Source organism: Parapedobacter lycopersici, from assembly GCF_024643285.1.
In the GTDB taxonomy this organism is placed as follows: domain Bacteria; phylum Bacteroidota; class Bacteroidia; order Sphingobacteriales; family Sphingobacteriaceae; genus Parapedobacter; species Parapedobacter lycopersici.
In genome coordinates, this window is the sequence record NZ_JAMSLW010000003.1 from 434,097 (window position 1) to 491,767 (window position 57,671).

Annotated in this window: 47 protein-coding genes and 1 other RNA gene (1 of these 48 only partly in view); 29 read left to right on the forward strand and 19 right to left on the reverse strand. The window is 52.3% G+C overall.

Annotated features, from left to right (window positions below; genetic code table 11):
- Positions 1–31: 31 nt before the first annotated feature.
- The 3 genes from NEV57_RS08755 to NEV57_RS08765 form a co-directional block, all read right to left on the reverse strand.
- The gene (locus NEV57_RS08755) at positions 32–1,348 is read right to left on the reverse strand and encodes an OmpA family protein (protein ID WP_257657936.1); all 1,317 of its coding nucleotides are present in this window, start codon (positions 1,346–1,348) and stop codon (positions 32–34) included.
- Between the two features lie 86 nt (positions 1,349–1,434).
- Positions 1,435–2,157 carry a DUF3307 domain-containing protein gene (locus NEV57_RS08760; protein WP_257657937.1) on the reverse strand — a complete coding sequence of 241 codons (723 nt, stop codon included), beginning with the start codon at positions 2,155–2,157 and terminating at the stop codon, positions 1,435–1,437.
- Entirely contained in the window at positions 2,154–2,765 is a 612-nt protein-coding gene (locus tag NEV57_RS08765) for a SatD family protein (RefSeq protein WP_257657938.1), read from the reverse strand. Before NEV57_RS08765 ends, NEV57_RS08760 begins: the two co-directional genes overlap by 4 nt.
- 207 nt (positions 2,766–2,972) lie before the next feature.
- Between NEV57_RS08765 and alaS the strand changes: the two genes are divergently transcribed.
- The 6 genes from alaS (at position 2,973) to fbp (ending at position 9,922) form a co-directional block, all read left to right on the forward strand.
- Entirely contained in the window at positions 2,973–5,603 is a 2,631-nt protein-coding gene (gene alaS, locus NEV57_RS08770) for an alanine--tRNA ligase (protein WP_257657939.1), read from the forward strand.
- A gap of 9 nt (positions 5,604–5,612) precedes the next feature.
- Positions 5,613–6,710 (forward strand): TlpA disulfide reductase family protein, encoded by a 1,098-nt coding sequence (locus NEV57_RS08775; protein WP_257657940.1) that lies wholly within the window; start codon positions 5,613–5,615, stop codon positions 6,708–6,710.
- A 102-nt stretch (positions 6,711–6,812) separates the two neighbouring features.
- A complete protein-coding gene (locus tag NEV57_RS08780) occupies positions 6,813–7,499 on the forward strand; it encodes a response regulator transcription factor (RefSeq protein WP_257657941.1) in 687 nt (228 codons plus the stop codon).
- A gap of 47 nt (positions 7,500–7,546) precedes the next feature.
- Positions 7,547–8,257: a tRNA1(Val) (adenine(37)-N6)-methyltransferase gene (locus NEV57_RS08785; protein WP_257657942.1), complete on the forward strand. Its 711-nt coding sequence runs from the start codon at positions 7,547–7,549 to the stop codon at positions 8,255–8,257.
- A gap of 35 nt (positions 8,258–8,292) precedes the next feature.
- On the forward strand, positions 8,293–8,787 hold the full coding sequence (locus NEV57_RS08790; protein ID WP_257657943.1) for a metallophosphoesterase family protein: 495 nt from the start codon (positions 8,293–8,295) through the stop codon (positions 8,785–8,787).
- Positions 8,788–8,884: 97 nt separating this feature from the next.
- Positions 8,885–9,922 carry a class 1 fructose-bisphosphatase gene (fbp, locus tag NEV57_RS08795; RefSeq protein ID WP_257657944.1) on the forward strand — a complete coding sequence of 346 codons (1,038 nt, stop codon included), beginning with the start codon at positions 8,885–8,887 and terminating at the stop codon, positions 9,920–9,922.
- On the opposite strand, the gene NEV57_RS08800 is transcribed toward fbp, so the two are convergent.
- From NEV57_RS08800 to dprA, 5 genes are all read right to left on the reverse strand, one after another.
- Entirely contained in the window at positions 9,919–10,254 is a 336-nt protein-coding gene (locus tag NEV57_RS08800; RefSeq protein ID WP_257657945.1) for a MerR family transcriptional regulator, read from the reverse strand. The two genes, fbp and NEV57_RS08800, sit on opposite strands and share 4 nt — an antisense overlap.
- A 64-nt stretch (positions 10,255–10,318) precedes the next feature.
- On the reverse strand, positions 10,319–11,287 hold the full coding sequence (locus NEV57_RS08805; RefSeq protein ID WP_257657946.1) for a peptidoglycan DD-metalloendopeptidase family protein: 969 nt from the start codon (positions 11,285–11,287) through the stop codon (positions 10,319–10,321).
- Positions 11,288–11,389: 102 nt separating this feature from the next.
- Positions 11,390–12,235 (reverse strand): acetyl-CoA carboxylase, carboxyltransferase subunit beta, encoded by an 846-nt coding sequence (accD, locus tag NEV57_RS08810; RefSeq protein ID WP_257657947.1) that lies wholly within the window; start codon positions 12,233–12,235, stop codon positions 11,390–11,392.
- A gap of 188 nt (positions 12,236–12,423) precedes the next feature.
- Positions 12,424–12,522: signal recognition particle sRNA small type (gene ffs, locus NEV57_RS08815), an RNA gene on the reverse strand.
- Between the two features lie 69 nt (positions 12,523–12,591).
- Positions 12,592–13,698, reverse strand: coding sequence for a DNA-processing protein DprA (gene dprA, locus NEV57_RS08820; RefSeq protein WP_257657948.1), 1,107 nt, complete (start codon positions 13,696–13,698; stop codon positions 12,592–12,594).
- 172 nt (positions 13,699–13,870) lie between these two features.
- On the opposite strand from dprA, the gene NEV57_RS08825 reads away from it, so the two are divergent.
- The gene (locus NEV57_RS08825; RefSeq protein WP_257657949.1) at positions 13,871–15,850 is read left to right on the forward strand and encodes a tetratricopeptide repeat protein; all 1,980 of its coding nucleotides are present in this window, start codon (positions 13,871–13,873) and stop codon (positions 15,848–15,850) included.
- Between the two features lie 75 nt (positions 15,851–15,925).
- Here NEV57_RS08825 and NEV57_RS08830 read toward each other — a convergent pair whose 3' ends face one another.
- The 4 genes from NEV57_RS08830 to NEV57_RS08845 are packed head-to-tail and all read right to left on the reverse strand — an operon-like array spanning position 15,926 to position 18,749.
- The gene (locus tag NEV57_RS08830) at positions 15,926–16,684 is read right to left on the reverse strand and encodes a DUF6620 family protein (RefSeq protein ID WP_257657950.1); all 759 of its coding nucleotides are present in this window, start codon (positions 16,682–16,684) and stop codon (positions 15,926–15,928) included.
- A 24-nt stretch (positions 16,685–16,708) separates the two neighbouring features.
- Positions 16,709–17,500, reverse strand: coding sequence for a hypothetical protein (locus NEV57_RS08835; protein ID WP_257657951.1), 792 nt, complete (start codon positions 17,498–17,500; stop codon positions 16,709–16,711).
- Positions 17,481–17,741 (reverse strand): hypothetical protein, encoded by a 261-nt coding sequence (locus tag NEV57_RS08840; protein WP_257657952.1) that lies wholly within the window; start codon positions 17,739–17,741, stop codon positions 17,481–17,483. The genes NEV57_RS08835 and NEV57_RS08840 overlap by 20 nt, the downstream gene beginning before the upstream one ends.
- Positions 17,742–17,750: 9 nt before the next feature.
- Entirely contained in the window at positions 17,751–18,749 is a 999-nt protein-coding gene (locus tag NEV57_RS08845) for an SPFH domain-containing protein (RefSeq protein ID WP_257657953.1), read from the reverse strand.
- A 244-nt stretch (positions 18,750–18,993) separates the two neighbouring features.
- Between NEV57_RS08845 and NEV57_RS08850 the strand changes: the two genes are divergently transcribed.
- Positions 18,994–19,512 carry a DinB family protein gene (locus NEV57_RS08850; protein ID WP_257657954.1) on the forward strand — a complete coding sequence of 173 codons (519 nt, stop codon included), beginning with the start codon at positions 18,994–18,996 and terminating at the stop codon, positions 19,510–19,512.
- Between the two features lie 7 nt (positions 19,513–19,519).
- Here NEV57_RS08850 and rsmG read toward each other — a convergent pair whose 3' ends face one another.
- Together rsmG and NEV57_RS08860 are read right to left on the reverse strand one after the other, a co-directional pair.
- Entirely contained in the window at positions 19,520–20,134 is a 615-nt protein-coding gene (rsmG, locus tag NEV57_RS08855; protein WP_257658023.1) for a 16S rRNA (guanine(527)-N(7))-methyltransferase RsmG, read from the reverse strand.
- Positions 20,135–20,172: 38 nt separating this feature from the next.
- A complete protein-coding gene (locus NEV57_RS08860) occupies positions 20,173–21,315 on the reverse strand; it encodes a glycosyltransferase (protein WP_257657955.1) in 1,143 nt (380 codons plus the stop codon).
- Positions 21,316–21,436: 121 nt separating this feature from the next.
- Here NEV57_RS08860 and tgt point away from each other — a divergent pair, with 121 nt between their 5' ends.
- Entirely contained in the window at positions 21,437–22,567 is a 1,131-nt protein-coding gene (tgt, locus tag NEV57_RS08865; RefSeq protein ID WP_257657956.1) for a tRNA guanosine(34) transglycosylase Tgt, read from the forward strand.
- A gap of 37 nt (positions 22,568–22,604) precedes the next feature.
- Positions 22,605–23,681 (forward strand): LptF/LptG family permease, encoded by a 1,077-nt coding sequence (locus tag NEV57_RS08870; protein WP_257657957.1) that lies wholly within the window; start codon positions 22,605–22,607, stop codon positions 23,679–23,681.
- Between the two features lie 90 nt (positions 23,682–23,771).
- On the opposite strand, the gene NEV57_RS08875 is transcribed toward NEV57_RS08870, so the two are convergent.
- Together NEV57_RS08875 and gltB are read right to left on the reverse strand one after the other, a co-directional pair.
- Positions 23,772–25,238 (reverse strand): glutamate synthase subunit beta, encoded by a 1,467-nt coding sequence (locus NEV57_RS08875; protein ID WP_257657958.1) that lies wholly within the window; start codon positions 25,236–25,238, stop codon positions 23,772–23,774.
- Between the two features lie 20 nt (positions 25,239–25,258).
- Positions 25,259–29,773: a glutamate synthase large subunit gene (gltB, locus tag NEV57_RS08880; protein WP_257657959.1), complete on the reverse strand. Its 4,515-nt coding sequence runs from the start codon at positions 29,771–29,773 to the stop codon at positions 25,259–25,261.
- Positions 29,774–30,008: 235 nt separating this feature from the next.
- Here gltB and NEV57_RS08885 point away from each other — a divergent pair, with 235 nt between their 5' ends.
- The 6 genes from NEV57_RS08885 (at position 30,009) to NEV57_RS08910 (ending at position 34,138) form a co-directional block, all read left to right on the forward strand.
- On the forward strand, positions 30,009–31,106 hold the full coding sequence (locus NEV57_RS08885; RefSeq protein ID WP_257657960.1) for a mandelate racemase/muconate lactonizing enzyme family protein: 1,098 nt from the start codon (positions 30,009–30,011) through the stop codon (positions 31,104–31,106).
- A gap of 95 nt (positions 31,107–31,201) precedes the next feature.
- Positions 31,202–32,185, forward strand: coding sequence for a deoxyhypusine synthase family protein (locus NEV57_RS08890; protein ID WP_257657961.1), 984 nt, complete (start codon positions 31,202–31,204; stop codon positions 32,183–32,185).
- Positions 32,186–32,205: 20 nt separating this feature from the next.
- Positions 32,206–32,715, forward strand: a complete 510-nt coding sequence (locus tag NEV57_RS08895; protein ID WP_257657962.1) for a uracil-DNA glycosylase family protein — start codon at positions 32,206–32,208, stop codon at positions 32,713–32,715.
- Positions 32,712–33,290, forward strand: a complete 579-nt coding sequence (gene rdgB / locus NEV57_RS08900) for an RdgB/HAM1 family non-canonical purine NTP pyrophosphatase (protein ID WP_257657963.1) — start codon at positions 32,712–32,714, stop codon at positions 33,288–33,290. Before NEV57_RS08895 ends, rdgB begins: the two co-directional genes overlap by 4 nt.
- A gap of 109 nt (positions 33,291–33,399) precedes the next feature.
- Positions 33,400–33,621 carry a hypothetical protein gene (locus tag NEV57_RS08905; RefSeq protein ID WP_257657964.1) on the forward strand — a complete coding sequence of 74 codons (222 nt, stop codon included), beginning with the start codon at positions 33,400–33,402 and terminating at the stop codon, positions 33,619–33,621.
- A gap of 37 nt (positions 33,622–33,658) precedes the next feature.
- Positions 33,659–34,138: a hypothetical protein gene (locus NEV57_RS08910; RefSeq protein WP_257657965.1), complete on the forward strand. Its 480-nt coding sequence runs from the start codon at positions 33,659–33,661 to the stop codon at positions 34,136–34,138.
- Here the strand turns inward: NEV57_RS08910 and NEV57_RS08915 are convergent.
- On the reverse strand, positions 34,135–34,536 hold the full coding sequence (locus NEV57_RS08915) for a YidH family protein (protein WP_257657966.1): 402 nt from the start codon (positions 34,534–34,536) through the stop codon (positions 34,135–34,137). The genes NEV57_RS08910 and NEV57_RS08915 overlap by 4 nt on opposite strands.
- A gap of 51 nt (positions 34,537–34,587) precedes the next feature.
- Entirely contained in the window at positions 34,588–36,192 is a 1,605-nt protein-coding gene (locus tag NEV57_RS08920; RefSeq protein ID WP_257657967.1) for a M20/M25/M40 family metallo-hydrolase, read from the reverse strand.
- A gap of 635 nt (positions 36,193–36,827) precedes the next feature.
- Here NEV57_RS08920 and NEV57_RS08925 point away from each other — a divergent pair.
- Complete coding sequence (locus NEV57_RS08925) at positions 36,828–37,871, forward strand: LacI family DNA-binding transcriptional regulator (RefSeq protein ID WP_257657968.1); 1,044 nt, start codon at positions 36,828–36,830, stop codon at positions 37,869–37,871.
- Positions 37,872–38,115: 244 nt separating this feature from the next.
- Here NEV57_RS08925 and NEV57_RS08930 read toward each other — a convergent pair whose 3' ends face one another.
- Complete coding sequence (locus NEV57_RS08930) at positions 38,116–38,241, reverse strand: hypothetical protein (protein WP_257657969.1); 126 nt, start codon at positions 38,239–38,241, stop codon at positions 38,116–38,118.
- A gap of 119 nt (positions 38,242–38,360) precedes the next feature.
- Here NEV57_RS08930 and NEV57_RS08935 point away from each other — a divergent pair, with 119 nt between their 5' ends.
- From NEV57_RS08935 to NEV57_RS08990, 12 genes are all read left to right on the forward strand, one after another.
- A complete protein-coding gene (locus NEV57_RS08935) occupies positions 38,361–39,626 on the forward strand; it encodes a mandelate racemase/muconate lactonizing enzyme family protein (protein WP_257657970.1) in 1,266 nt (421 codons plus the stop codon).
- Between the two features lie 36 nt (positions 39,627–39,662).
- Positions 39,663–42,719, forward strand: coding sequence for a SusC/RagA family TonB-linked outer membrane protein (locus NEV57_RS08940; protein ID WP_257657971.1), 3,057 nt, complete (start codon positions 39,663–39,665; stop codon positions 42,717–42,719).
- Between the two features lie 23 nt (positions 42,720–42,742).
- Positions 42,743–44,206: a RagB/SusD family nutrient uptake outer membrane protein gene (locus NEV57_RS08945; protein WP_257657972.1), complete on the forward strand. Its 1,464-nt coding sequence runs from the start codon at positions 42,743–42,745 to the stop codon at positions 44,204–44,206.
- A 67-nt stretch (positions 44,207–44,273) separates the two neighbouring features.
- On the forward strand, positions 44,274–46,463 hold the full coding sequence (locus tag NEV57_RS08950) for an outer membrane protein assembly factor BamB family protein (RefSeq protein ID WP_257657973.1): 2,190 nt from the start codon (positions 44,274–44,276) through the stop codon (positions 46,461–46,463).
- Between the two features lie 35 nt (positions 46,464–46,498).
- Positions 46,499–47,803, forward strand: coding sequence for an MFS transporter (locus NEV57_RS08955; protein WP_257657974.1), 1,305 nt, complete (start codon positions 46,499–46,501; stop codon positions 47,801–47,803).
- A 77-nt stretch (positions 47,804–47,880) separates the two neighbouring features.
- Positions 47,881–49,122, forward strand: coding sequence for a galactonate dehydratase (dgoD, locus tag NEV57_RS08960; protein WP_257657975.1), 1,242 nt, complete (start codon positions 47,881–47,883; stop codon positions 49,120–49,122).
- Positions 49,123–49,216: 94 nt separating this feature from the next.
- Positions 49,217–52,402 (forward strand): SusC/RagA family TonB-linked outer membrane protein, encoded by a 3,186-nt coding sequence (locus NEV57_RS08965; protein WP_257657976.1) that lies wholly within the window; start codon positions 49,217–49,219, stop codon positions 52,400–52,402.
- A gap of 31 nt (positions 52,403–52,433) precedes the next feature.
- Positions 52,434–53,975, forward strand: a complete 1,542-nt coding sequence (locus tag NEV57_RS08970; protein WP_257657977.1) for a SusD/RagB family nutrient-binding outer membrane lipoprotein — start codon at positions 52,434–52,436, stop codon at positions 53,973–53,975.
- 32 nt (positions 53,976–54,007) lie between these two features.
- Positions 54,008–55,372, forward strand: a complete 1,365-nt coding sequence (locus tag NEV57_RS08975; protein ID WP_257657978.1) for an enolase C-terminal domain-like protein — start codon at positions 54,008–54,010, stop codon at positions 55,370–55,372.
- Positions 55,373–55,536: 164 nt separating this feature from the next.
- Positions 55,537–56,553 carry a 2-dehydro-3-deoxygalactonokinase gene (locus NEV57_RS08980; protein ID WP_257657979.1) on the forward strand — a complete coding sequence of 339 codons (1,017 nt, stop codon included), beginning with the start codon at positions 55,537–55,539 and terminating at the stop codon, positions 56,551–56,553.
- Positions 56,553–57,188: a bifunctional 4-hydroxy-2-oxoglutarate aldolase/2-dehydro-3-deoxy-phosphogluconate aldolase gene (locus NEV57_RS08985; RefSeq protein ID WP_257657980.1), complete on the forward strand. Its 636-nt coding sequence runs from the start codon at positions 56,553–56,555 to the stop codon at positions 57,186–57,188. The genes NEV57_RS08980 and NEV57_RS08985 overlap by 1 nt, the downstream gene beginning before the upstream one ends.
- An 88-nt stretch (positions 57,189–57,276) precedes the next feature.
- Positions 57,277–57,671: the beginning of an aminotransferase class V-fold PLP-dependent enzyme gene (locus NEV57_RS08990; RefSeq protein ID WP_307876412.1), read on the forward strand. The gene runs 850 nt beyond the window's last position; the window shows 395 of its 1,245 coding nt (coding positions 1–395); its start codon is at positions 57,277–57,279; the stop codon falls past the right edge of the window.

The window sequence follows — 57,671 nt, forward strand, 5'->3', positions numbered from 1 at the left end:
ACCGGCGCTTTCGGTTAAAGGTTATAACCAATTAATACAGTGTAAATTCCACCCGGCGGTTCTGTTGCCGTCCTTCGGCGGTTGCATTCGTGGCAATGGGTTGGTTCGGTCCGTATCCGGTCGCCTCAATGCGCGACGGGTTGGCCCCCTTGCTTACGAGGTAGGCTTTCACTGCTTCGGCACGACTCTTAGACAGCCGCAGATTCGTTTGCAATGATCCGGTGTTGTCGGTGTGTCCGGCCAGTTTGAGACTAAAGTTCTTTTCGATCAGCAGTGCAGCAACTTTATTAAGGCTGGCGTGTGAAGTGGCGCGTATGGTAGACTTGCCGGTATCGAATTCCAGGTTCTGGATGGCTTCGTCGACCACACGGCGATCCGCTTCCGTTACAACCACCTGTTGTACCACGGGGGCTTTCGCTTCCGGCAGTGGACAGCCGGCGCCGTCAACCTTGGTTTTTTCCGGTGTATCCGGACATTTGTCAAATTTATTGGCTACGCCGTCGCCATCATCATCGGCAAGGTCGCTGGACAGTTGCGCAAACTCCGCACTGAGTTTCTTGTTCTCCGCCTGCTGGGCTTCCAGGGCAGATTTTACCGCGGCCAGCTCATCATACTGGGCCTGGTATTCCCGACGCATGCCGGCCACCGGGTTGCTGTTGGCCAATGACGGCTTGGTTTTGTCGCCGATGGCAAACTCTACGCCGATATGGGTGTAGGAAAACAGGTCTTTCTGTCCACGTCTGCTAAGGCCGTCGACAACCGGTGAATTCACGGCGTTGAGCCGGTATCCGAGGTCGATGTTAATGTCAGGGGACACGGCAAATTTCAAGCCTGCGCCGACCGGAATAAACGCCTCTGTACGGGTTTCCTGTGTGGTGTTAGTGCCGCCGATGGTGGCGGTTGGCTCGAACGCCATGGCACCGATACCGGCATTCAGGTAGGGTTTGATAATGCCCTGATGATGCCGCCAGTTGATGTTGGCCAGGGTAACATGGGCAGAAAGTGCCGCCGACCAGGGAATGGAAGTTTCGAACGTGTTGCTGTTGTTACTGTTGCTGCCTGCTACTTTGCCTCCGAAATATTCGGCCTGGATACCCAGTCCCGGCAGCACTTGGCGCTTCACGTATATTGCGTAGCCCAGGTTGTGCTCCAGCTTGTTGAAATTTCGGCGGAAGCCGATCAGGTTTGACTGATTAACCAGTCCCAGATTTACACCGATGGACCATGTGCGGTATTCCGACTCGGGTGCAAAGGGGCTGACTTCGTTTACGGTTTGCGCACTCAGGTGCGTGGTGGCCAGTGTGCTCGCGACGGCAAGCAATCCGGCTGTTTTCAGGTTAATACGCATGTTGATAGGATAGAAGTTTAATATTTCATTTGTTGTTTTTACGCGGGGCTGCGCAATTAGCGAGCCAATTAATTTTAATAATCAGTTTAATTTATAGCTAAGGGCAGTAAGTATAAGTAAGCCAATGCGATTAGGATTGCACTTCCAAAACTGAGCAATGTGCCGATGAGTACATATTCCGTGAGTTTCCGGTCTTTACCCTGCCGGAGATCGCCAAACCGGAAAATGGATTTGGCTGCCAGCAGAAAGCCAACGGCCTCCCAATGGTGGGTAATAATGAAGACAAAAACAAAGAGCCGTTCCAGTATGCCGATGAACCGGCCCGCTTTGACTAATGATGCTTCCGGCATTTCACGTGTTTCGGGACTCCATTGGGCAATAAGCATCCGGATCACGACGGCAGGGACGAAGACAGCCAGGGCCAGGGCGGTAACGAACAGCAGAACGGGACCGGTAATCAAGCCGGAAAAAGAAAGTAAAAACGGCTCGTATGCGTATGCAACTACGGCCAACAGCGTTACATGCAGGAATTGATCAATGGAAAAATACCAGATGGCATGCCGGTCTTTTTCCATGTATAGCTTGGCGAGGTCAAATAGGTAATGGGAGGCAATGATGATGAGGAACCCCCATAAATAACGCCGGTCGAAACCAAGTACAATAGCCAATGCAATGGCGTGGATAAGCAGGTGGGCATATAGTTTTGTTGACCGGTATTTGTGCCGCCGTTTGTCGGCCACCCATTGGTCGGGCTGAAAACAGAAGTCGCCGATAATGTGGGCCAGCAATAGCTTGAGAAAAAGGATCATTTTTTTGCCTTTTGTTGGATTAGCTCCCTGAAATACCTGTCCAGATTCATAATTTCTTCATGTCCCGCACGCTGCTGCCGCTCGCTTACCCGCCCCTGGCTGATCCCGATGAGCCGGGCCAGCTCCTGTTGCGTTTTCTGGGGATGCCGGATGGAGAGAGCCATGATTTCAGCCGAGTTGACAGTCCACCGGTCCATGGTCAACAGGGCCAGTTCCAGGCAGAGGTTCATCACGCGGTCTACCTCTTTCCAGGGTGATTTAATGGCCAGCGTGGTTTTTTTCAAGTGGTCAAACAACCGTCCTGAATTTGTGAATGCCTCCCCTCCGGCTTCGCTGATGGTTGGCGCACTGTACGCTTTGGCACCGATACCGATCGCCATCCGTACGTCGAGACCGGCAAGGCTTTTCATTGTGGCTTTAATGCACAGTGCCTCGCTGAGTACATTTTCGGCTGGAGTTATTTCCAGCTGGAAACTGTCGCCCCGGATAATTTCCCAGGTCTGCGGCGAAGGACCGATCCGGCGGAGCGTTTCCTTCAATACAGGTAGCCATACACCTGGGTCGGCCTGCTGGGAATTGATCATGTCTCCTACAATAACTCCAATCATAGTAACCGAATAGTTACCCAAAAATAAGTCATGTCTGGAAATAAAGCAAATTTATCTGCCTTAAAGCAGATATTTATTTTTATCTGTTTATAAGCAGATATTTAAAGTTATCTGCTTTAAGGCAGATAATTAACCGCAGTGTTTGTTGCACAAACAGGCTATTTTCGTTAATTTTGTCAAAAAAAATTCAATAGCATTAGTGTTTCAATGACCAGTAAAGAAATCCGCGAAGCCTTTTTGGCTTTTTTCCAGGATAAGGGCCATCAGATTGTGCCTTCCGCGCCTGTAGTAATCAAAAATGACCCTACCCTGATGTTCACCAATGCGGGGATGAATCAGTTCAAGGATTTCTTTTTGGGCGAGGCGCAGCCCCGGTATCACCGGGTGGCCGATACCCAGCGCTGCCTGCGTGTGTCGGGCAAGCATAACGACCTGGATGAGGTCGGGATCGATACCTATCACCACACCTTGTTTGAAATGCTGGGCAACTGGAGTTTCGGCGACTATTTCAAGAAAGAGGCGATTGCATGGAGCTGGGAGCTGATTACATCCGTATATGGCATCCCGAAAGACCGCCTATATGTCACCATTTTTGAAGGTGATGCCCAGGATGGACTACCCAAAGACACGGAGGCCCAGGATTTCTGGAAAGAAGTTATGGCCGAAGATCGTATCCTGCTGGGCAATAAAAAGGATAATTTTTGGGAAATGGGCGATACCGGACCGTGCGGGCCGTGTTCGGAGATCCACGTAGACTGCCGCCCCGACACCGAAAGGCAGGCTGTAGACGGTAAAACACTGGTAAATGCAGACCATCCCCAGGTCATCGAGATCTGGAACCTGGTATTCATGCAGTTTAACCGCCAGAAAGACGGAACATTGAAACCGCTGCCGGCCAAACATGTGGATACTGGTATGGGCTTTGAACGTTTGGTACGGGTCATCCAGGGCAAGCGTTCCAACTACGATACCGACGTATTCCAGCCGCTGATCGGCTATATTGCCGAACGGGCGGGAATAACATATGGGAGTAACGAACAGACCGATATTGCTATGCGGGTCCTGGCCGATCACATCCGTGCCATCAGCTTCGCTATCGCCGACGGCCAGTTGCCGGCAAATAACAAGGCCGGTTATGTGATCCGCCGTATTTTGCGGCGTGCAGTGCGGTACGCCTATACGTTTCTGGGCTTTAAGGAACCTTTTTTGCATGAATTGGTGCCTTTGCTGGCCCAGCAGTTTGAAGGTGTTTTCGACGAACTGGCTGCCCAGCAGAATTTCGTGCAAAAGGTGGTGCTGGAAGAGGAACAGGCATTCCTGCGTACGCTGGTAACGGGCATGCAGCGATTTGAGGCATATGCAGCCGGAAATACATCCGTTGCCGGTGATTTCGCGTTTGAACTATACGATACATTTGGCTTCCCTATTGACCTGACCGACCTATTGGCGCGCGAAAAGGGCATAAAGGTGGACATGATTGGCTTTCAGCAAGCGCTTGATGCACAGAAAAACCGTTCACGGGCGGCTACGGCCATTGATACGGGCGACTGGTTAACGATACATGAAGGCGATACCGTGGATTTTGTCGGATACGACGAACTGGAATGCCGGACAGAAATCCTCAAATACCGGCAGGTAACTGCCAAGGGGAAAACGCAATACCAAGTGGTATTGGCCACCACACCATTTTATGCTGAGGGCGGCGGACAGGTTGGGGATACGGGCATATTGGTCGCCGACGATAGTGGGGAAACGATAACCATTACGGATACAAAAAAGGAAAACGGACTGACCGTTCATTATACCGATGAATTACCGGCCCAGCCGGGTGGGATATTCACAGCCAAGGTGGACGCTGCCAGACGCCTGGATACCGAACGCAATCACTCGGCAACACACCTGCTGCATGCTGCGCTGCGCGATGTGCTGGGCGATCATGTGAGCCAGAAGGGGTCGTTGGTCAACGCCGAGTACCTGCGGTTTGATTTTGCACATTTTGCAAAGGTAACGGCCGATGAATTGTTGCGGATCGAACAGATCGTCAACGCCAGCATCCGCCGGAATATTTCACTGCAGGAAAAGCGGAATGTGCCGTTCCAGCAGGCGATTGACAGCGGTGTTACGGCCTTGTTTGGTGAAAAATACGGTGAGTATGTGCGAGTAATTACGTTTGACGACCATTTTTCTAAAGAACTTTGCGGTGGCACACACGTGCAGGCTACGGGGCAGATCGGCTTTTTCAAAGTGACTGCGGAAAGTGCGGTGGCTGCGGGCGTACGCCGTATCGAGGCCATTACCGGCCGTGGTGCCGAACGATTTATTTATGAACAGCTGGACACGATCGGCCAGCTGCGGGAATCGCTGAACAATCCTAAGGATGTTGTCCAGGCACTCAGTAAACTGCGGGAGGAGAATGTGGCACTGCGGAAAGAGGCGGAGCGTGCCGCTACGGACCGGGCACTGCAGCTCACGGCCGAATTGGCCGGCAAAGCTGAAAATATCGACGGGGTTCATTTTATTGCCCAGCAAGTGGAACTTCCGAACGCCGAAACAGTAAAAACCCTGGCCTATGCACTGAAAGGAAAACTCAATAACCTGTTCCTGGTGCTGGGAACTGTCATTCAGGATAAACCCCTGCTTACCGTGGTGGTGTCGGAAGACTTGGTGGAGAGTCGTGGCCTCCATGCCGGAAACATTGTGCGGGAACTGGCACGTGAAATCCAGGGTGGGGGTGGCGGACAGCCTTTTTACGCCACTGCAGGAGGCAAAAACAGCGGCGGACTGGCCAATGCGCTGGCCCGGGCGCGTGCATTTGTAACACAGGTCGACGTTAATTAATAATATATCATGGGAAAATATACAATTATTGCGGTTCTGGCAATACTGGTTCTGGCGGGATGCTCCAATGACGGCGGCTTCGTGATCAATGGCCGGATCGATAATACGGAAACGGTCCAGACGGTTGTGCTCTACGAGGGCGACCGAAAGCTGGATTCGGCTTTTTTGACAGAGAATGGGCAATTCCGGTTTCAGCGGGCAACATCCCAACCCCGGTTGCTGACGCTGGAGGCCGGTAAGCACCGCTATCACCTGATCCTGCAGCCTGGCGATGACGTGGCCTTTGAGGCTGACCTCGCAAATGCCAGCGATGTCTATACCGTATCCGGATCGGAGCTGTCAACTAAAATCAAGGGGTTTGCCGCCTCCCGTGCGGAAAAGGAAAAATTTGCAGCGGACCTCGAAGCGGAATTTGCCGAACAGGCGACTAATTTGCCGGACACAGCGGTAGAAAACCTGCGACAGGAATTCCTGCTGCGGTATCGGGAGGGGATGCAGAAATATACAGGTGATGCAGTACAGTTTGCGCAGCAAAATGATGATCTGGCGGGATTCTACGCCATGAGTACCCTTGATGCGGATATTGCAGAAACGGAACTGGTGGCTTATGCCGACCGTATTGCCGGACGCTGGGACGATAACGCGACCGTAAGGCGGTTTCTAGACGAAACGGCCAAACTAAAGCGACTTGCAGTGGGCCAACCGGCACCTGCATTTGAATCGCTGACACCCAATAATCAGCCAGTAAAGCTTTCCGATTTTCAGGGTAAATATACGTTAATTGATTTCTGGGCATCGTGGTGTGTTCCCTGCCGGGAGGAAAATCCCAATATCGTGGCGCAATACCATGCGTATAAAGACAAGGGGTTCACTGTGCTGGGCGTATCGCTTGATGACAATCCGGGAGCCTGGATGCGGGCCATTACACAGGACGGCCTGGAATGGACACAGGTGTCCGACCTGCGGGCCTGGGGAAGCGACGTGGTGGAATTATACCGCCTGCAGGCCATTCCTACCTCCTATCTGATCGACCCGAATGGTGTCATTGTGGCAAAAAACCTACGTGGACCGGAACTGGCCGCCTTTTTGAAAAAAACGTTGGATTAGTGCATCCTTTACATTAATAAATCGTGTTGTTTAACGATTTATTAATGTTACATTAACGGTTACTTACCATTAAGTACATACTTTAGCCAAAAATTAAGGACCATGAGCACTGCAAAACAAAAGATCCTGGTGGTTGATGACGAACCGGATATCGTGGAGCTGATCGCCTATAATCTGAAGCGTGAAGGCTACCAAGTATATACGGCATCCAATGGACAGGAGGCGGTATCTACAGCTAAAAAGACCATGCCCGACCTGATCATCCTGGATGTCATGATGCCCAAGATGGATGGTATTGAAGCCTGCCGCATCATGCGCGCCATGCCGGAGTTCAAAAGCACGTTTATGGTGTTTCTTACGGCTCGGAGTGAAGAGTATTCGGAAATCGCCGGCTTCAATGTCGGTGCCGACGATTACATTGCCAAGCCCATTAAACCCCGGGCATTGCTGAGCCGGATTAACGCCATCCTGCGCCGGAATGCCCAGCCTGAGGAACTCCCGGCTGAAAAACTGGAGATCGCTGACCTGGTGATCGATCGTGAGGCATTTCTGGTATTTAAGAACGGCAACAAGATCGTGCTGGCAAAAAAGGAGTTTGAACTGCTGTATTTGCTTGCATCTAAACCGGGGAAAGTGTATACCCGTGAAGTGATCCTGAAAAATATCTGGGAAGACTCAGTGGTGGTTACTAACCGTACCATCGATGTACACATCCGGAAATTGCGTGAAAAAATCGGCGAATCGTATGTGACCACCGTGAAGGGTGTGGGCTATAAGTTTGAGGCGTAGATTTCCATAGGTTTTTTCCCGGGAGAACGCTAATTTTACGACAGGTTATGTCGGAGATATTTCGTTTCAAACGGTTTGAAATAGACCAGACGGGTTGCGCGATGAAAATCAATACCGATGGGGTATTACTGGGGGCTATGGCCTCCGCCGATAACCCCGCTAATATGCTGGATATCGGTACCGGAACCGGGGTAATTGCCCTCATGCTCGCCCAGCGCTTTCCGGATACCCGGATTACGGCCATCGAGATTGACCCCGGGACTGCACAAACTGCATGCAAAAACTTTAATGCTTCAGTCTTTGCAAACCGTATTTCCTGTTTCGGCGTTGCTCTCGAAGCGTTTGAGCCTACCACACCGTACGATCTGATCGTTTCCAATCCACCTTATTTTTTACAGTCGCTGGCCAATCCCGATGAACGTAAACGCACGGCCAGACACACGGACATTGTTTTTTTTGATGGAATGCTGGCCAGGGCCTCCGCATGGTTAACCCCCACTGGCAGCCTGCAGCTGGTGCTGCCGCCGGCCGTGGCCGGTCAAGTGGCGCAGCGGGCCGCAACGGAATACGGTCTCCTGATCCAATGGGAGATAGCTGTTTATTCGTTTACCGATGACGACAGCCCGGTACGTAAAATACTGGCGTTGGGTAGGGAAGGGGAAACGGGTATCCGGAGCGATTTTGTGATCTACGAGCATCGTGGCCGGCACAGCGAAGCGTACCGGCAGCTGCTTCGCGATTTTTTTATTATATTTTAGCGTTTTACCTGAATTACCACAACCAAACGATTAAAATGACTCGGATCGGCCTGTTATCGGATACCCATAATTACCTTGATGATACCCTATTGGAACATTTCGAAGCATGTGATGAAATATGGCATGCCGGCGATTTTGGAAGCCTGGCCGTGGCAGATACACTCGCGGCGATGAAACCGCTCCGGGGGGTATATGGAAACATCGATGGCCCGGATATCCGCCGGCAGTATCCCGAACACCTGCGCTTTCGCTGTGAGGAAGTGGAGGTATGGATGACCCATATCGGGGGATACCCCGGCCGGTACAGTCCCCAGGTCAAAAAGGAGATCAATCAGCACCCGCCAGCGCTCTTTATATGTGGCCACTCTCATATCCTGAAGGTAATGTATGACCAGAAATTACAGCTGCTGCACCTTAATCCCGGTGCCGCAGGTAAACAGGGTTGGCACCAGGTAAGGACGCTTTTACGATTTAGCATTAATGGAAAGCGTATTGAACAGCTGGAGGTGGTGGAACTGGCTGGCAGATAAAAAAGTATTTTACACTAAGTGCCCTGTTTTTTGATTTTTTGGTCGTAATTTTGCTTTGTTTTTAGCGAATCCAAATACACTAACTAAACAGCTTTTTATGACGAAGGTCACGACATTGGGACAGTTCATTATTGAAAAACAGGCCGACTTTCCATATGCAAAGGGTGAGTTATCGCGGTTACTGCGCGACGTCGGCATCGCCGCGAAGATTGTGAACCGTGAGGTGAATAAAGCCGGGCTGGTCAACATTCTGGGCGATACCGGTACTACAAATGTGCAGGGAGAGGGACAGAAAAAGCTGGACGTGTATGCGGATGAGCAATTCATATCGGCGCTGAGCAGTGGCGGGGAATGCTGCGTGGTGGCTTCCGAAGAACACGACGAATGCGTTTCGATCAAATCGGAAATATCCAGGAATGCGAAATACATCGTTTGCATTGATCCACTGGACGGTTCGTCAAATACGGATGTAAACGTATCGGTGGGTACGATATTCTCCATCTATCGCCGTACGGCCGCCGACGGCCCGGTGCAGCTCGAAGAGATTTTACAGGAAGGTACCAAACAGGTTGCCGCCGGATATGTCATATATGGCTCATCCACTATGTTGGTGTATACCACTGGAAAGGGTGTGAACGGCTTTACGCTGGACCCCTCTATCGGTGAGTTCTGTCTTTCGCACCCGAATATGCGGATTCCTAAAAACGGAACTATCTATTCCATTAACGAAGGTAATTACGTCAAATTCCCACAGGGCGTAAAAGATTATATAAAATATTGCCAGGTAGAAGATAAGGCTACTTCCAGACCGTTTACATCCCGGTATATAGGTTCCATGGCGGCCGATATACACCGTACATTGATCAAGGGTGGCATTTTCCTCTATCCAACCACATCTTCACATCCCGACGGTAAACTGCGGCTGATGTATGAATGTAATCCAATGGCATTTATTGTGGAGCAGGCAGGAGGGAAGGCAACGGACGGTAGCGGCCGGATCCTTGAGATCCATCCGGAGCACCTGCATCAGCGTACACCCATTTTCATTGGCAGCACGGAGATGGTGGATAAGGTGGAGGAATTTTTTCAGGCAGTGGATGTTGCGGTACCCATACCGGTAACGGCGGCAGGCTAAAGACTATCGCGTACTTCCAGCAGGAAAACCTTTAACCGCTCCAGCGAATCAATAACACGCTGATGCTCGCGGGCTTCACCTTTATTGTTCCGCAGGTAATCGCGGGCGCCCTGAAGGGTATATCCCTTGTCTTTGACCAGATTGAAAATGATTTTCAGGTTAGCAATATCGTCCGGTGTGAACAGGCGGTTCCCTTTCTTGTTTTTCTTAGGCTGAATAATGTCAAATTCGCGTTCGTAGAACCGTATCTGTGACGCGTTTACGCCAAAGAGGGCAGTTACCTCACCCATGGTGTAGTACAGCTTGTTAATTTCACGTTCCTTGTAAGGCATCTTTCACCTGATTTGATTAAACAAACTTAGCTAAATTTCTTTTATTTTCCCGATTCCCGTTTGCCTAATCAAACGATTGGTTCTCCTGGGAGGCCGCTTCCAGTATGGCGGCGTATTCAGCCGGTGTAAGGTCGTTGTAAATGAAATTGATCGGATTGACCGCCCGCCCGTTTTTGTGTACTTCGTAGTGCAGGTGCGGTCCGGTTGATGCCCCGGTATTACCCACATATCCGATTAAGTCGCCCCGCCGCACCTCCTGACCCGCCTTTACGGCTAAACGGCTCATGTGACCATATAGGGTCGTATAACTATACCCATGATCGATAAGTACCCGCCGGCCATACCCGCTGTCCACACCCGCTGCTGCCACGCGGCCGTTGCCCGTAGCGTAGATCGGTGTGCCCACAGGTGCGGTAAAATCGATACCGGCATGCATTTTCCGGATTTTGTAGATGGGGTGTATCCGGCGGCCGAAACCCGAGAGCCCTCCGCGCGTTTTCCGGCTGTCTATTGGTTGTATTGCCGGTATGCTGGCCATCATTTCCGTTTTCGACTCGGCCATCTTCGTAAGATCATCATATGATTTTGACTGAACGTAAAGGGCCTTGGAAATGTAATCCAGTTTCTTGGCCGTCTCGACCATCAGGTCGGAATTGTCGAAATGCTCCAGCAGCTGATAACGGTTTACACCCCCAAATCCTGCTTTACGCACATCGGGATCGATCGGGTCGGCTTCAAAAATCACGCGGTAAATATGATCGTCGCGCTGTTGCATATTAACCAGCGCCCCATCCATTTGCTCCAGACGTTTTTGCATAATGTCGTATTGCAGGGTCATCTGGCTGATTTCGCGTTCCAGCTGCTTTTCTTTTGGTGAATCAATAAAGGTAAATCCTACATACAGCAGAAAAAGCGCACATGCAAATGAGCTGGTGAGAAATCCGACCACACGCAGGAGCCGTGTTTTGGTACTGGTCTTTACTTTCTCATACTTTAAGGTATGGGAGTTGTAATGATACTTCGTTTTTGCCATCCGCTTTTTATTTAGTTTCGTTGGATAGACGGAGCCCGGCCAAAGATAACTATTTAGCGGTAGCAGAAGTGTGAAAAAATGTTAAAACCTAACAGGCTATTTTCAGGGCTTAACCAGCTGGAGGAATAATGCGATTTTTTCCTTTAACTGCCGGCGGTCCACAATGAAATCGAGAAACCCGTGCTCCAGCAGGAATTCGGATGTCTGGAAACCTTTGGGAAGGTCCTTTTTGATGGTTTCCTTAATTACGCGGGGCCCTGCGAACCCGATGAGCGCACCCGGCTCAGCGATATTAATATCACCCAGCATCGCATATGAAGCGGTGACACCGCCGGTAGTGGGGTCAGTCAGCAGGCAGATGTAAGGTAGCTTGGCTTCACTGAGGAGCGCCAGCTTCGCAGAAGTCTTTGCCATTTGCATCAGCGAAAAGGCAGCTTCCATCATCCGTGCGCCGCCCGATTTGGAGATCAGCATAAACGGCATGCGATGTTCCAGACAATAATCGATGGAGCGGGCAATTTTCTCGCCTACTACCGAACCCATGGAGCCTCCGATAAACGTAAAATCCATGCAGGCCAATACCAAATCCTGTCCGGCTACTTTCCCGTGAGCGCAACGAATGGCATCGTTCAGCCCTGTCTTCGCATAGCTTTCCTCCAAACGGTCTGTATATTTTTTGGTATCCACGAAGTGAAGCGGGTCTCCGGAACGGAGTCCGGCAAATAGCTCTGTGAACTGGTTGTCATCAAAAAGAATGGAAAAGTACGCCGCTGAACCAATGCGCAGATGGTAGCCACAATAATGGCAAACATACTTGTTTTCTATCTGCTCGATATTCAGTAACGGCTTTTTACACGATGGACACTTGTTCCATAGGCCATCAGGCGCTTCCTTTTTATTTTCGGTAGCCGTGCTTATCCCGGCCTTATCACGTCTAAACCAGCTCATGCAAATCGTTTTATCGGAGTGCAAATAAACGAAAAAATATTAGGAAACGGCAAAAGGTGAGCTAAAAATGAATGACCCTCCGTGATGATCTGAAAATGAAAATGCGGTTTTTATTACGCAACATGCAGATATAGGGGACGGTAGGATGGGTTATCGGCGGACAATCACCGGTATGGCACGTAACAAAAAAAGGGTAAGCTACTTTTATCGCACCGCTACAACCCATTACCCTTGCTGTGTTCCCACCCTGGGGGAGTTATGAGGAGCTGGTCGTAAAAGACTTACCCACCGCAAAAGTAGTAAAAATAGGGTTACTGACCTAATAAAATTGTTTGTTTGCAGCAACTGATTGGTTGTCAGTGTGATGATAATAGCCGGTAACTATTGCCCGGTAATGCACAGATCACCCCTTTCATTTCCAGTTCGAGCAGCACCATGGCCAATTTGCTTTGCGGCCACATAAGCCTTGAAGCAAGTTCCTCAATACGGGCCTGCCCCAGCTGGTTAATTACATCATGCAAGGCCTGTTCGGTGTCGGAAAGGGAGAAAGGGAGCACTGCTTGTTGTAATGTCTGCCGCAACGGTCCGGCTGGGGTCCAGTTCATCAGGTTTACCAGGTCCTTTCCATTGCTGATCAGGTGTGCCCTATTGGTTTTGATCAGGTAGTTGCATCCGGCGGAAAATTCCTGCCGGATACTGCCCGGAAAGGCACATACGTCGCGATGGTAGCCATTTGCAAGTTCCGCAGTGATGAGTGCCCCGCCGCGACTTGCCGCCTCCACGACCACGGTTACATCGGCCAGTCCGGCGATAATGCGGTTGCGCATCGGAAAATGCTGTTTGTCAGGCCGGGTACCCGAGGGAAATTCGGTAAGCAATCCACCGCTATCCAGCATCTTTGCGGCGAGTTCCCGGTTACTCGCGGGATAAACGCGGTCGAGACCATGTCCCATAACACCTACCGTAGGAATCCCGTGTGCTACGGCGTTGCGGTGCGCATAGCTGTCTATCCCATAGGCCAGCCCACTGACTACCACCACATCGTAGGGAACGAGCTCCCGGATCAGTTCGGTACAGATGAATTTTCCATATTCCGTCGCATTGCGCGCACCCACGACGCTGATGATACGGGGATTGTTTAACTTAGTGGCTCCCTTATAATAAAGAAGCAAAGGCGCATCAAAACAGTCTTTAAGGCGTTTGGGGTAATCCGCCGATTCATAAAAGAGCACTTGTATCCCATGCTGTTCAATGAAGCGGAGCTCGGCCTCCGCAGCGGCCAATACGGCTGATCCGTGGATGGATGCCGATAACTGGGCCCCGATGCCCGGAATAGATTTCAGTTGCGCACCGGAAGCCGAAAATACGGCCTCAGCGCTTCCAAAATAAGAAAGCAGGCTGCGGGCCAGTACCGGGCCAACCCCTTTGATTTTTGTCAATGCAATCGGGTATAATAGGTTCATGTTGATGTGCTAAATATAGCAAAACGAACGGATTTAGCCAAAACACCGTGCCGTTTATTTGCCATAGCGAAGTGCCGGAGGAGGCATCTCCGGAACGGCAATACGTCATTTGGCGTTTAAACCGGTACAAAAGGCACATTATCCAGCGGTTTTTATATTTTTACAACTGCTAATGAATGAATCATCACTGCGCATAAAGGGAATCCGGCTCGTCGGACAGCTTATGATACTGCTGTTTCTGATGCCGTGGACCGCGTCCGGCAGGGAAAGCAGCGGCCAGTTTCCGGATGTGAAAAGTCAAACCACTCAGCAGCGTTCCGCCGTACAGGTCGATTCCCTGCTGAAGATGGCAAAAACTTATCGACTCCGGGGCAACTATGCCCGGAACCGGCAACTCATCCAAGAAGCAAAAGTTATCGCCGATCAACAGGGCAGCAGCGCGCAGCAGGCCGAGGTGTTTGGCGAACTCAGTCGGCTGAATCTATATGATAATGCGTTTTCGGAAGCCAAGGCGTATGCGGATTCCGCAATGCTGGTTGCCCGTGCATCAGCGGATAAGCAGGCATTCATTATGGCCGATGTAGCATTGGCTACTTATTATAATTATTTGAGCATAAGGGATCTGGCTGTAGACCATGCGCAGCATGCGCTGTCGCTGCTGGGAACAGATACACCTGCATTTAAACCACGTATTTATTATATTTTATATGGGGTATACTCCAGCTGGGATGATGTGGAACTGACCAATAAGTATGCCCAGCTTACCGTAATGGAGGCATTAAACGTAGGGGACCGCGACTTGCTCGGCAATGGATATACGGCACAGTCTGTGGGAATGGAATTGCGCTATCAGCAAACGGAAAACCGGGCATATTTAGACAGCATGCTTATCTACCTACATCGGGCTGCTGATCTGTTTTCCGCGTATCCCGATCAGGTAAGTAACCAAACCTATGCGATCGCGAACCTGAATATTGCAAACTACTATTATCAATACCATTCCATTAAGGAAAAAGCAATACAGGACAGCGTGATTAAATACGCTTCTTTAGCAGGCAAAGCAGTTGAACAGCTGGATTTTAATTTTCAGATCCGTGGCAATGTGAACGGACTGATGGCTGAACTGGCCCTCCAGGCCGGTAATTTCAGCGGGGCAGAACGTTACCTGCTGGATGCCTACGAGCAAGTCAGTAATGCAGAGAACCCGCCCCTTTACTCCCTCCTGCAACTGACCAACGGGCTGAGCAAGCTCTATGAACGGATGGGACGGTACGACGAGGCGCTGCGCTACGCCAAACTCAAGGAAACGTATAACAGCAGGATCTTTGATCAGAACCAGGTCATCCAGGCACAGCAGCTGGAAGCGAAGTACGAGAATAAGGCAATTCTCGCAGAAATGGAAGTGGTGAAAGAACGGGAGCAAAACCGAAAAGTCCAGAATTTACTTTTTTTGGGAATTGCCCTGCTGGCATTGGTATCGCTGGTGCTGTTGTATTATTCATTCCGCAATAAAACAAAGCTGTATGCCGAGCATCGGCTGCGATTGCAAAAGGAAAAGGAAGAGGCGGTAGCCATGGCCAATATGAAGGAACAGGAGAAACGTTTCCTCCTGGTCGAAAAGGCAGAGGCCGAACGTAATGCGCGGATGCAGCTCCGCCTTAAACAGGAAGAGGAAGCGCGCCTGAAGGCTGAGCAAGAACTGCTGCAGATGCAAAAAGAGCAGCTGCACCGTGAAGCACTGGCAGACGCACTGCAGATTGATCGCAAAAACCAGCTGCTGCGGGAGCTTAAAGACCGCTTCGATCAGTTGGACGCTACTGATAATCCCGGAACGATGGACAAGATTTTGCGGGATGAACTACGAAATGAAGAAATATTGGATAAATCCACGAAGGAGTTTAGGGACATCCACCCCACGTTTTTTCTGAAGCTGAAAGCGTTATCTACCGCTAAATTGACCGAGCTGGATTTAAAATACTGTGCTTATATCCACCTGAAACTCTCCACCAAGGAAATTTCATCCGTGTTAAATGTGGAGCCCAAAAGCGTACGTATGAGCAAATACCGCATTAAACAAAAGCTCAGTCTTTCGAAAGAGGACGATCTGGATCTGGTATTGCAGGAACTTGTGGATGCGCCCCCGCGTTCCTGATTGCTGCGGGGGCGCATAGTTGAATTTGGTATCCGAGTGGCCCTTGGTGCGATAGTCTATCCGATGAGGACGGTATTAAAACTCAACGTCGTCGGCAATATTTCCGCCTAAGTCCCTGGCGAACTTTTCGCTGTATTCCTTCTGTTTCTTATCCTGGTGGTCAATCATCTGCATCATAACGCCCATGTTGCTCATCCATTTTACACCTGCGGAATTTAACTGGCTGACGTTGAAACCGTAAGTATCCAGAAGCCATTGTGCGCCATCCATGCCGTTGTCGTAAGCCGCCTGCAATGCGCCCTGCAATTCAAAGAAGAAGTATTTGTCGTCTGTCACTTTCTGCAGGTTAGCATTGGCCTCTTCAGCGGGTATGTCGGACGTGGCCGGCTGGTCGGACACCAGGCTGCCCAGTTTTTCATGTGTTTTCGCCTCGCCGTAATATTTCGTGTACACGTTGATCACATTGAATGAACCGTCTTCTTTCATGCGGCTTTCCCATAATGTCCGGGCTTCATCCCACATGGGACGTTCCACGCCCAATGCCGCCGCGATTTGATCGGCAGAAACCCCTTCACCTATTTTCAGCATTCCGGCCGCGTAATCGGCAATGCTGACGCCATGTATCGGCTGCAGCAGCGGGTCATTGGGATCTTCTTTGGCAGTGTTCATGGTAGTCATCCCCACGGACGCTGCACCGGCATCAAAATGATGCTGGACAACCTGCCCGGCCATTGCATTTTTGATCTGGTCGACAAAAGAACCAGCCTGCTCGCCCGCTTCGTTCTTTTGATTTATCAGGTTGTCCGTCAGATTTTTAAACATTTTCTTAAACATGGCAATAAGTTTTAAAAGTTAATATTAAATGTCCTGTAGGTATTCAAACCGTTGGTAATCCGTTATGAGCCGCTGGTAGAATTTTTCATGCTCCGCTTCCATGCCGGGCTGGATTCGACCCATTTCATCAAATACCGCCCGCAGGTAGCGGGTGTAGCTGTCCAGCGCAGCTTTCGCCCCCTTTGCTTCGCGCTCGGCCCGGTATGCTTCCCGGAGACCGTGGTGGCGGAGTTCCGCAAGATCACGGCAAATGAGCTCCAGTAAGCGTGTTTTTGTGCCCGGGTGAAATGTGTTCTGTGTTTTACAGTGTGCACATTCCACATACGTGGAAATGTAGTATAATGCATTGATTTCCAGTTTTCCGCCACATTGCTGACAATGGAAGCGCTCTTTCACCCGGTTGTAATCGTCCATGATTTCGCGGTACTCTTTTTCCAGATCGCGGAGCTGGATGCCATCAAATGCCGTCGTCAGTTGTTGCAGTACGTTGCTATGCCACCGGGAGAATAACAGGGAAGCTTCTGTCTGTTCGAAGAGCCCTGCTTTAGGCAGTACCTCGGTTTGATAGATATGGTCCGCTTTTCGCAGCAGGGACTGGAACTGTCCGATAACGCCGGCCTTGAATTGATGAAAGCCGCGCTTATAGGGGTCGGTATCCTCATCGGCTACCGCCTGGGCATTTTCCTGCGTTTCGCGGTATAATTCGTCCGCCTTCGCAGTTAACTTATCCAGGAATACCCGGAGCCGGTTTACCACACCGGAAGGGGGAGTATCGGTTGAGCGATTACTGTTTTTGTTACTGAAAAGAGCCATCATTATTGTTGTTGGAGTTGTTATGATGTTTAATATGGATGCCATCGGTCATGCGGTGTTCCGTAAATGCATGACCGCAATAGGCACAGTGCGTTAAACCGTCTGGTTTTGCCCTTCCGGCGCCGCAATTGAGGCAAGTTACCGTTTGAGTATGGGCGTGCTCCGCCGTCAGGGGTGTCCGTGCCTGTTCCCTAGCCTGACGCCTGAGACGCGCAATCAACGACGGTGTCTTTTTGTTTTCCATGTGTGGGGGTTAAAGTGCCTCAATCAGTGCTGCCTTTTTTTCTTTGTATTCGGCCTCGTCAATGAGGTGCTGTTCAAAAAGCGCCTTCAATGCCTTCAGCCGTGAAGCAATGGTCTCGATGTCCTGCGGGACCGGACCGGTAGCCGGCGCTGCTGCCGCTGCCGGTTGCTGCGATGCCTGGTTCATTTGATTGAACAGCATGCCCATAGCCACCCCTTGCTGTGCGCCACCCTGTACGGGATGGTGTTCGCTGCTGGTGGCAATCGCCGTGTTGAATTTTTGAAAACGATCCGGATCACTGACCATATTCATGCCTGTTACCTTGTCGTAATAGCGGCTCACCTCATCGGGCAGGCTCGTGCCGGAGACGGTAAATTGCGTGATTTCCACACCGAGGTCATCAAAATAAGGTTGTATCAGCGGTTGAATGCGGCTGTTCAGCGCAGATAAATTGCCGGCGACGTCCAGTACGGAAATGTTTGAAAGCGCCAGTGCCTCACCGAATCTGGGTGCAATAAAATTGCGTAGCTGCTGCTCAAATTCAGCACTGGTAAGCTCGGGAAATGTGCCTGCATATTCGGTGAAAAACCTGGAAAAATCGCGGATACGGACATTGTAGGTCCCAAATGCCCGTACGCGTACCTGTCCAAACTGTGGGTCGCGCATCATAACCGGTGACGGTGTTCCCCAACGAAGGTTGACAAACTGCTTAACCGAAAAGAAATAAACATCGGCCTTAAAAGGACTTTCAAAGCCGTATTTCCATCCTTTTAGCCGAGACAGCACTGGAATATTCTGTGTGTTCAACGTGTGCGTCCCGGCCTGGAAAACATCCGCTATTTTTCCCTCGTTCAGCAGCATAGCCACCTGGCTTTCCCGGACGATAAGCTTAGCGCCGTTTTTTATTTCCTTGTCCCCGTCGGGAATTTTCCACATCATCAGATCAGGCCGGTGTTCGACCCATTCAATAATTTCCAGGTAGGGTAATACGGATGTTGGCTTGCTCATGGTCATGTGAGTTACGTGGTACTAAGTAGGGGATAGCTGGTGTCATGGCGACGGCTATACCGCTTTCCAAAGGTACGCGCAGCACCGGCCAACGACCAAATACCGGCCGTATACGGAGTGACTACACGTCTTTTTTTGGTGTCTATAAAACGACTACAATCAGCCTGTCAGTGGGTGTCTTCGCTGTCCTGTCAGTGTTATGACGCCAAAAAACGTATCTTTGGTAACATCAGCACCACACCATATGAACAATGACCCACAGCCCGAAGTCTGGATGCGTGGCCCGATAGCAGGCGTACCATCGCTCCTGCAGCCGGTAGCCCATGCATTATTGCAGGCAAAAGAAGAGGTAACGCGTTACTTGCAGGGATTTGACGACCGGTTATTATGGGAAAAGCCGGGAGGAATGGCCTCCGTGGGTTTCCATCTGCAGCACATGGCAGGCGTAACCGAACGACTGTTTACTTATGCGGCGGATAAAACGCTTTCGGCGGAGCAACTGAACGGTCTCCGGATGGAGGGCGCGCAGGACCCACTGTTAAACGCTGCTGCACTGGTTGCGGCTTTTGGCAGTCGGGTCGATACCGCAATACAGCAGTTGAAACAGACGGATGAGACCACATTAACCGATATCCGGTACCTGGGCAGAAAGCGGATACCCACTACCCAGCTGGGATTACTCTTCCATGCGGCAGAACACACACAGCGTCACCTCGGGCAGCTGCTGGTAACGGTCCGTCTATTGCCTTTGCTAAGCCGGTAAGTGTTACTTACGCCGGGATGTAGACAATGTGCTTGGTGGAGAAAAAATCTTCGGTAAAATAAGCAGAAAGCGGATGGATTTCCGCCTGCAGCCGCGCTTCCGCAATTTCCTCACGCAGATCACCCCCCTTTAAATAGAGCGTGCCGTTCGGAAGCGCATTGCGGTCTTTTTTCAGGAATTTATTGCGTACCCAGGGATAAAATTCGGCCAGCCGGGTTACAGCACGGGAAACAACAAAATCGTATTTGTCATCGAGTTGCTCGGCGCGGATATGGTCGGCTTCCACATTATCCAGCTCCACGGCGGCGGCAACCTCGCGAACCACCTTGATTTTTTTGCGGATGGAATCCACCAGGTGAAACTGCACCTCCGGAAACAGGATGGCCAGCGGAATCCCCGGAAATCCGCCACCCGTCCCCACATCCAGTATGCGGGTGCCGGGCACAAAGCCGGTAAACTTCGCTATACCCAGTGCGTGGAGCACATGGTGCAGGTATAACTGGCCAATATCTTTTCGTGACACGACGTTGATCTGGTGGTTCCAGTAGGGATATAAATCGCCGAGCAACCGGAACTGTTTCCGCTGTTTGTCGGATAAATCGGGAAAATACCGGTAAATCATGTCAACGCCCGGATCGAGTACAAATGCGGATTCAAAATCTACTTCCACCTTACTTCTTTTCTGAATAGTGCAAAAAAACCATTTATGCAAATATACATGTAATAGCAGAAGTCAAGCAAAGGAAGTGTCCAAATCAGGCCCTTTACCTGTAACTTCCGCATAACCGGGAAATAAATAAGCAATTGCAGCAGCAGCCGCAGCAGGTATCCACCCAGCACAACGGGCCAATATTGCGGAAACGCTATTAACAACGCAATTGCCGTAACATAAAATAAAAAGGCACTGGTCAACTGCGTGGCCAGCATGCGCCTATGTGCCGGTTTATATGCTTTTGAAGCGCCGGCATGCCTCGTCTTCTGGCGATAATATGCTGCAAAGGTTGTTTTCGGTGCACTCCATACGTGTGCTTCCGGATGAATGCAGATGACCGTGTTATGGGGTGTCGCATTCTGATTGACAAACAGGTCATCGTCGCCCGAGGGAATGTGCATGTGTGCCGCAAAACCCTTCCCCCGGAAAAAAAGGCTTTTGGTATAGGCCATGTTGCGGCCGACACCCATGTAAGCCTTCCCCTTAAGGGCATAAGCGAGGTAACTCATTGCTGTGTGGAACGTTTCGAAACGGATGAGCGCATTCAGTATTCCCCGTCCTTTGGCATAAGGTGAATAGCCCAGCACAATTTCTTCACCACCGGTAAAGGCTTGCGCCATATGCCGCAGCCATTGGTCCGATTCGGGCACGCAATCGGCATCGGTGAATACGATATGCTCATACCGGGCACCTTTAATACCCAGTGTAACGGCAAATTTCTTGCCGTGTTTCAGCCGGACATGCTCGGCAATTTCCACCACTTTCAGGTTCGGGTACTGGGTGGCGAGGTCCTTCAGCAGCCACTTGCTTTCATCTTCTGAAAAATCGTTCACCAGAATCACCTCAAATGCGGGATAATCCTGGCTGAGCACTTTTGGCAGGTTCTGCCGCAGGTTTTCCTCTTCGTTCCGTGCGCAGATAACGACAGACAACGGAAGTTCCGCGGCATTGGTTGTCTCCGACGGTACTTTATATGCGGCCAGTTTACGGTATACGAACAGCAGGAAATACAGTTGGATGAGCAGCAGAAGTCCGAATATTCCAAGTAGTAATAAGGGGAGCAGGCCGTCTATTTGGTTGAATACATCCATAGGTTGCCAAAGATAATAGGTTAATTTTGAATTTTAAGCAGCTGTCCGCGTTTATATGCCTGCCTGTCCGTAAGTTGGATATCAGCAGCAATTTAGCTATTTTTGCGCAACATTGAACAGCATGAAATTTACCCTCCAGGCAAAGGACAAACAATCCAAAGCACGTACAGGAAGTATTGAAACCGCACATGGGACTATCCAGACCCCCATTTTCATGCCGGTGGGAACGGCTGGCACGGTAAAGGCCGTCCATCAGCGCGAGCTGGCAGACGACATTAATGCACAGATTATCCTGGGCAATACCTACCACCTTTACCTGCGCCCCGGACTGGAGGTATTGCAGGCGGCGGGCGGACTGCACCGCTTCAATGGCTGGGACAGGCCGCTGCTGACAGACAGTGGTGGATATCAAGTGTATTCGCTGACCGAGGTGCGCAAAATCAGGGAGGAGGGGGTGACCTTCCGTTCACACATAGACGGTTCCAAACACCTGTTTACTCCCGAGAATGTGATGGATACCCAGCGGGTGATTGGCGCGGATATCGTGATGGCTTTTGATGAATGCACACCTTACCCCTGTGAATATAAGTATGCCAAACACTCGATGGCGATGACTCACCGCTGGCTCAGCCGGTGCTGTGCCCGATTTGACAGTACCGAGCCGCTGTACGGCTATGAACAGACCCTGTTCCCGATCGTGCAGGGGTCGGTATATAAAGACCTGCGCCGGCAGTCCGCCGAAACCATTGCCAGTTTCGGTCGCGATGGGAATGCCATTGGGGGGCTTTCGGTAGGGGAGCCGGCCGAGGAAATGTATGCAATGACCGAGATTGTCTGTGACATACTACCCGAAGATAAACCCCGTTATTTAATGGGTGTGGGTACCCCGGTGAATCTGCTGGAGAATATTGCCCTTGGAATCGACATGTTCGATTGCGTAATGCCTACGCGCAATGCCCGTAATGGCATGCTCTTTACGCGGCAGGGCGTCATTAACATCAAGAATAAAAAATGGGAATCGGATTTTTCGCCCATTGATGCGGAAAGCGACCTATGGGCCGACCGGGCGTACAGCAAGGCTTATTTACGGCACCTGATCCGCTCGCAGGAAATTCTCGGTGCGCAGATCGCGTCGTTGCATAACCTGCATTTCTACCTTTGGCTGGTTAACGAAGCACGGGAACGGATTGCCGCTGGCGATTTTTGCGAATGGAAGAACCGGATGGTCCGGCAACTGGGCGAAAAAATATAACGGCCACAGTACGGTAGTCGCTAAACAAAAGACCCGGATGAAACTCATCGACAAATACATCATCAAAAAATACCTGAGCACGTTCGTGTTCACCATTGCCATCTTTGTGGTGGTGGCGGTTATTTTTGATATTTCCGAGCGGCTGGATGATTTCATGAAAAACAAGGCGCCGCTCTCCAAGATTATTTTTGAATACTACGCCGGGTTTATCCCCTTCTACATCAACATGCTGTCACCGCTGATTAACTTCATCGCAGTGATTTTTTTTACGGCCAAGATGGCCGATCAGACGGAGATTGTACCAATCCTGAGCGGCGGCATGAGCTTCAACCGGTTTGTCCGTCCGTATATGATGGCAGCGACCGTGATCTGTCTGCTTAATTATGCGTTCAATGTATATATTATTCCCCGGACCAATAAACTGAAAGTAGGCTTTGAGCGGATTTATGTTAAGCCGGTGGAGAATAATACCAAAAGCTCGACACACATGCAGATCGATAGCAACAGTTACGTCTACATTGATAATTTCGATAACAACCGCAAAATCGGTTACAATTTTGTGCTCGAGAAATTCAAGGGGGAGGAGCTGACGGAGAAACTGATGGCTGACCGTATCATGTGGGATTCCGTGCAGAGCCGATGGCGCATCGAGAACTACACGGTGCGCTTAATAGACAACCTGCATGAAGAAATGATCAAGGGACGGACCAAGGATACCATACTGGACATGCACCCCCGGGATTTTGAGGTTTACGACAACATCTTCACCGCGATGAACATGACGGAACTGAACGACCGGATTGAAAAGGAGAAGACCCGTGGAACGGGGATGATGGTCGACCTGCTGCTCGAAAAATATAAACGTTTCGTCAATCCGCTGGCGGCTTACGTACTGACCCTGATGGGCGTAGCGTTGTCGTCCAAGAAGGTGAGGGGAGGGATTGGTCTCAGCCTGGGGATCGGGATCGGTCTAAGCTTTACCTACATTGTGTTTATCCAGTTTTCGACGATGTTTTCGCTCAAGGGCGGACTTCCGCCATTGGTCGCGGTTTTTATTCCCAACGTTATTTTCGGCCTGCTGGCCATGTACCTGCTGCACAAGGCCCCTAAGTAATCACCAGACCGCAATAGCATAAAAAATGCCGGAGCGGATTCCGCCCCGGCAGGTACACACAATAATACAATACGTTAAACAACCGGCAGGTTATGCGTAACTGAATACGGCATCCTTGCTTTCCAGTTCGGAATATCCCATCAGGTATTCATCTACCTTCCGTGCACATTCCCGGCCTTCCGAGATCGCCCATACGACGAGCGATTGGCCGCGGCGCATATCGCCGGCTACGAAAATACGGTCGGCCGACGTCTGGTAAACCCCTTCCTGTGCCCGTACGTTCCCGCGCTCATCCAGCTCCACACCGAGTTGCTGCAGCAGTCCTTCGTGCTGTGGATGGAGGAATCCCATGGCCAGCAGCACCAGCTCACAGGGAATCTCCCGCGCTGACTCCGCTACTTCCTTAAACCTGACCGGCCGGCCCAGCGCATCCTGCTCCCAGGCCAGGTCGACGATGCGAACGCCTTTTAAGTTTCCGTGTCCGTCGCCAACAAATTCCTTGGTAGCGATACCCCAGAAGCGTTCGCAACCTTCTTCATGTGACGTCGTGGTCTTCAGTAGCATGGGGTAATTGGGCCAGGGCATGGCATCGGTGCGCTCCCTGGGAGGCTGTGGCATCAGCTCAAACTGAGTGACGGTTTTGGCACCATGGCGGTTTGAGGTACCTACGCAGTCCGAACCGGTGTCGCCGCCGCCGATAACCAATACGTTTTTTCCGGTGGCCAGGATGTCCGCTTCGTCAACAGGTGACTCACCCACCCGTTTGTTTTGCTGTTTGAGAAACTCCATGGCAAAGTGTGCCCCGTTTAATTCCCGCCCCGGAATGGGGAGGTCGCGGGGAATGGTCGATCCGCCGGCCAATACCACGGCGTCGTAATCCTGCAGCTCGCTGGCCGGCACATTCCGGCCTACTTCAGCATTGCAACGGAACACCACACCTTCCTCTTCCATCAGTTTGATCCGGCGGTCAATGACCCACTTATCCAGCTTAAAATCAGGAATGCCATAGCGCAGCAGTCCACCGGGTTTATCGTCCCGTTCATACACCGTTACCTCGTGGCCTACCTTGGTCAGCTGCGCTGCCGCGGCAAGGCCGGCTGGCCCGCTGCCAATGACTGCAACCCGCTTGCCAGTCTTTAAATGCATCGGGCGCGCTTTAACGAATTCCTTTTTGAACGCAATTTCAATGATGTGCTTCTCGATTTCCTCGATGGCTACAGGCGGTTTATTGATGCCGAGCACACAGGCCGATTCGCAGGGTGCCGGGCATATCCTTCCCGTAAATTCCGGGAAGTTATTGGTCGATACCAGGATCCGGTAGGCTTCCTCCCAGCGACCATCGTATACCGCATCATTGAATTCGGGGATCACATTGCCCAACGGGCAGCCCGAGTGGCAGAAGGGGATGCCGCAGTTCATGCACCTGGCAGCCTGATGGTTCAGCTCCTCGTCGCTGTACGCCTGTACAAACTCTTTGTAATTCTTTTTCCGTTTTTCAACGGTGTCCTTTTTTGGAAGTACCCGTTCAAACTCCTTAAATCCGGTTGGTTTTCCCATCTTTTCTTACTAAATGTCGTTTATGCCTCTACTAATTTTGACCGCAGCGCATGTTTGTATTCCCTTGGGAATACCTTGATAAAGCATGTCTTTTCCTTCTTCCAGTTTTTGAGAATATAAGCAGCCCGCTTGCTGCCTGTCAGGTGGATATGGCGCTTGAGCAATGCGGTGATTTCGGTTTCGTCCGTCGCTTCCAGCGGATCGAGGTCCACCATTTCCGTATTGCAATTGTCCCTGAAAGTGCCTTCGGTGTCGTATACCCATGCAATACCCCCGCTCATTCCGGCCGCAAAGTTACGCCCGGTTCCACCGAGGATCAGTGCGCGTCCCCCTGTCATGTATTCGCATCCGTGGTCGCCTACACCCTCTACCACTGCCGTGGCGCCCGAGTTGCGTACAGCAAACCGTTCGCCGGCCTGGCCGCATACAAAGAGGTTTCCGGAAGTGGCTCCGTAGAGGGCAACGTTGCCGATGATGATGTTTTCATGCGGTACCAGCGGACTGGAGGCTGCCGGATAGATGGCCAGCTGTGCGCCGGATAATCCCTTACCCACATAATCGTTCGCTTCACCCTCCAGCTCAAAAGACAGGCCCTTGGTGGCAAATGCACCGAAGCTCTGGCCGGCTGATCCCATGAACTTATAGTTAATGGTATTGTCGGGAAGCCCTTCGCTGCCGTAACGCTTGGAAACTTCATTGGAAAGCAGCGTACCAATGGTACGGTCGGTATTCTTAACCTCGAAAGTGCCGAATACCGGTGTTTTGCTGTCCAATGCGGCGGCAGCCTGTTTCAGGAGACCCCAATCCAGGATCATGTCCATGCCGTGGTCCTGCGCCTCAGTCTGGTAGAGCGTTTCGTTGGCGGCACTCGGTGCCACATAGAGAATACCCGAGAGGTCCAGCTTGTTTACTTTCCAGTGGCTGATGTTTTCCCGTTTTTTCAGGAACTGCGCCCGGCCGACCATCTCGTTGATGGTGCGGAATCCGAGTTCGGCCATGATTTCACGGAGTTCCTCCGCCAGGAACTTGAATAGGTTCACAATGTGTTCCGGCTTGCCGGAAAACAGCTTGCGGAGCTCCGGATCCTGGGTGGCTACACCAACAGGGCAGGTATTCAGGTGGCATTTCCGCATCATGATGCATCCGCCCGCTACCAGCGCCGCAGTGGCCACACCCCATTCTTCGGCGCCCAGCAGGGCAGCCATGGCAATGTCGCGGCCTGTTTTAAGCTGTCCGTCGGTTTGCAGTACCACCCGGCTGCGCAGCTTGTTTTTCACCAGCGTCTGGTGCGATTCGGCGAGCCCGAGCTCCCAGGGCAGTCCCGCATGTTTAATGGAACTGATGGGCGATGCGCCCGTGCCCCCGTCATAACCGGCAATCAGGATCACGTCGGCGTGTGCCTTCGCTACCCCGGCGGCAATGGTGCCCACGCCTGCCTTTGAAACCAGTTTCACATTGATCCGGGCTTCGCGGTTGGCGTTTTTCAGGTCGAAGATCAGCTGTGCCAGGTCTTCGATGGAATAGATATCGTGGTGGGGCGGGGGAGAGATCAGGCCCACACCCGGCGTCGAGTGCCGTACGCGCGCAATCCAGTCGTCTACTTTGTGCCCCGGCAGCTGACCGCCTTCACCGGGCTTGGCGCCCTGTGCCATTTTAATCTGGAGTTCGTCTGCCTGTGTCAGGTAATTCGAAGTTACCCCGAAACGTCCGGACGCAACCTGCTTGATGGCCGAACGCATGGAATCACCATTGGGAAGCCGCTGGTAACGGATCTCATCTTCGCCACCCTCGCCGGTATTGCTTTTGCCGCCGATGCGGTTCATGGCAATGGCAAGCGTACTGTGGGCTTCGTGTGAAATGGAACCGAAAGACATCGCCCCGGTAGCAAACCGCTTCATGATGTTTTCAGCGGGCTCCACCTCATCAATGGAGATGGCGGAGCGGTGTTTTGCAAAATCCAGCAATCCCCGCAGGGTGTACATGCGTTCCTGTTGGTTATTGATTAACGCAGCATATTTTTTATACGTGTCGTAGTCGCCCGTACGGCAAGCCTGCTGCAGCAGGTGTACCGTCTGCGGATTGAACAGATGCGCCTCGCCCCGTCTTTTCCACTGATAAATACCGCCCTCGGGCAACAGGTCCTTGCTGTTGCGCGAACTGGTAAACCCACGGTGGTGCTTGCTCAGTACCTCACGGGCAATATCGTCGAGGTCCAGTCCGCCAATGCGCGACACGGCTCCGCAGAAATAGGTGTCAACCACCTGCTTATTAATGCCGAGTACTTCGAAAATCTGCGCGCCATGATACGACTGCAGCGTCGATATACCCATCTTTGAAAAGATTTTAAGCAGTCCGCCGCATACCGCTTTGACGTAATTTTTGGACAGTTGGGGCCAGCTGAGCGGTGTATCCAGCAGCTGTTGCTCTTTCAGCGTCCGGATGGAAGCCAGTGCCATGTAAGGATTGATGGCAGTTGCGCCGAAAGCAAGCAGGCAGGCAAAGTGATGCACTTCCCAGATATCGCCGCCTTCCACAACCAGGCCCACGGCTCCGCGATGGCCCGTTTTAATGAGGTGGTGGTGTACCGCGGATACCGCAAGCAGCGAAGGGATGGCGGCATGCTGTGAATCAATGGCGCGGTCGGAGAGGATAATCACCTCAAACCCATCCTTCACCGCATCTTCGGCATAACGGCACAGGCGGCGCAGCCCTTCTTCAAGTGCTCCCGGCTTGCCCGTTGCGTTGAAATAACATTGCAGCGTCTTCGCCTGGAACACGCCGGTATCGATACTGCGCAGTTTCTCCAGCTCGCGGCTGGTTAAAATCGGATGCTCCAGTGACACGCAATGGCAGTGCATCTTATCTTCCGCCAGGATATTCCCTGCATTGCCGATGAAGGTGGTGAGACTCATCACCAGGCGTTCCCGGATCGGGTCTATCGGCGGGTTGGTTACCTGTGCGAAAAACTGCTTGAAATAGCTTGATAGGTGTTGGGGATGTTCCGACAGTACCGCCAGCGGCACATCGGTGCCCATCGAGCCGATGGGTTCCTTGCCATCGAGTGCCATCGGCACTAGGATACCGTCCACATCTTCCCGGGAATACCCGAACAGCTGCTGGTATTTGAATACAGATTCTTTGGAAAGGTAAGTGAAGGTAACCCGCGGATCTGCCAGTTCCTCCATACGGATTTTATACTGATGTACCCAGTCTTTATACGGCTGAGCGTTTGCCAGGTCGCTTTTAACCTGCTCGTCCGACAGGATTTCGCCCTTTTCCATATCGACCAGAAAAATCTTTCCGGGTTGCTGCCGCCCTTTCTTAATGATCAGGCTTTCGTCGATGGGAAGTGCCCCTGCTTCGGAAGCTACCACTACGCGGTCGTCCGAAGTTACTGCAAACCGCAACGGACGCAACCCGTTCCGGTCGAGCATGGCGCCGATGGTCCGGCCGTCGGTGAAACACAAGGCCGCCGGCCCATCCCAGGGTTCCATTAATGTGGCGTGGTATTCGTAAAATGCCTTTTTCAGGGGATCCATCTGGGTGTTTCCGTCCCAGGCCTCGGGTACCATCATCAACATCACATGCGCGATGCTCCTTCCGCTGTGTAACAACAGCTCGGCTACATTGTCAAGGCAGGCCGAGTCGGATTGATGGCCGTCCACCACCGGCAGAAGAATCTGCATTTCCTCTTCGGTGAAATAGGGGGATGACAGCGACCGCAAACCGGCATAAAACCAATTGAGGTTGCCTGTCAGCGTATTGATTTCGCCGTTATGGGCCAGCATACGGAAAGGCTGGGCCAACTGCCAGGACGGAAAAGTATTGGTTGAAAAGCGGGAGTGTATCAGGCCGAAGGCCGATACGACGCGTGTGTCCGAGAGGTCACGGAAATACGTGCCCACCTGATAAGTCGTTAACTGTCCTTTATATACAATAACCCTGCAGGAAAGCGAGGCAATGTAAACGGTTTCGGACGGTATGCCGGCTGCCCGGATATTTTTAACAATGAGCTGGCGCAGTACATAAAGCTTACGTTCAAAGTCGTCGGTGTTGGCGATGTGATCCGGACGCGATACAAAAAACTGCACGATGTCGGGTTCTACGCTTAACGCCGTCGGACCGATACCTTCCGGATTAACCGGCACTTCCCTGAAACCAAGGAAATCCATACCCCGGTCGGCAGCCGCTTCCCTTATCAGCTCGCGGCAGCGACGGTTATCTTCCGCATCTTTGGGTAAAAAGACCATGCCTACACCGTAATAACCCGGCTCTTTAAGCTGAATACCCAGCGATATGCATTCTTCCCACAGAAACTCGTGCGGCAACTGGATCATGATGCCCGCACCGTCGCCGCTTTCGGGATCACAGCCACACGCCCCCCGGTGCTCCATGTTTTCCAGCATGGTCAACGCATCCCGCACCTGATTGTGCGTTTTGTTTCCCTTTAAGCTGGCAACGAAGCCTACTCCACATGCATCACGCTCAAAATCAGGTTGGTAAAGCCCTTCCTGTTGTTTCAATCTATCAGTCATTCTTTTTAGTTAGCTTAACAGATTGCTAAATTAGTAAATATTGTGTAAATAATTTAATTTTTTTCAAATTATTATTCGTTTCGTTGAGAATAAGCCATTATTTGTATGTATTATTGATAATTTGTTAAAACCAACTTTCGTTTTATGGCTGCCTATGCAAAAAGGAAATAATTTGCCGGATAGGGAAAAAACGCTATTTTCGGTTCGAATAAACAACAAACCAAACAATCATCCAATGAAAATTACCCACACCGACATTTACCGTTTCAGTATTCCAATGGAACCGTTTGCCATTGCAACCGGAACCATGACGTATGCACAGAATACCCTGATCCGGGTATTTACCGATTCCGGCTTATATGGTGTGGGCGAATGCTCCGCATTTCCCATGATCGTGGGCGAAACACAGGACACCTGCCTGGTGCTGGCCCGGGACTTTTCGGCGCTCTGGAAGGGGAAGGATGCATTGGATATGCCCGCGCGCCTGGCTGAGCTCGATGCTTTTATTGCCGGAAATACGACGATCAAAAGTGCATTTGACATGGCGCTGCACGACCTGGCTGCCAAGCATGCCAATGTGCCGCTCTACCAATACCTGGGAGGCACTGTGCGGCCCATCGTAACGGATATCACGGTCGGGCTGGGCAGTCCGGAGACCATGGCCGATAAGGCACTGGCGTTCCGTAACCAGGGAGCGGGGGTACTTAAGGTGAAACTCGGGAAAGACCCGGTAGACGACATCCGGCGCATCCGGGCGATCCGCGAGGCAGTCGGTGATCAGTTACCCATCCGGATCGACGCCAACCAGGGATGGGACTACCCGCAGGCCTCCATGGCCCTGCGCGGATTGCAGGCGTTTGACATCCAGTTCTGTGAGCAGCCGATGCGCCGGTATAACGATCACCTGCTGCCGCGCCTGCGGACGGAAACCACCATCCCCATCATGGCCGACGAAAGCTGTTATGACCACCGGGATGCCGAACGCCTGGCGGCGGCCGGTGCCTGCGATTACATTAATATTAAGTTTTCCAAATCGGGCGGCATTGCGGAGGCCATGCGCATCCACGACACCGCATCCGCACAGGGCATCCCCTGTATGATCGGCGGTATGCTGGAGAGCCGTATTGCGCTATCGGCAAAAGTCCATTTTGCCTATGCAGCCCCCAATGTCCGGTTTTTCGATATGGATACCTGCCTGCTGGGCCACCTGGAAGACCCCGCCGTAAACGGGGTACAGTTTGATGGCTACCGCCTTTCGCTGCCCGACCTGCCCGGCATCGGCGCGGATGCCGATGCGGATTTTCTCCGTCAGTGTGCGCATTGGTCGGTCTAATATGGCCTTCCACATATCCCTACGAATCCCTACCTTTGCTCGTTGTAACAGACAGGCTATTATTAATAAGTGATTACGATTAACAAGCGATTACGATGAACGCAACAAAAAAGGGACCCATATCCCAATTCCTTGAGAAGAATTACCTGCATTTCAATGCCGCGGCGCTGGTAGACGCCGCAAAGGGATACGAGGCACACCTGGATGCCGGCGGGAAGATGATGATTACCCTGGCCGGTGCAATGAGTACAGCCGAACTGGGCATTTCGCTCGCCGAAATGATCCGTCAGGATAAAGTATCCGTCATCAGCTGTACCGGGGCAAACCTCGAAGAAGATATCATGAACCTGGTTGCCCATTCCCACTATAAGCGGGTACCCCATTACCGCGACCTGAGTCCGCAGGACGAATGGGAATTGCTGGAAAACCATTATAACCGCGTTACGGATACCTGTATCCCGGAAGAGGAAGCATTCCGTCGCATCCAGCAGCATATCCACAAGATATGGAAGGAAGCCGAAGCGGCGGGCGAACGGTACTTTCCCCATGAATACATGTACAAGCTCCTGAACAGCGGCGTGCTTACCCAATATTACGAAATTGACCCGAAAAATTCGTGGATGCTCGCGGCGGCGGAGAAGAACCTGCCGATCGTTGTTCCGGGATGGGAAGACAGTACGATGGGCAATATCTTCGCCTCGTATGTGATCAAGGGTGAACTGAAAGCGTCAACCATGAAAAGCGGGATCGAATACATGACGTACCTGGCCGACTGGTACATTAAAAATTCCGGTGGCAAGGGTGTCGGCTTTTTCCAGATCGCCGGCGGCATTGCGGGTGATTTCCCGATCTGTGTCGTACCGATGCTTTACCAGGACATGGAAATGAATGATATTCCGTTCTGGAGCTATTTCTGCCAGATATCGGATTCCACGACGTCTTACGGCTCGTATTCCGGTGCGGTACCCAATGAGAAAATCACCTGGGGGAAACTGGATATTGATACACCCAAGTTCATTGTGGAATCCGACGCAACGATTGTCGCTCCCCTGATCTTCGCCTGGGTACTGGGCCAGTAACCTTCCTAACCCGTCAGCGTATGGCCTTATCCAATATACAGACTGCCGATCCCACGGCGCTGGGCTGCCTCCTGAATGAAACCATTTTCGGGATAGCGGAAGCCCGGCCGGACGGTGGGGTAGACCATGAAACGGAATCGCCCCATTTTGTCTTTTATGGGGAGAATAAACGCCGGTATCTCTTTCTGGTTGAAGACCGGCACCATGAGTGGATGTCGGCGCCGGCACTGGATGCGTTCTCCCGGACGCTGGCGGCACTGAAATTATCGGTCGGTGATATTGCGCTGCTGAATTTGGCCCGGTTGCCGGAAGTTCCGAAGAAAACCCAGCTGACCGCTTTTTTCCAACCGCGGGCTGTTGTCCTCCTGGGAGCCCCGCCAGCCGTATTCGGACTGGATCCGGGCGTATCAGGGCAGGTGGTGGACAGCGACGGACTGCCGGTTCTCCGGACGGCGGCGTTCGATGAATTGCTGACCAACGACGAAAAGAAACGGCAGTTCTGGACTGCCATAAAACAGTTACTGGTATGATAACCCTTGTTTTTGCCACCAATAATGCCCATAAGCTTGAGGAAGTGCAGGCTGTCGTGGGCGACCGGTTCCACATCCTGACGCTGGCCGAAGTAGGCTGCAACGACGATATCCCTGAAACCGGAAATACGTTTGAAGCCAATGCCGCACAGAAAAGCGCATACCTGCAGGCGCATTACGAATATGATTGCTTTGCCGATGATTCGGGCCTTGAAGTAGATGCACTTGGAAAAGAGCCGGGTGTTTTTTCAGCGCGTTATTCCGGCTCAAGGGACATGGAAAAAAACATTGACCTATTGCTGCAGCGGCTGGGCGAAAACCCGGACCGGCATGCTCGTTTCCGTACCGTTATCTCGCTGCGTATTGGCGACCGTGAATATTTCTTTGAGGGGTCGGTGGAAGGCGATATCGGCTTTGAGCGCAGGGGAACCGGCGGCTTCGGCTACGATCCGCTGTTTACACCACGGGGATTCAGCAAAACCTTTGCCGAGATGACCGCCGCCGAAAAAAATGCCATCAGCCACCGGGCCATTGCCGTGGCCGGGCTTGCGGATTTCCTGCAGCGCCATTATTAACCGGTTGGGACGGCCATACCGATGACCGCGTGCCGGCCCCGGTTCGGAAGTGGCCAAACATTTCCGCCGGTCCGGTGTTGATAACCATAATAACCTCAAATCAATCGTTATGGCAAGAACATTCGGAATCATTTTGGTCGTCATTGGCGTCGTAATGCTCGTGTGGACCGGTTTTTCATTCACCCGCAAAGAAAAGGTCGTGGACCTCGGAGCGGTAGCAATTTCCGCGGATAAGAAGGAACATGTTAACTGGCCGCCTTATGTAGGCGGGATTGTGCTGGCAGCGGGTGTGGTGCTGCTGCTGATACCTGCGGGAAAGCGGACGCGGTAACGATATTGGGCAGAATGGAATTTATACGATGCAGCTGATGGACCGGAACCCCATGCTTCGCTGGCTTATCTGTGCAATTTCGCTGTGCGGGATAGGGGCCTGCCATACCGCAACGGAACGCCGGAGGGAGGTTTCCGCTGAAAACGGGACCGTGTCCCAAACGGCCTGTTACCGCTATGTCAACGGACGCGATACCGTGCACCTGCGGCTGATTACCGACCGGGATAGCGTGAATGGTACGCTGCATTTCAAAAACTACCAGGTTGATGGCAGCAGCGGGTCGGTGAGCGGCCGGCTCCACGGCGATACGCTGGTTGTGTTATACGATTTTTTCGCCGAAGGAATGCATAGCATCACCGAGGAAGCATTTCTGGTGCAGGGCGATACCTATGTCAGGGGATTCGGCGAACGGCAGGAAACAGCGGGAATCCATCGTTTCATCGACCGCCGTACCATTGATTTTTCCGATGGTCAGGCGTTTCATACCGTCCCGTGTGCGGCTGATCGCGCCGATTAAGTGGTCATGATCAGGTAACCGATGAGCAGCACACCGATCACCAGGATTAAACCGACCATGCCGTACAGCAGGCCGGATGTATGTGCGTATACGCCGCGCTCCAGTTGCCGGGCTGTCTGGCGATAGCGGAACAGCGCCAGCACCAGGCACAGCGCCCCTGCGGCAACGAGTAAAATGCCAATGGGGGCGGTATACCCGTATTGGGGCAGCGGCATCTGCTGTCCCAGCATCAGGCCCACCTGTCTGACGAACAACGAAAATTTAACGACAACAAAACCGAATGCCATAATCCCGATGGCAGTCCGCACCCAGGCCAGCAGGGTACGTTCATTGGCCAGGTGATCGTTTACGTGCTGTTTAACCTGCTGTTTTTCCTTGTTTATATTGCTATTCATCATGTACCTCCTGTAAAAATACGGACGGCCCTGCCGGCCGGTTAAATACGCCTGCTAAAATGCTCCGCCGCTCCGCCGTGGCTGCCGGATAACCGGCCAGTTACCCCGTTTCCCGTCGGTGGCCGCCGGAAGTACCCGCTGTTCGCGGTTAACCAGCTCAGCCTCTTCGCTGGCCCGGTAAGCCAGTACGGCGGCAAGGATCACATTGTATTTCAGGTCATCGAACACCAGTTTGTCATAGGTGTCCAGGTTGGTATGCCACGTAATCGTGGAATACCCCCACGAAAGGGCGCTCAGCATAAAGGCCGGAATACCCGCTGCGACGAAGGACGCGTGGTCCGACCCGCCGGCGGGGGGCATACCGGGAAATGTGGTCTCGATATCCCCGCGGACATCATACGGAACGGCAGCAAGCCACCGGTCCAGGAAATCGTAAGCGTGCAGAAACCCGGACCCATTGATGCTGGAGACCCGCCCGGTGCCGTTATCGAGGTTAAAAACCGCCTGTGTTTTGCCCACGATATTGGGGTGGTCAAGCACAAATGCGCGGGAGCCGTTCAATCCCTGTTCCTCACTGCCCCAAAGACCGATCAGGATTGTTCGTTTCGGGTTGGGCAGTATTTTTTTCAATATCCGTGCCGCCTCCATCATGGCGATGGTGCCGGTACCGTTGTCCGTTGCCCCCGTTCCGCCTTCCCACGAATCCAGGTGTGCCGATAAAATAACATACTCCCCGGGTTTTTCTGTGCCCTTAATTTCGGCGATGGTATTGAAGATCGGGACCATGCCGCGCTCGTTGGACTCCGTCGTGATGCGTATCCGCGGATGATGGCCGCTTTCGGCCAGTCGGTATAACATACCGTAATCTTCGAGCGAGAGATCCACGGTGGGAATTTCCGTTGTCCGGGCGCCGAAAATCTTGTTTGATCCGAATTCCCGCGACCAGTAGGAGGTCACAATCCCCGCCGCTCCGGCTTCTTCCAGGACACTGGGCAGCGAATATTCGGAGATTTCCATGAGGCCGATTTTCCGCATCCGGTTTACCCAGGTTTCCGTTTGGGCGGTACGGGCTTCCTTTAACCGTTCAAAAGACGCATCGCGGGCATATTCCTCCCAATTGTGATCCGGCCGGCCGGTCAGCTGGGGTATGGATATCAGTACGTGCTTCCCCTTTACCTGGGGCAACCAAGCGCGGAATGCGCTGGAATCGGCAAAATCAGGTAGCGTGATTACCTCCCCCTCAACCGCCCGGCCGCCGGTAGAGGGACTCCATGCCAGCTGGGTGCCCGCCAGGCTTTTTACCCGTGGGTAAACCATATCAATATGGGAAATGCCGCGCTCCCAGCCACGCCATTCACCGAACGGCTCATTGCGGGCGGGTATGCCCCAGCCTTCGTAAGTCTTCACCGCCCATTCATGGGCAAGGTCCATCTGTGGTGTTCCCACCAGGCGGGGGCCGATCACATCCAACAGCTCATGGGCCAGCTTTTCCAGCTGGGAGTTTTCCGTGGCCTCCGTCACGATTTGTGTCACCAGCGGATCGGACGATGCCGTTCCCTGCTGACTGGCAGCCAATAAAGGGGTAAGCAGGAAAAGCAGGTGCAGCCAGATGGAACTGGTCCGGTAGCCGGGTATTGGAATCAAATGGCAATTGATCATGGTATTATCTTTGGTTGAACAAGGGATAAAGCTCCTGAAAATAATCGGAATAAGCGAATTTTCCAGGGCGACCGGCGTGAATTTTTTAATTTCATGCATCCGGACAAACGTCCGGTGTGCCGTGTGTTGACTGTTTACAGGGGAGGCACGACGCCGGACCACTGTGGTCCGGCCCGGTTTCGATACGCAGCCTGAACATATCCGGTGTCGCTTCCTGAACGGGTCAGGTAAATATTTTCCTTGCAGCTGCTTCGGAGTGAGTCCAGAGTGAGTCCAGGGTGAGTCCACGTTGAGTCCACCTTTTGCCGGTAAATACCGGACTCAGGGTGGAAGCACAGTGACCTGGCCGTTGACTTATTCCGAAGCAGGTAGCACGAAGATACAGACTTGCCCACTTACCGTATCCCGGGGAATTGCTGATGCAGGACTTATTGTCCGAAGTAGGCAAACAAAAATAGCCAACCCGGATCATTTCCGCAGGAAACGGATGCCACCGTATCGTACGGGAATAAAAAACTTCTTTTATATTCGCCTTCTGGTAATGGCATACACATCGTTTCACAGACTGGTAACCGGGGTTTTTTTGGATTAATTCAGGTGTGGACGGCCGGCCCGGGAACTGAACGGACAATAGCATGGCAAGAAAGAAAAACGTTTCATTGAAGGACATCGCCTTAAAGTCGGGCGTATCAACGGCTTTGGTTTCCTATGTGCTGAATGGCAAGGCCCAGGAAAGCCGGGTAGGGAAGGAGACGGCTGCGCGGATATTGCAGGTAGCCGAGGAATTAAATTACCAGCCCAACCTGATTGCAAAAAGCCTAAGGAGCGGGAAGTCATTTACGATCGGCCTGGTCATTGCCGATATTGCCAATCCGTTTTTTGCAAACATTGCCCGGATTGTCGATGACGTGGCCCGGAAGTATAATTACACCATTATTATAGGCAGTTGCGACGAGAATGCGGAGAAGTCGGCCAACGTGCTCCGGGTAATGATCAATCGCAAAGTAGACGGTTTCATTATCGTTTCCTCGGAAGGGTCGGAAGAACAGCTCCGTTACCTCCAGCAGCAACACATCCCGTTCGTGTTGCTGGACCGGCATTTCCCCCAGCTGAAAACAGATTATGTGGTAACCGACAACCACCGGGCGGCGTACGACGCGGGCATTCACCTGGTGGCCGGCGGCTACCGTAAAATCGGGATGATGGCCTACGATACCACCCTGTTCCATATGCAGGAACGGATAAAGGGCTACCAGGACGCATTGCATGACAGCGGGATTGTGCTGCAGGAAGGCTGGCTGCGCAAAATCAACCAGTTCAATGTAAGCGAGGAGATCAATGCCGCACTGGAGGAAATGCTCCGTGCGGACGACCCGATAGATGCCATGATTTTCTCAACGAATGACCTGGCGGTGAACAGCATCAAATACCTCAACCGGCTGGGTTTGAAAATACCGCAGGTTTTTGCGGCGGTGAGTTTCGGACAGGCAGAGTGGTTCGACCTGTATCAGTGCCCCATTTCTTATGTAAAGCAATCCGTCGACCTGCTTGCGACAAAAGCAGTGGAAATCCTGATTAAGAACCTCGACCGCACGGACGACAACCGGGTGGAGCAGGTCCGCATTAATGCAACGCTGGTGACCCGCGCGTCTTCCCGACCCAAAGCGGACGTGCTGTAGGGATTTGCTGCATGTGCGGACAATTCCGGGTGATACGATCACCAATAAGATGGATATCGCTTTAATTTTCGGTTTTACCGGCCGGATTGCCGGAAACGGAAATGAATAAACAACGAACCGCTGGCAAACGGAATGCATAAGCGCGGGTCCGTGTTGGAATGGGGCAACAGCTATATTACCCGTGATAATCGATTTTCCACAGGATACTACCCCGTATTTTTTTGCGAAGTGTACCAAAACACCGTTACGGTAAGCTACTTTCAGCCTTTTTATTTTTTCTCAAAAAGTTTGCAAACCAAATTTTTAAATTTATATTTGTTAGATAAGTATTGCTGCCAATAGCAAAACCGAGAATAAGATTATTTTTCATTAGTACACGAATTGAGGGCGCTCTTTTCCTTTTAGTACAATTGCTTAATCGATTAATTGATGTAAAGCCAAAGAAGCTTAATCGATTAAATTATTATAAACCTTTATAACAATTCAGCTATGCAAAGACGTGGTTTCCTAAAATCGGCGGTAGTGGGTTCGGCGGCACTTGTCGCGGGTACCGCCTTTTCCCGGGCGCTGGCCGCTCCAGCGGCTCATTCGGCCGCTTATTCTGATTTCAAGATCAAGAAAATCCGCTATTACAGTGCGCCGGGATATAATAAGCCACTGTTTAACCAGGCCCGGGGTATCGTGGAGATCGAGACCGACTCCGGCATCATCGGCATCGGAGAGGGTGGGGCAAAGGATGTGGTGGAACAGTGCGCGCAGATGATCATCGGTGAGGATCCTTTCCGCATTGAACACATCTGGCAATACCTGTACCGCGGCATGTTTTACCCGCCGGGCCGGGAGAAACTGCATGGACTGGGTGCCATAGAGATGGCACTTTGGGACATTAAGGGGAAGGCACTCGGCGTGCCGGTATATGAGTTGCTGGGCGGGGCTACGCGCAAATATGTGGAATGCTATGCCACGGGGTTCCGCGCATCCAAAGCCACGAACGAAGCCGACCGGGCACGCGACTGCATTGCTGCAGGACTGCGGTGTTACCGCATCGGTCCGACCGGAGGTAACGGAAAAGATCCATTTGATTTTTATACGCATGTAAACCAGACCATCGAATACGCCCGGCAGATTGACCAGGCGGTTGGTGGCAATGGCAATTGGGCGATCGATCTCCACACGCGGTTCGACCTGACGGACGGCATTAAGATCTGCAAGGCCTTTGAAGAACTCCAGCCTTATTTTGTAGAGGATATCGTGCGGTCCGAGAACCCGGGGGTATATGAGCAGGTCCGGCAGATGACCAATGTTCCGATCGCGGTGGGCGAGCAGTTCGGCGACCGCTGGGATACCAATGAACTGGTTGAGAAAAAGCTGATTGACTACAGCCGGATGACACTCCCCAATACCGGCGGCATTACCGAATACAAGAAAATTGCGGCCATCTGCGAAACGCATTATGTGGGGCTGATCCCGCATTTTACCGGACCGCTTTCCTCGGCTGCGCTGGTACATGTGCTGGGTTCGAGCAGCCCGACCCGCTGCATGATGGAACTGGCGGGCGGTGAACCCGAACGGCCGGCTTATTTCAACGAAGATTACATCGATTTCCGGGAAGGGAAACTATACTTAAAACCCGAACCGGGGCTCGGGGTTACCTTTGATCCGAAAAAGGCAGATCTCGTCATGGAGATTACGGAAAACACGCCGTTTCCGCATCCGTACCTTAAAAGTCCGGATGGTGCTATCCACAACTGGTGATACGCCAATTTAACACAAGTAATAAACCAACCAATTATGACTATGAAATCAGAACGTTTACAAGTAAACAAGCTGGAGCTGCAAGGCATTCGGCTCGCTTGTTGGTGCCTGATACTGGCACTTTTTACGGTTCCGTCTTTCGCCCGTCAGCAAAATGCCGTACGGGGGCAGGTGACAGCCACGGACGGCAGCGCCCTGGCTGGCGTTAGTGTACAGGTCAGGGGCAGCGGCGCCGGCACGGTAACCGACGGGGAAGGAAATTACACCCTTCAGGCAGGTGCGGATGCTGTGCTGGTATTTTCCTACGTGGGATACAGCACGCAGGAAATCAGGGTCGGCACGCAAGCTACCATCAACGTACAGCTGCAAACCGACCTCGCTGCGCTGGATGAAGTAGTGGTTGTGGGATATGGTACCCAGCGGCGGACCGACCTGACGGGTTCGGTGGCCTCCATCTCACCCACCGAATTTGAGGAACAGCCGGTGTCGCGTGTCGATCAGGTACTCCAGGGCCGGGCAACCGGCGTGCAGGTATCCAACGCCAGCGGCGCGCCGGGAAGTGATGCCCGGATCCGGATCCGCGGCGCGAATTCGGTACTTGGCGACAATAACCCGCTGTATGTGGTAGACGGTTTCGTGGGTGTTGATTTTAATACCATCAACCCGAACGATATTGAAAGCATCCAGATACTGAAAGACGCGGCTTCCACGGCGATCTATGGTAGCCGGGGTGCCAACGGGGTGGTGATCGTAACGACAAAAAAGGGGACAAGGAGCGGGTTTAACGTGACGTATTCGGCACAGGGTTCCCGTTCTTACCTGATCAACCGGTGGGACGTGCTGAATGCCGGGGAATTCGCGGATATTGCCAATACACGCTCCGACGATATGGGTATTTCCCGGATTTTTACCGACCAGGAGGTGGCCGATTTCAAACAACGTGGCGGAACTGACTGGCAGGACCTCGTTTTCCGTCCGGCCTGGGGCCAGCAGCACCAGCTGACGGTTTCCGGCGGGGGTGAGAAAACTACCTACATGGTATCCGGAAATTACCTGAACAACGACGGGATTATTAATAATTCCGGCTTTAAAAGGTATATGTTCCGTTCCAATATCAATTCCAACCTAACCGATGATATCAGCATCCGGGTGAATGCGACGGGATCACGCACGGAAAACAGCAACACGAACCTAATGAGCGGCACCGGCAATCCGGTAGTGCAGGCCCTGTCGTGGGCGCCGACAACCTCGGCCTATGATGCCGATGGCGGATTTACAGCCGCCGATCCCGTCGGGTCGGTCATGGTCAGTCCGGTTGCGCTGATGTATGACCGAGCGAACCTCAACCAGGGAAACTTTGTTAACCTGATCGGTGGCCTGAATTACCACCTGCCGGTGGAAGGGCTGACGCTCGACCTGCAATACGGCGTGAATTACCTGAACCGGCAAAGCCAGTCCTATAACGGCCCGGTGGTCAGCCGGAACAATCCGAGCGCCTCGCGGTCGTCGGCCGAGGACTGGACGTTGCAGGGCACGGCATCGTTGTCCTATAACCGCGTATTCAACGAAGCGCACCGTGTGGATGCGGTCGCTGTTTTTGAAACGCAGCAGTTCGTCACCAATAATTTTTCGTCCACTGGCAATGGACTGAAATTCCCGTCATTGGAATACTATAACCTACAGCTGGCCAACTCCTTTGCCGTGGGAACCGGGTTCAGCAAGTGGACCCTGCTTTCTTACCTCGGCCGGGTGAACTATGCGTTCCGCGATAAATACCTGCTGTCGGTGGCTGTACGGCACGACGGATCCTCCAAATTCGGCGAGGGCAACAAATACAGTACGTTCCCCACCGTAGGCATCGGCTACAACCTGGCCGAGGAGACATTTATCCGGGACCTCAATGTATTCCACTCGCTGAAACTGCGTGGCAGCTGGGGAAAGACCGGCAGCCAGGCCATCAACCCCTATGCTACGTTGTCCTCTTACAACACCAACGCGCCGGTTGCGTTTGACAATTCAGGCATTGCAAGCGGCATTATGCTGGGCAACCCGGGGAATCCGAATCTCCGGTGGGAAACAACCGAGCAGGTGGATATAGGGCTGGAAATGAGTTTCTTCCAGGGGCGTCTTGCGCTGGAAGCCGACTACTTTAATAAAAACACCACCGACCTGTTGTTAAATCAATCGCTCCCGGCATATGTGGGTGGCGGATCCCTGACCAAAAATATCGGCGAGGTGCACAACAAGGGTTTTGAAGTAGCGCTGCGTGGCATCATTCTCGACTCAGACGACTGGAACTGGACCAGTAACTTCAATGTTTCACGGGTCACGAACGAAGTGGTCAGCCTGGGTGGGATTGCCCCGCGCATCGGCCAGGGCACCGGAGTTGGTGCGGGCATGTCAACCACCAACGAATTCATGCTGATTCCGGGTTATTCGCTCGGTTCGTACTGGGGACTGAAGTACCTGGGTACCTGGAAACCTGGACAGGAAGCCGACGCTGCCGTGTTTAATGCAAAGCCGGGCGACTCCAGGTATGAGGACATCAATGATGACGGAGAGATCACGACGGACGACTTCCAGGTGATCGGCCGGGGCATTCCAGCGACTACCGCGGGCTGGAACAACACCGTTTCCTATAAATCATTCACGCTGAATGTATTCTTCCAGGGGGTATTTGGTATAGACAAGCTTAATTATACACGTGCAGCGGCAATGTCCGGAAGCGGGGATGCCCGGCAGTACATCCTGTCGGAGATCAAGGACCGTTACATTCCGGGGGTAAATGAAACGTCGGATATTCCGGCATTCAGCGCTACCAATGTCGTCTATACCCAATCGAGCCGGTTCATTGAAGATGGCAGTTACATCCGGCTGAAAAACCTGAGTCTATCCTATAAGCTGCCGACCCTGAATAAGCTGGGTATATCCGTTTTTGTCAGCGGAACCAACTTATTTACCATTACCGATTATAAGGGTATTGATCCGGAATCCAGCAACATCGGCTCCGGTACGGATACGGCACAGGGTATTGATTACGGGGCATACCCCAACTCGCGTACCTATACGGCCGGCGTTAACTTAAGTTTTTAACGATCATGAAAGGAATTAAGATCATGAAAAGAAATTTAATATGGGCATTGGGCGCTGCCGTGATCATGGTGGCGGGATGCAAGAACTATTTGGATGAAGATATCCGGGGTGGGTTGCTGGGCGCCCAGGCGCTGGAAAGCCAGGAAGGGCTGGAAGCTGCGCTGACCGGTGCATATAAGGGCTGGGCAAACACCTGGGGCTATGGGTTTATCCATGCCACAGGCATTGCCGCCACCATGGGGGGCGACGATGTGACTACCCATAAGGCGAGTAACAAAGCGGATTTCCGGGAGTTTGACCAATTTGCCGTACCGGCCACCAACCAGCGTACACAGGCGCTGTACAACGGGTGCTATAAAGCGATACAGGGCGCAAATAACATCATTGCGAACTACCAGAATACCCAGGGTGATGCGGCAACCATCGATGCGATTGTCGGTGAAGCATATTTCATCCGCGCGGTTTCCTATTACTGGCTGGTCCGGTTATATAAGGATATTCCGCTTATTCAACAGGCAGAGTTTTCGGAGGACCTGCTGGCCATCGGAAAAAGCGGTCCGGAAGAAGTGTATAACTTAATTGTAGGCGACCTGCAAAAGGCTGAAGAGCTGGTTCCCAATACCAAACGTGATCCTGGACGGCCAAACAAGGGCACGGTGAAGGCCTACCTGGCCGATGTTTATTTAACCATGGCAGGCTGGCCGCTCAAGCAGACGGATAAATATGCCCTGGCGGCCGCGAAAGCCCGTGAGGTTATTGAAAATAAGGACCTGTACGGTTTCCGGCTGCTGGATACTTATACCGAACTGTTTGAAAACGATCCGGAAAAGAACGGAACGGCCGAATCAGTTTTCCAGATTTCCACCTTTATGGGCGTTGGCTCCACAAACAATGCGAATTACGGATTCTCGGCCATGCCGGGTGAAGAGGGGGGATGGGACGACTTTTTTGCGGAGCTTAACTTCTTCCGTGATTTCCCTGAGGGCCCGCGCAAAGACGCAACGTTCCGGACCACATTCGTAAAAGGTGACGGCAGTACCATATCGTGGGAAGACAGCCAGACGCAACACCCCTATTACTATAAGTATTACCAGAAGGACGAAGTGAAGAACTGGGCATCGCAGATACCGGAATCCATGATGCGCTACGCACATGTGCTGACCATTTATGCGGAAGCCCAGGCGCGTGCCACCGGTACGCCGGATGATCTGGCATACGAGTGCATCAATGCCATCAGGCAACGGGCTGAACTTGATCTTTTTGAAAACATGTCGGGTCCGGAGTTTGCGGATGCGGTGGTGCAGGAACGCGCATGGGAATTTGCTGCGGAACGCACCCGGTGGTTCGACCTCGTGCGGCTCGAGCTGGTGGCGGAAGCCAATAGCAATAAAGACGCTAACGACCTGCAGCCGATTGGCACGCTCACGGAAGAAAACTACGTTTTCCCGTTACCCTTTTCGGAAACATCAGCCAACCCGAATCTATAATTTAAATTTGGACGCCAGGCGCGGGATAACCCCGGTTATCCTCCGCCTGGCACTTTTTTGACATCAGATGAAATTGCATACGCTTTCTGTATTAGCCGTTACCCTGTTATTTACCGCCTGTCAGTCAGCCATTGATCCCTTAAACAGGGATTGGCCCGCGTATGGCGGGAACAAGGCCGGCAATCGATATGCCGACTTAACGCAGATTAATAAAACCAATGTTGATTCACTTCAGGTAGCGTGGATTTATGATTCCGGTGACAACGACGGTACCACCGGATGGACGCGGATGGTGGAATGTCAGCCAATTGTGGTGAATGGTATTTTTTATGGAACGACAGCTACGATGAAGTTGTTTGCCGTGGATGGCGTTACGGGGAAGGAATTGTGGAAATTTGATCCGTTTGGCCAGTCGGATAAAAAGCCGGTATTCCACCCGATCCGGGGAGTTGCCTACTGGGAAGACGGTGATGACAAACGGATTTTATATGGCGTGGGCCCCGTACTGTATGCCATTGATGCGACAACGGGCAAAAAGGTAACCGGTTTTGGCGACGATGGTGGAACGAGTCTGTATCAGGGACTGGGCGACCTCGACTCGATCGGACGCGATGTGTCTAAACTGCTCGTGGATTTAACCACACCGGGGGTAGTCTATCGTGATCTGCTTATTATCGGATCACGGGTATCCGAAGGCGGCGATGCCGCGCCGGGGTATATCCGGGCGTTCAACATCCGGACGGGCGAACTCGCCTGGACTTTCCGGACCATTCCATTGCCGGGCGAAGAAGGGTACGAATCCTGGGCACCCGGTGCATATAAGAAAATGGGCGGTGCCAATAACTGGGCGGGCCTGGTAGTGGACGAAAAGCGGGGCATGGTGTATGCCGGGACCGGATCCCCTTCCGTCGATTTCTATGGCGGCGACCGCGAAGGGCAGAATCTGTTTGCAAATTCGGTGCTGGCACTGGATGCCGGGACCGGAAAGCGGATATGGCATTTCCAGACCGTTCATCACGACCTGTGGGACCTGGATCTCCCCACACCGCCGAACCTGATGACGGTCACCCATAACGGCCGTAAAATTGATGCGGTTGCCCAGGCAACCAAGGATGGCTATGTATTCCTGTTCGACCGGGAAACCGGTGAACCGCTGTTTCCGGTAGAGGAAGTACCCGTACAGGGCTCCTATGCCCTGCCAGGGGAACACCCGTGGCCTACACAGCCCCGGCCCACGAAGCCGCGGCCTTTTGCCATGCAGGTGCTTACGGAAGACAGCCTGACCAACCGCACACCCGAGGCCCGTGCTTATGTGCTCGACCGATTCAGAAACAGCCGGTACGAAGGCCGTTATACCAATCCCAGTATGGAAGGTACGTTGTTTTTTGCGTTCGGCGGAGGCGCGGAATGGGGCGGCAATGCGGCGACTCCCGACGGCATCCTGTATCAGAACTCCAATAACATGCTTTGGTGGCTGCAGATGCGCGAGAACCCGAATTACGGCCAGACAGCGGCAGCCCGGTCGACCGGACAGGCACTGTTCAACACCAACTGTGCATCCTGCCATGCGATTTCAAAGGAAGGTGCCGGTAGTACTGCTGCCCAGGCTATTCCCAACCTGTGGAACGTCGGCGATCGCCTGACGCGGAAACAGATTACCGCGCTGGTCGAAAGCGGCAGCGGACGTATGCCGTCCTTCCAGCACCTGGAGCGGCAGGAACGCGAGGCCATCATCGATTACCTGCTGCAGGGGAACAAACCGGATGCGGAACGTGATTTTCATGCCGGACCCGCAGATCTTGCGAACACGGGAGCCGATTTTCCGTATATTCCGCCCTATTTAAATAATGGGAATATCCAGTTCCGCGATCAGGAGAATTATCCGGCGATTAAGCCGCCCTGGGGATTGCTCAATGCCATTGATATGAACACCGGCGAATACCTGTGGCAGGTGCCGCTGGGGGAATACCCCGAACTAAGGGCACAGGGCATTCCACCAACGGGCACCGAGAACCACGGCGGTCCGGTGGTGACGGCTGGCGGACTGGTTTTTATTGCCGCAACTTATGACGAAAAAATACGGTCGTTTGACCGCGATACCGGTGAAATTTTATGGGAACATCAGCTGCCGGCGGGTGGCTTTGCTACGCCCATTACGTATATGATTGACGGTAAACAATACGTTGCCATCGCTGCGGGCGGTGCGCGATACGGGCTTAAATCCGGAGGGACTTACGTGGCTTTTGCTCTTCCATAATTGCATTTAACAAAAAACTAGATAAGAAAGGAAATATGATTACTGCTAAGATTAAAAATTACCGTTGGTACATACTGGTGCTGTTATTCGTGGCCACGACCATCAACTACCTCGACCGTCAGATTATCGGGCTGTTAAAGCCCATTTTGGAAGCGGAGTTTGACTGGTCCGAAACGGACTTTGCCTATATTGTGATGGCATTTACTGCGGCCTACGCCATCGGCCTGCTTTTCTTCGGCTGGTTTGTCGATAAGGTCGGCACCAAAAAGGGATACTCCATCATCGTCGGCATCTGGAGCCTGGCAGGCATGCTGCATGCCGTGGCCAGGGGTGCCTGGGGTTTTGGTATCGCACGTTTGGGACTCGGCCTTGGCGAGGCCGGTAATTTTCCGGCGGGGGTAAAGGCGGTATCCGAGTGGTTTCCGAAAAAGGAAAAGGCGCTGGCCACCGGTATTTTTAATTCAGGCACCAGCGTTGGTGTTGTTGTTGCGTTATTGCTTGTTCCTTGGATATTAAGTCATTACGGCTGGCATGAGGTGTTTTTGATTACAGGTGCCCTGGGATTTATCTGGATGATCTTTTGGCATTTTATGTACAGTGTTCCAGCTAAAAATAAATGGATTACCGATGAGGAGCGCGAACTCATCCGTACCGGACAGGAAGAGGGGGAAGTACAGGAGAAGGTGTCGATTAAATGGCTCAAGCTTTTCTCTTTCCCCCAGACATGGGCATTCGTTGTCGGAAAGGCATTTATTGATCCCATATTCTGGTTTTTCCTGTTCTGGCTACCGGCCTATTTTTCGAGTACCTTTAACCTTGACCTGACCAAGCCGAGTCTGGAGCTGATGATTATTTATACGTCGACCACGGTGGGCAGTATCGGTGGCGGCTATTTGTCGTCGCTGCTGATCAAAAGGGGATGGCCTACACTCAAAGCCCGGAAAACGGTGTTGCTGGTGTTTGCGCTGTGTGAGATCTCCATCATTTTGGTTCAGTTTGCATCGAACATGTGGATGGTGGTGGCGCTCATCAGCTTGGCGGTTGCTATCCACCAGGCATGGGCTACGAACGTATTTACCATCGCGTCGGATCTATTCCCCACACAGGCCGTCAGCTCGATTGTCGGGATCGGCGGAATGGCAGGGGCCGTTGGCGGAATCCTGTTTCCGATGCTGGTGGGCACACTCCTGGATTACTATGAAGGGCTTGGCAACATTACGGCTGGCTACAATATTTTATTTACGGTGTGCGGATTTACGTATCTGATTACTTTTGCGATCATCCACCTACTGACGCGAAACCCCAAGCGTGTGAAATTGGAAGATATTGTGAGTCAGTGATATATAGCAAACAAATTAACCAATTAAATCAGTTAACTAAAATGTAACAAATTATGACAGCAAAAAGAAAACCTAGTATGTCGAGAAGGGCTGCCATCCAGTCGGTGCTTGGTGTGGCGGGTGCAACCGCCCTGTCTCTTCCGCAATCGGTCTATGCCATGCAGGATGGGAAAGGCAGGCCAATGGCCGGACAGATCAAAGGGAACGGGGAGGTGAAGATCACAAAGCTGGAAACATTCCTCGTCAAACCGCGGTGGATTTTCCTGAAGATCCACACCGACGTGGGCGTGGTGGGCCTGGGTGAACCGCTGCTGGAGGGACGGGCACTGACCATCCAGACTGCTATCAAGGAAATTGAACCGTATCTGATTGGTAAGGACCCCCGGAATATCGTACACCACTGGCAGGCCATTTACCGGCATGCTTTTTACCGTGGCGGCCCGATACTGACCAGTGCGCTCAGTGGAATTGACCATGCGCTGTGGGATATTAAGGGAAAGCTGCTGAATGTGCCGGTATGGGAGCTGCTCGGCGGTCCTACGCGCGACCGTGTGCGGGTCTATGGACGAGCGTCCAATGCCGAACAGATGAGGCAACGCAAAGCGGAAGGGTATACCGTCATCAAGACTGGGGTAGCGAAGGAGCATCCGGCTGATTTTGTGGAAAACCCCAAATTCGTGAAGCATGCAATCGATAATTTCGCATCGCTCCGGGACGCGGGTGGGGACGACATGGATATTGCGATTGATTTTCACGGCAGTATCCCGCCGCAGACATCCAAGCTGCTCATTAAGGAAATGGAACCTTATCAGCCTTATTTTATCGAAGAACCCTGCCAGGCGCAGAACCTGGACGTACTGGCGGAGATTGCCCGGAGCACCCATATTCCGATTGCCACCGGCGAGCGGGTCTATACGAAATGGGGATTCCGCGAGGTACTGGAAAAGGGGGCAGCCAGCATCATCCAGCCTGATCTTTGCCATGCAGGGGGAATCACGGAAGGGCGGATCATTGCCGGAATGGCGGAGGCCTATTACGTGCCTATTGCACCGCACAACCCGATGGGACCTATTTCGCTTGCGGTAGGACTTCACCTGGCAGCCAGTGTGCCTAATTTCCTGGTACAGGAGCAGGTTTCCCTTGGAGAAGGTTACCTGAAAAACCCCTTTCAACTGCAAAAGGACGGCACCGTACTCATTCCACGGGGTCCGGGTCTCGGCATTGAACTCGATGAGGACCAGCTGGCCGACAAAATCGGACACGACTGGCGGAATCCGGAATCCTACAATGCATTGGACGGCTCGGTGGTCGATTGGTAATCGACCGACACGATTAAATCGGGCTTTTTGTCCTTTTGTTTAATCGATTAAACCAAATAGTACTAACCAATTATTCATTTTAAAACCTTTTATCATGAAAACAAAAAAATCGCTTTTTTATTGGTTTCTGATAATGAATCTATGTCCGCTGGCCAGTTTGGCAGTGCCGGGTAATCCGGCTCCGGAAAAAGGGGATCATTGGGTTCAGGAGGAGATCAATGGCACGGTTACGGACGCCGAAGGCACGCTGCTTTCGGGTGTTACGGTCCGGGTCAAGGGTGCGGAAACTTCGACGGTTACCAACGACAACGGGCAGTATGCCCTGCGCAATGTACCGGCCACGGGGGTGCTGGTATTTACGTCGGTGAGTTTTGTGGCACAGGAAGTTCAGCTGGAATCCGGCCGGACCACCTACAACGTGCAATTGCAACGGGATGAGCGGCAGATCGGCGAAGTGGTGGTGACGGCGCTTGGTATTAAGCGCGAGGCGCGGTCGCTTGGCTATTCCACGGCAACCGTGGGCGGCGAGGACCTGAGCGTTAACCGGACCTCCAACCTGGTGGGATCGCTGCAGGGAAAGGTATCGGGGGTGAATATTTCAAGCATGTCTACCGGTCCGGGTGGAACCAGTAAAATCCGGATCCGCGGCCAGTCTTCTTTCAGTGGCCAGAACAGCCCGTTAATTGTTGTGGATGGTGTACCAATCAATAACCAGAACTATGGCATCGGCGGGGATTTCGGTAATCGGGCGGCCAATAATTCGGATGGCGGTGATGGGTTATCGAGCATTAATCCGGATGATATTGAATCGCTGACCGTGTTAAAAGGAGCGACGGCGGCTGCGCTGTATGGCTCGCGGGCAAAGGACGGGGTGGTCATGATCACCACCAAGAACCGGGGGGAAGGACAGGGTTTGGGACTTCAGTATAATGTCAACTTCACGGCCGAAACACCCTTGGATTTTACGGATTTTCAGTACGAATACGGTCAGGGAGAAGGCGGCGTGCGGCCTACGTCCCCGTTCCCCACATCCGGGGTGTGGAGTTTCGGTGAAAAATTTGAGCCGGGGATGACGCAGATCCTGTTTGACGGAGAAGAATGGCCTTATGAACCCGTAAGGAACCGGATACGCAGGTTCTATAATACGGGGAAAAACCTGACCAATACCATTACGCTCTCCAACAACGGGGATAACGGCGGATTCAATCTTTCGCTGTCAAACACGGATAACCGGGGTATTGTTCCCAATTCCGAATTTAACCGGAAGACGGTTAACCTGGGATTCATCCAGACCATCTCGCGGAACAAGAAACTGACGGTACAGGGGAATATCAATTATTCGAATGAACAGAACCGTAATCCGCCGCAGACCAACACCCAGGATTTTGCAACGGCTACGGTGATCAATACCCTGGCCAATTCGATGCCCTTCGAGGCGCTGGAGCAGAACCAGCTGATGCCCAACGGCGATGAATTTGTCTTTTCGCGCTTCCTGGTGAGGAATAACCCTTACTATTCGGTAAACCAGCATTTTGAAAACATCAAACGCGACCGTCTTTTTGGCAACATTCTGCTCAAGTACCAGTTTGCGGACTGGTTGTATGTGCAGGGCCGCATCGCGCAGGATTTTTATAGCCGCGACCAGGACTACAACATTCCGAACGGCTATGCACCGATTGCTGAAGCGCCGGTAGGTTTTGTGAATGGCGCCTATACGCAGGATACGCGACGGTTCAGGGAGCAGAACTTCGATTTCCTGGTCGGGGCAAACCGCACGTTCGGTGATTTCAATATCGACCTTACCGTTGGAGGTAACCAGCGGTTTGAGCGGATGGATTACAACAGCGTAACGGTTACGGATTTCATTCAACCGAACTTATATACGATCATGAATGGCCGGGTGAAGGATCCGTTTTACAGCATTTCGGAGAAGAAAGTCAACTCGTTATATGGAGCAGCCACCGTCGCCTTCCGCGAATACCTGTATATCAATGCCACGGTGCGTAACGACTGGTTTTCTACGCTGGCGCCGGGAAGTCGGAGTATCCTTTACCCTTCGGTTACCGGTAGCTTTCTGTTCTCGGAGGTATGGCAGATGCCCGATTGGATCAGCTTTGGAAAACTGCGCGCAGCATTTGCCCAGGTGGGTGCGGATAACGTGGCGCCCTATTCCAACGCATTGTATTATAGCGTGAATAACAATTTAATACCAACACCGTCGGGTCAACAGGTGCCTGTGGGCCAAATCAATACCGGAACAATCCCCAATGCCAACCTGCGCCCGCTGCGGGTTACGGAGGCCGAGGCCGGTATCGAGCTGCGGCTGTTCAACAATATCGGGCTGGACCTGACCTACTACCGGAAAATCACGGAAGACCAGATTCTCGCCGCTCAGGTGTCGGACGCTTCGTCTTATACCACGCGGCTGATCAATGTGGGTAAAAGTATGAACCAGGGGGTGGAGTTCCTGATTTCGGGTACGCCGGTCCAGACCGATGCCTTCCGCTGGGATATCGCATTTAATGCATCTTTCAATACGTCCGAAGTACTGTCCCTTGGCCTTACCCCGGCCGACACGATGATCACCGTGGGTGGCAGCGGCGGCAGTACGCTCCGGCAGGTGGTGGGAAAGCCACTCAGTCAATTGTATGTGTTTGGCTACCTGCGCGATGAGCAGGGGAGAAAGGTGTTCGACGAGAATAGCGGCCGTCCCATGCGGGATCCCGATCCGATCAATGTCGGTAGTGCACTCCCGAAATATTTCGGCGGGATTACCAATACGTTCAATTACAAGGGAATATCGCTTTCGACGTTGATCGACTTTAAACTCGGAAACAAAATGATCGGCGGCTCCAATATGAACTACATCCGCCACGGGCTGCACAAAGTGACCCTTGGCGGACGGGAAGAAGGTTATGTGATCGGCGAAGGGGTAAACCCCGATGGCGGAATAAACGAAACGCAGTCGGCATTGCAGCCGTTCTACGAAAGCACCAATGTACTGGGGATATATGAAGACCTGGTATTCAACGGCGGCTACTGGAACCTGCGGCAGGTAACATTAAGCTATGATTTCAGCAAGCTGCTGCCGACCAATTTCTTTGTAAAGGGCTTAACACTGAGCGCGGTATCCAACAACGTCCTGACCATCAAGAAATGGACGGATAACATGCATCCGGAAATGGTAAGCAGCAATTCCGACAACGCTGTGGGCCTGGACTTCTGGCCCAGCCTGCCGCTTACCAGAAGCTTTGGATTTAACCTCAGCCTGAAGTTGTAGTCCTGATTCCTGACTTATAAAACAGCTTATTATGAAAGCGAACAACATCATCAGTTTAATCTGCTTCACCGGCCTGATTGCATTTTCGGGCTGTGAAGCGGGGTTTGACGATATTAACACCAATAAAGTCGATCCCACGAGCCTGGATGCGCCATTGTTGCTGAACCAGGCGATCCTTGATGCCAATTACCGCGATGGAACCGCGACACTGGGCATGCTTACCTATCACTTCGGCATCGTGCAGCAGATCATCACACCTTATGGCAGCTCACTGGCCGGTGCAAATTACAACCAGAACAATACGGCAAATACCAACCGGCTCTGGGTTAATTTTTACCGGAATGTCCTGAAACAGTTGGTGGATGTGGTAAACCGCACCCAGGGCGATGAAAATCAGTCGAACCTGTATAATGCCGCCCGGATATGGAAGGCGTATGCATTCATGATCCTGACCGACTCGTACGGTGATATTCCGTATTTTGAAGCCGGAAAGGGGTACCTTGAAGAATTGATTACGCCGAAGTACGACGCACAGCAGGCGATTTATATGGATATCCTGAAGGAACTGGAAGAGGCCGCGGCGTCGCTGGATCCGGGAAAACCGACATTCAATACGGAGATCCTGTACGGGGGCGATATCACGCAATGGAAACGGCTGGGTTATTCCCTGATTCTCCGGGCGGCTATGCGCCTGAGCAAAGCCGACCCCGGTACGGCCCAGACGTATGTCACAAAGGCGGTAGCCGGCGGCGTCATGCAGTCCAACGCGGATAATGCAACGGTCAGGCATACCTCGCTTTATAACAACTACATGGCCTGGTACCTGTCGGCCCGGGAAAAGACTAATTTTTACCTGGCCAAGCCATTTGTGAGCTTCCTCCAGGAAACCGACGATCCCCGGCTGGCAGGTATCGCGGTCCGCTATGTGGGTGCCAAAGGTGGACCGGATCAGGAAATGTCGCGGGCCTCAACCGATCCGGATGTACAGGTGGGCATGCCGATGGGCTATGACGACGTTTCCATTAACACCACACTGGAGGAAAACGGGGTGGCGAGCCTGTGGGATTATTCACAGGGCAACCTCACCACCATCTTCCGTGTGGATGCACCGGAATACCACGTTACTTACTCACAGACCCAGTTGCTCCTTGCGGAAGCTGCGGTAAGAGGATGGGTTTCGGGTGATCCGGCGACTTACTATGCGACCGGTGTACGGGCACATATGGAACAGATGGCCGATTACGGACCGGGCGCTGTGGTTGAAGAAGCGGCGATTTCGGGATACCTGACAACCCATCCGTTTGATGCCGCAAATGCATTTGACCAGATCAATACGCAATACTGGGTTTCGTCTTTCCTGAACGGACCGGAAGCTTTTGCCAATTTCCGGCGTAGCGGATATCCGGAACTGGAACCGAATCCGTATCCTGCATCTGAAACCCCGGGTGCATTCATCCGGCGGATGCCTTATCCGGACAGCGAAGTGATCGTTAACCAGTCGAATGTGGCCGAGGCTATCAGCCGGCAGGGCCCGGATAACCTCAGCACCCGTGTGTGGTGGGATGCCGAATAATTAAATCATTCAGTTACCTAATTTTTAATGCGATGAAACAACAAACAGCAAACAAGGGGATGAGCCGGCGCGAATCCATGAAGCTACTGGGTATCGGCTCTGCTGCCGGATTGATGGGGCTTGCAGGCTTCGGATCAAATGCGATGGGGCAGGAGCGGGATACGCCTTCTTATGCGCGCGCCACCTCAAAAGTGACGATCAGGAGTGTTAAAGCAATTGCTACGGCACCGCAAGGACCCAACCTGGTTGTCGTAAAAGTGGAAACCAGCGAACCGGGATTATATGGGCTTGGCTGTGCCACATTCACCCAACGTGCGGCTACTGTCGTTACGGCGATTAATGAATATTTACATGATTTCTGTGTTGGAAAGGATGTCGACAACATCGAAGACATCTGGCAGTCTGCCTACGTCAGTTCCTACTGGCGTAATGGTCCGGTACTGAATAACGCGCTGAGTGGCCTTGACCAGGCATTATGGGATATCAAGGGGAAGCGTGCGGGAATGCCGGTGTATCAGTTGCTTGGCGGAAAGGCGCGGTTTGCCATCGACTGTTATGCCCACGGCAACGGCCGGACACCCGAGGAAATTGCCGACGATGTACAGCGGTTTATGGACCTGGGCTTCCGGCACGTGCGGATTCAGCAAGGGGGTTACGGTGCGCTGAACCTGGCGGAGGAACCGGATTTCCGGGTCGCCGGATTCGGCGGGGAAAAGGATGCATACATGAACCAGCGGGTTTACCTCGAATCCGTGCCCAAGATGTTTGAAGCGGTACGGAAGAGGTGCGGGGATGAGGTGGAGCTGCTGCACGATATCCACGAGCGTGTGGAGCCGATGGATGCCATCAACATGATCCGGAAACTGGAGGAATACCGGCCTTTCTTCATTGAAGATCCGTTCTCCCCCGAGAATATAGCGTGGTTCAAACAGCTTCGGATGAGCACGACGGTCCCTATTGCCATGGGAGAGCTGTTTAACAGTCCACATGAATGGAGGCAGCCCATGGTTGAACAGCTGTTTGATTACATCCGCGTGCACGTATCCCAGGTGGGCGGCATTACGCCGGCAATGAAAATCGCACGGCTGGGCGAGTGGTTTAACGTCAGGACAGCCTGGCACGGACCACCCGATGTTTCCCCTGTGGGGCACGCGGCACACGCCCATATTGATTTCGCGATATGGAATTTCGGTATCCAGGAATCCGTGAGCTTTAACGAGGCCATGCTGGAAGTATTTCCGGGTAGCCCTACGATAAAAAACGGATACATGTACGTCAACGAGGCGCCCGGACTCGGGGTTGATATCGATGAAAAGGCAGCTGCCAGGTATCCGGCACATTTCAAGCCCGGAAACTGGCAGGTGCGGAAACGCGACGGAACCATTATCCGCCCGTAATGCGGGTTCACCCGGTGCCCATCGGGGTGTGGGTACCGGGTGTTTCTAATTAGGCATGCGCAAGTTGATGATAATTTGTATTTTCGCAGGCTTAATCCATTAAGCTGGCGCAATGAAAATCGTATTCAGCTTATCAAACAGTGTTAATTCTTCTTTATAGTATAATGCACCAGATACCAAATTATATTTTTTGCTGCGATTGGGGGACATCGTCATTGCGCCTGCGTCTGATCGATCGGAAAACGTTGCAGGTTGTCGGCCAGACGCACACGGACGAAGGGATCGGGCGTTTATTCGCCACTTGGTCGGCCCGGAAATCCGGGGGTGAAACGCGCCAGGAACACCTGCTCCGGACATTAAACCGAAGCATAGCTGCAGTACAGCAGCAGGTCGGTTTTTCTGTCGACACCATACCAATGGTTATTTCCGGCATGGCTTCATCTTCGATCGGGTTGCGCGAAATTCCTTATGCGCAGCTCCCGTTCTCAACGGCGGGTAAGGATATTTCTGCCGAATACTTGGCTGCCACAGCCGGATTTACACATGATATTTACCTGATTTCGGGTGTTAAGAGTGATGACGATGTGATCCGGGGAGAAGAGATCGAAGTCATCGGATTGGCTGTAATGGGCGAATTGGATGCCCCGCAGTTTGCCGGGGAGCATATTCTCGTATTACCCGGGACGCACTCCAAGCACATCCTGATCAAAGGAAAGCAGATTGTGTCATTTAAGACGTTTATGACCGGGGAGTTTTTCAGCCTGTTGACTGAGCACAGCATCCTGAAGGATTCCGTGGCCAGCGCTGACAGTGCCGGACTGTCGCACCCGGCAAACCGGGAAGCATTTGACCAGGGCGTGCAGACCGCGGTGTCAAACGACCTGCTGCACGCCTGTTTTCTGGCGAGAACCAATAATTTATTTGGTAAATTTACCAAAGCGGAAAATGCGTTTTTTCTGAGCGGCCTGCTGATCGGTTATGAACTGCGGGACCTGGCAAAAGGGCCAAAGGCCAGCCGCCTGGTAATCTGCTGCGGCGAAAAGCTGCTCCAGCAATACCGTTATGCCTGTCAGGGCTTGGGGTATGACCAGGTGACCTATGTTCCGTCGGAGATCCTGGAACAGGCTGTCGTGATGGGACAGATTGAAGTATTTAACCGATTTAATAAAAACGAATTCTGATGGATAACAAGGCATTTAACTGGCCCCGCTTCAATCAGGTGCCGATTGTGGGCATTATTAGAAACCTGTCTTTGGCACAGGTACGTATGGTACTTCCGCTGTATGTGGAAGCCGGCCTGAACACCGTGGAAATTTCGCTGACCACCCCCGATGCGCTGCATATCATCGAAGAGGCGAATACCCGGTTTGGTGCGCAGCTGAATATCGGTGCGGGGACGGTATGTGACATGGACGAACTGCAGCGCAGCCTGGATGCAGGTTCGACGTTTATCGTCAGCCCAATCACGGACGCGCAGTTAATTAAATCCTGTGCGGACCGCGGCATACCGGTATTTCCCGGAGCGTTTACACCCACCGAAATTTATCAGGCATGGAAAGCAGGGGCTACCATGGTTAAAATATTTCCGGCGTCCCTGGGTGCACAGTATATTAAAGACATCAAAGCTCCGTTTCCGGACATTAAGCTGCTCCCAACTGGTGGGGTAGGACTCGATAACCTTGCTGATTTCGTTGCGGCCGGTGCGGAAGGTTTTGGTATTGCTTCCCAGTTGTTTGACAAGCAGGCGATTGCGGCAAACGATCAAAAGGCACTACTGAATCATTTTATGCAATACGCCCGCTTTTTCCAGCGCTAAGCAGACGGTTCCCCGCACATAGCGGGGAAGCTGAAACTTTACGTTCCATCAACATCGCGATAAAAAAAATACTCGTACCTTTGTTTCTATGATGGAAAAGACAGCAGTTTTGGAGCAATTTGACGTATATGGCATTCGGAAAGATTTTCCAATTCTAACCCGCACCGTAAATGGGAAACCGCTGGTGTACCTGGATAACGGGGCTACCACACAGAAACCCCTGCAGGTGATCGACGCCATCCGGCATTATTATACCGAATTGAACAGTAATGTTCACCGTGGAGTACATCACCTGAGCCAGCTGGCAACGGACGCATTTGAAGTAACCCGGCATCAATTGAAGGGATTCATCAATGCGGCACACGATCATGAAATTATCATCACGAAGGGGACAACGGATAGCATCAATCTGGTAGCCAGTAGTTTTGGTAGCGCATTTGTAAAAACCGGTGATGAAATTATCATTTCTGCCATGGAGCACCA

Coding starts and splice junctions, on each gene's coding strand:
- NEV57_RS08755 (WP_257657936.1), bottom strand. CDS start 1,348: ATGCGTATTAACCTGAAAACAGCCGGATTGCTTGCCGTCGCGAGCACA.
- NEV57_RS08760 (WP_257657937.1), bottom strand. CDS start 2,157: ATGATCCTTTTTCTCAAGCTATTGCTGGCCCACATTATCGGCGACTTC.
- NEV57_RS08765 (WP_257657938.1), bottom strand. CDS start 2,765: ATGATTGGAGTTATTGTAGGAGACATGATCAATTCCCAGCAGGCCGAC.
- alaS (WP_257657939.1), top strand. CDS start 2,973: ATGACCAGTAAAGAAATCCGCGAAGCCTTTTTGGCTTTTTTCCAGGAT.
- NEV57_RS08775 (WP_257657940.1), top strand. CDS start 5,613: ATGGGAAAATATACAATTATTGCGGTTCTGGCAATACTGGTTCTGGCG.
- NEV57_RS08780 (WP_257657941.1), top strand. CDS start 6,813: ATGAGCACTGCAAAACAAAAGATCCTGGTGGTTGATGACGAACCGGAT.
- NEV57_RS08785 (WP_257657942.1), top strand. CDS start 7,547: ATGTCGGAGATATTTCGTTTCAAACGGTTTGAAATAGACCAGACGGGT.
- NEV57_RS08790 (WP_257657943.1), top strand. CDS start 8,293: ATGACTCGGATCGGCCTGTTATCGGATACCCATAATTACCTTGATGAT.
- fbp (WP_257657944.1), top strand. CDS start 8,885: ATGACGAAGGTCACGACATTGGGACAGTTCATTATTGAAAAACAGGCC.
- NEV57_RS08800 (WP_257657945.1), bottom strand. CDS start 10,254: ATGCCTTACAAGGAACGTGAAATTAACAAGCTGTACTACACCATGGGT.
- NEV57_RS08805 (WP_257657946.1), bottom strand. CDS start 11,287: ATGGCAAAAACGAAGTATCATTACAACTCCCATACCTTAAAGTATGAG.
- accD (WP_257657947.1), bottom strand. CDS start 12,235: ATGAGCTGGTTTAGACGTGATAAGGCCGGGATAAGCACGGCTACCGAA.
- dprA (WP_257657948.1), bottom strand. CDS start 13,698: ATGAACCTATTATACCCGATTGCATTGACAAAAATCAAAGGGGTTGGC.
- NEV57_RS08825 (WP_257657949.1), top strand. CDS start 13,871: ATGAATGAATCATCACTGCGCATAAAGGGAATCCGGCTCGTCGGACAG.
- NEV57_RS08830 (WP_257657950.1), bottom strand. CDS start 16,684: ATGTTTAAGAAAATGTTTAAAAATCTGACGGACAACCTGATAAATCAA.
- NEV57_RS08835 (WP_257657951.1), bottom strand. CDS start 17,500: ATGATGGCTCTTTTCAGTAACAAAAACAGTAATCGCTCAACCGATACT.
- NEV57_RS08840 (WP_257657952.1), bottom strand. CDS start 17,741: ATGGAAAACAAAAAGACACCGTCGTTGATTGCGCGTCTCAGGCGTCAG.
- NEV57_RS08845 (WP_257657953.1), bottom strand. CDS start 18,749: ATGAGCAAGCCAACATCCGTATTACCCTACCTGGAAATTATTGAATGG.
- NEV57_RS08850 (WP_257657954.1), top strand. CDS start 18,994: ATGAACAATGACCCACAGCCCGAAGTCTGGATGCGTGGCCCGATAGCA.
- rsmG (WP_257658023.1), bottom strand. CDS start 20,134: ATGATTTACCGGTATTTTCCCGATTTATCCGACAAACAGCGGAAACAG.
- NEV57_RS08860 (WP_257657955.1), bottom strand. CDS start 21,315: ATGGATGTATTCAACCAAATAGACGGCCTGCTCCCCTTATTACTACTT.
- tgt (WP_257657956.1), top strand. CDS start 21,437: ATGAAATTTACCCTCCAGGCAAAGGACAAACAATCCAAAGCACGTACA.
- NEV57_RS08870 (WP_257657957.1), top strand. CDS start 22,605: ATGAAACTCATCGACAAATACATCATCAAAAAATACCTGAGCACGTTC.
- NEV57_RS08875 (WP_257657958.1), bottom strand. CDS start 25,238: ATGGGAAAACCAACCGGATTTAAGGAGTTTGAACGGGTACTTCCAAAA.
- gltB (WP_257657959.1), bottom strand. CDS start 29,773: ATGACTGATAGATTGAAACAACAGGAAGGGCTTTACCAACCTGATTTT.
- NEV57_RS08885 (WP_257657960.1), top strand. CDS start 30,009: ATGAAAATTACCCACACCGACATTTACCGTTTCAGTATTCCAATGGAA.
- NEV57_RS08890 (WP_257657961.1), top strand. CDS start 31,202: ATGAACGCAACAAAAAAGGGACCCATATCCCAATTCCTTGAGAAGAAT.
- NEV57_RS08895 (WP_257657962.1), top strand. CDS start 32,206: ATGGCCTTATCCAATATACAGACTGCCGATCCCACGGCGCTGGGCTGC.
- rdgB (WP_257657963.1), top strand. CDS start 32,712: ATGATAACCCTTGTTTTTGCCACCAATAATGCCCATAAGCTTGAGGAA.
- NEV57_RS08905 (WP_257657964.1), top strand. CDS start 33,400: ATGGCAAGAACATTCGGAATCATTTTGGTCGTCATTGGCGTCGTAATG.
- NEV57_RS08910 (WP_257657965.1), top strand. CDS start 33,659: ATGGACCGGAACCCCATGCTTCGCTGGCTTATCTGTGCAATTTCGCTG.
- NEV57_RS08915 (WP_257657966.1), bottom strand. CDS start 34,536: ATGATGAATAGCAATATAAACAAGGAAAAACAGCAGGTTAAACAGCAC.
- NEV57_RS08920 (WP_257657967.1), bottom strand. CDS start 36,192: ATGATCAATTGCCATTTGATTCCAATACCCGGCTACCGGACCAGTTCC.
- NEV57_RS08925 (WP_257657968.1), top strand. CDS start 36,828: ATGGCAAGAAAGAAAAACGTTTCATTGAAGGACATCGCCTTAAAGTCG.
- NEV57_RS08930 (WP_257657969.1), bottom strand. CDS start 38,241: ATGAAAAATAATCTTATTCTCGGTTTTGCTATTGGCAGCAATACTTAT.
- NEV57_RS08935 (WP_257657970.1), top strand. CDS start 38,361: ATGCAAAGACGTGGTTTCCTAAAATCGGCGGTAGTGGGTTCGGCGGCA.
- NEV57_RS08940 (WP_257657971.1), top strand. CDS start 39,663: ATGACTATGAAATCAGAACGTTTACAAGTAAACAAGCTGGAGCTGCAA.
- NEV57_RS08945 (WP_257657972.1), top strand. CDS start 42,743: ATGAAAAGAAATTTAATATGGGCATTGGGCGCTGCCGTGATCATGGTG.
- NEV57_RS08950 (WP_257657973.1), top strand. CDS start 44,274: ATGAAATTGCATACGCTTTCTGTATTAGCCGTTACCCTGTTATTTACC.
- NEV57_RS08955 (WP_257657974.1), top strand. CDS start 46,499: ATGATTACTGCTAAGATTAAAAATTACCGTTGGTACATACTGGTGCTG.
- dgoD (WP_257657975.1), top strand. CDS start 47,881: ATGTCGAGAAGGGCTGCCATCCAGTCGGTGCTTGGTGTGGCGGGTGCA.
- NEV57_RS08965 (WP_257657976.1), top strand. CDS start 49,217: ATGAAAACAAAAAAATCGCTTTTTTATTGGTTTCTGATAATGAATCTA.
- NEV57_RS08970 (WP_257657977.1), top strand. CDS start 52,434: ATGAAAGCGAACAACATCATCAGTTTAATCTGCTTCACCGGCCTGATT.
- NEV57_RS08975 (WP_257657978.1), top strand. CDS start 54,008: ATGAAACAACAAACAGCAAACAAGGGGATGAGCCGGCGCGAATCCATG.
- NEV57_RS08980 (WP_257657979.1), top strand. CDS start 55,537: ATGCACCAGATACCAAATTATATTTTTTGCTGCGATTGGGGGACATCG.
- NEV57_RS08985 (WP_257657980.1), top strand. CDS start 56,553: ATGGATAACAAGGCATTTAACTGGCCCCGCTTCAATCAGGTGCCGATT.